This is a genomic window from Marisediminitalea oceani (assembly GCF_003731635.1).
In the GTDB taxonomy this organism is placed as follows: Bacteria; Pseudomonadota; Gammaproteobacteria; order Enterobacterales; family Alteromonadaceae; genus Alteromonas; species Alteromonas oceani.
This window is the reverse complement of the sequence record NZ_RCUA01000070.1, coordinates 57,672-115,342: the sequence shown is the minus strand read 5'-3', so window position 1 is coordinate 115,342 and position 57,671 is coordinate 57,672. Positions and strand designations below refer to the sequence as shown.

The following is a 57,671-nucleotide window of genomic DNA, read 5'->3' as shown; positions in this document are numbered from 1 at the left end:
TGGACCCCAATATTAAACCCAAAATCAAGAACGTTGCGGCAGTGGCTGTCCATGCCGAGTTACCGCCATTTATCAAACCCGGCCAGACCATTGATGTCACAGTGTCTTCGGTGGGTGAAGCCAGCAGTTTGCAGGGCGGTACTTTATTACAAACCTTTCTTAAAGGTGTGGATGGCAATATCTATGCAGTAGCGCAGGGTAGCCTGGTTGTTAGCGGCTTTGGTGCTGAGGGCGGTGACGGCTCGCGAGTGGTGGTGAATACGCCAACAGTAGGTCGGATCGCTAACGGTGCGTTGGTCGAGCGGGCAGTACCGAGCGGTTTTGCCAGCGGCGACAGCCTGACGCTGAACTTACATTATCCTGATTTTTCAACCGCCAAAGCACTGGCTGATGTAATTAATCAGCGCCTCGGAGCCCAACCGGAAAAAGGCTATGCCATTGCTGAGCCACTGGATGCAGCGTCGGTCAGAGTGACTGCGCCTCGCGATCCGGGGCAGCGTGTGGGCTTTTTAGCCACGCTGGAAAACTTTGAGTTTACTCCTGCAGATGCACCAGCGCGTGTGGTGGTTAATAGCCGCACCGGAACCATTGTTATTGGTCGCGACGTGCGTTTATTACCGGCCGCGATAACACACGGTGGGCTTACCGTTACCATCAGTGAAAACCAGCAGGTGACGCAACCTAATGCACTGGCTGACGGCGAAACAGCGGTAACAACGCAGTCCATTATTGATGTCAATCTGGCCGATAGCCGCATGTTTAAGTTTGAACCGGGCGTGACCCTGGATCAGCTGGTGCGCGCGGTTAACGAAGTCGGTGCAGCGCCGGGCGATCTGATGGCTATTCTTGAAGCGCTTCGCCAGGCTGGCGCGTTACAGGGCGAACTGGTGGTGATCTGATGGACGTACTGAATACAAAATCGCAGTTAGAGTCGGCCCGCAACGTTCATGACTTATCCAGTCTGAACCGCTTGCGTGAGGCTGCCTATTCGAAAGATGACAAAGCGCTCAAAGAAGCAGCGCAGCAGTTTGAAGCGATTTTTGTCCAGATGATGCTCAAATCCATGCGTAAAGCCCAGGATGCCATGGCCGATAAAGACAGCCCGTTTAATACCGAAGAAGTGAAGTTCTATCGTGACATGCACGATAAACAGCTTGCTCAGGATCTGTCCAGCGGTGGTGGTGTTGGCCTGGCTGAAATTATTGTGCAGCAGTTAGGGCAGCATGATATCAACGATTATATTCCGGCCAGTGTGGCCCGTAACGACGGTAATCTGGCGTCGCTGAACCGACAACGTGAATTCCGCATTGAGCAGGCGCAACAAACAGCCGAACTACTCAGCGATCCGCAATCACAACAGGCTTTTAAAACTGCCGCGTTTAGTAACCCTCAGGAGTTCGTCGAACAACTTTGGCCAGCGGCCAGCAAAGCGGCAGAAGAACTGGGTATTGAGCCCAGGGCATTACTGGCGCAGGCGGCAGTGGAAACCGGCTGGGGTCAACATGTTATTCATCATGGCAGTGGCAACAGTGCTAATAACCTGTTTGGTATTAAAGCCAATAGCAACTGGCAGGGTGAGTCGGCGACGGTCAATACCATGGAGTTTGACGGTACGGTAGCGCGTCAGCAGCGAGCCGCGTTTCGCTCTTACGATAATTTACAGCAAGGCTTTGAAGATTATGTGCAGTTTATTCGTGGCCAGGAACGGTATCGCCCGGCAGTAGAAAATGCCGGCGATCCCAAGACCTATTTTAAAGCGCTACAGGATGCTGGCTACGCCACGGATCCACAGTATGCGGATAAGGTGATGGCCGTTTATAACAGTGATTCTTTGCGGAGCTATCTGCCATGAAACAGTGTTGCCCGGTAATGTTGCCCCATCAGGCTAAGGCGTGCTTATGAGCGGCAACGTAGATTTATATTCAATTGCGACCAGCGGCGTAAATGCCAGCAGCCGGCTGCTGGCGACCGCCAGTAATAACATTGCCAATGTTAACTCTGAAGGCTATGTACGCGAGCGTACGTCGGTAACCAGCGAGCTTTATGGCGGCGTGGGTCGGGCAACCACAGAACGGGTCATCAATCAGTTTGCGCAAAATCAGTTACGCCGTGATACCACGTTGGTGGGTGAGTGGCAGACGTTTTCTGAAAAAACCTCAGCAATAGATAATCTGCTGGCTAATGAAGCCAATTCGTTGTCTACCGGCTTCAGCGACTTCTTTGCCTCGGTACAGACCGCAGCGGATGATCCAACCAATTTGTCTTCGCGTCAGTTGGTATTGTCTGAAGGCGAGGCACTGCTGCGCCGCATGTCGTCACTCTCTGATTTCATGGAAGCCAAGGAAGAAGAGCTCAACCTTGAATTTACCAGCATGGTGAATCAAGCCAACAGTCTGATCCAGTCCATTGGCGATCTGAATGAAGCTATTCTGGTCGCGAAGGGCAACTTTAAAGACAGTGAACCCACTGCGTTACTAAATGAGCGGGATACAGCCATAACTGAGCTGGCTGAGATCATGGATATTACGGTGCGGGAAAGTAAGAATGCCGATGGTTCACTGCTGGTGAATCTGTCGAGCGGTGAGTCGCTGGTACTGGAAGACGGCAGTTTTAACCTGTTTGAACTCAGCGACAATGCCGATTTCATGCAAAAGCAATTACAATTAGCAACCAACTTTTCTGGTAGCAAACCCAATACTGATATCAATATTGCCGAAGAAGATCTGGGCGGTGCATTGGGTGGATTGTTTCGCTATCGGGATGAAGTGCTTGGCCCTTCGCAGCGCGACATAGGCCAGATGGCAGTGGCTTTTGCCGATGCGGTCAATTCGCAAAACCAGTTGGGTATGGATCTGGATTTTCAGCTTGGCGGTGACATATTCACGCTGCCGGAGCTGAGCGGACTGCCGTACAGTAATACGCCGCCTACGCTGGCTTTATCCGGTCAGTTTACCCCCGGTAGAGGCAACGAGCTCACCGACGCCGATATTCGCGTGTCTGTGACTAACGTTACCGGTGCCGGTGTGCCCAGTGAAGTATCGGTGGAACTGTTAAATGGTGATGGCACCCCTAAGCTGGATGAAAATAATCAGCCGGTGCTGTTCAGTAACATTACGTTAAATGCCGGCTATACCGAAATCCCGGGCGGTATTGAAATTGAATTTCAGTCTGCCAGTGGTTACAGTGTGGGTAATCAGTTTCTGATTCAGCCGGTAAAATACAGTGCGTCAGATATTACTATGGCGACCACCCGGCCAGAAGATTTAGCCTTTGCCAGCCCGGTGCGAGGTGATGCAGAAAACAATAATCTTGGTGATGCCTCGGTAGTGAATACTCAGGTTTACGATACCGATGTCACCACGTCGTTTTTTGATGGTGCGGGTGGACTGGATACTGGCGCGCCTACGCAGATTCGTTTTACCACCGCCGACACTTATGAAGTACTCGATAGCGGCGGTACGGTTTTATCTACCGTAACCGGAGCCACCGATTTTAATAACCTGCTGGCCCAGGCGGGCGGCGGTTTAGATGGTAGCTACGATATCAGTCTTGAAGGAATACCCGCTGCCGGTGATACCTTTTCGATCAGCTACAATACCAATGGTAGCTTTGATAACCAGAATGCACTGGAATTGGCCTCGCTGAAGCAAGCGTCGCTGGTGCAACTGAGCACCAATTCCAGCAGCGAGCCGCGCACGCTGCATGAAAGTTACTCAACTCTGGTCAGCCGGGTAGGCGAAGAGTCAGCCTCAGCAAGTATTGCCTTACAAGCCGCCGAAAGCATGAAAGTGCAGTCAACTGAGTGGTTCGACTCGGTGTCGGGCGTGAGTCTGGATGAGGAAGCCGCGAACCTTGTGCGTTATCAGCAGTCTTATGCTGCAGCAGCCAGAATTTTGAGCACTGCCCAGGAATTGTTTAATACTATTTTATCGTCGGTCAGGTAACAGCCATGCGTATTTCAACCAATCAACTTTATGATCAGAATATCCGTGCCATCATGGATAATCAGTCAGGGCTTGCTGACACCCAGCAGCAGTTGAGTACGGGTAAGAAAATTAACCGCCCGTCGGACGATCCGGTGGGCACTGCCAAAGTCCTGCGCATGACCGAAGAGCTGGCCAGTTTAGAGCAGTATCAACGCAATACTGATCTGGTAACCGGTTCGCTGGAGCAACAGGAAACCATTCTGCGTAACATTACCGATTCGGTCAACCGCGCACGAGTACTCACTATTCAGGCCGGTGACGGATTGTTATCTGATGCCGATCGTAAAGCGCTGGCGTCAGAAATTGGCCAGATCAAAGACGAAGTATTTGATCTGATGAACTCGCAAAATGCCGAGGGTGACTACTATTTCTCGGGTTATCAGTCTGAATCCCAGCCTTTTGTTTTAAATGCAGGCGGCACCGGTAACGCTTATACCTATCAGGGCGATAGTGGCAGCAACGAAGTACAGCTTTCTAATAGTGTAAAGGTGAGAAGCAGTGCCTCAGGGCAATCTGTATTCGAAGATGTTGCGGCGCGGCGCAACTTCACGATTACCGGCAATGCCGGGATCACTGTGGATGAAGCACTGGTGGCCGGGCAGGGCGACTTTGATACCTTTTATAAAAATAATTACGATCCGCTTACCGCTGCCAACAATGATTATCGGATTACCATTACCGCCCCTAATCAGGTGCAAATTCAGAATCTCGGTACCGGTAGCGTAGTCGCGACTAAAGATTTTACCTCAGGTGAGCCATTCAGTTTTGCCGGCATCGATTTTAACCTGCAGGGCGGCACCGGCAATACCCTGGATTTCCAGCTGGATGCGCCGCAAAAGAAGAATATTGCCACCACGCTTTATGACTTACAGCAGGTGCTTAATAACGATCAGGTGGGTGATGCCGCCTACCGTGAAGCGTTAAGTGATGCCCTGGTAGGCATTGATAATGGCCTGGAAAAAATAGCGTTTGAAACCTCGTCTATTGGTGCCAGGCTGAATGTGGCCCAATCGGTTTATGAAACCAACCTGGATTTGGAAGTATCGACCAAAGAGGCGCGTAGCGCTATTCAGGACGTCGACTATGCCGAAGCCTCAGCCGAGTTTGCCAAGCAGGAAGCTGCGCTGACCGCTGCACTGACCACGTTCCCGCGAATTTCTAATCTATCGCTGTTTAATTACATCTCGTAATTCAGTTCAGCCAGGTACATTCGGCTCTGGTTATCAATATGGCTGGAGTAATAAGCAATATAGAGCTTACCGTTGTGCTTAATCATACCGGGATAACTATTATCGCCGCCACTGGGTAGTGTAAGTAACTTTTCCAGCTTACCGCTATGCGTATTCAGCGACCACAACTGGGTTACCAGTTTACGGCCGGTAAAGTGACGCCCGCATACCAATGCCATGTGATCGTTAAGAGGCAACAATGATGGTGCGCCAATATAATCTCCCAGATCCTGCCACTGCCAGTGCGTATAAGGCGGTTTGCTGCGGCCCAGCTGGGCCGTAAATGTGTCGGCATCCCGTCGCGCAACGGCAATCATTTCACCATTCTCATTAAAGTAGCTGTCGGTTTCGTTAGGGTAGCCCAACTGATGGCGGGGTTTAGACATACAGCCACTTACCACCTTGTGCATTTTTCCGCGTAAATTTCCGGCATATAAATCCAGCTGTTCTGAAGGGCGGTGATAAGCCAGGCCCCAGTGGCGACCCTGATGAGTGGTAGCGCGCCACAGCCACCAGTTATCCGGTCCCGGATCGTGCTGTGAAGACCAGCTTAAGCCGTCACCACTGAACCAGGTAAAAGTTTTCGCTGCCTCCAGACTGGCCAGCCAGCGCTGATGCGCCAGTAAATACAGACGGTCATTGTCGATACAAAAGTGCGGATCGCGCAGGTCGCCGCCCGGACTGCTTAGTTGTTGAAAGCGGAATGGTCGGCCGGTGTCATCAATTTCGGCGATCACAATAATGCCATTATCACTCATGTGATGAGCGCCCTGGCGATAACACACCAGCAAACGACCGTTAAAAAAGACCAAATCACCAAACGCATTATGAGTATGACCGCGACACACCCGGGTCAGACGGCTCAGTTGTACTTTCATAACCTTGTTTTCACCGTAAATTCTTTATTCTGACAGTACGTTACCACGAACTGTAGGGCAACTTTTTGCCGCCCGTGAAAAAAATAGTGAATTTTTATTAAAGGGAATTTTGCAAGGGTCGATAAAGATGATGAGAGAGCCAGTTCATCAATTACCCCTCAAGGTGTTGGTGACTACTATTTAAATTGAAAAACACCGGGTCACCCGGTAGCCAGCTCTGGCTGGATTGAGAGTGTAGGAGAGACTTTATGTCTATGTTCGTCAATACCAATGTGTCTGCATTAAACGCGCAACGCCAGTTGTTCGATGTATCTAATGCCTTAAGCACTTCATTTGAGCGTCTTTCATCAGGTTTCCGTATCAACGGAGCTGCTGACGATGCTGCAGGTTTGCAAATTACCGACCGTATGACTTCTCAGATCCAAGGTCTGAACCAGGCTGTACGTAACGCTAATGACGCAATTTCATTAACCCAAACCGCAGAAGGCGCGCTAAACGAGACCACAACGGCTCTGCAGCGTATTCGCCAACTGGCTGTGCAGTCACAAAACGGCATCAACAGCTCAGCTGACCGCGTAGCACTGCAAAAAGAAGTGTCGGCATTGAAAACCGAGATTTCCCGTATCTCTACAGATTCACAGTTTAACGGCCTGGACCTGTTGACTGGTACTTACTCTGCTAAGTTCCTGGTTGGCGCGAATGGTGGTCAGACTATCTCTGTAAACCTGTCACGTACCGGTGGCTTTGGCGCTTCAGGCTTAAACGTAGGCAACCTGTCTGTAGAAACCGCTGCAACGGCTTCGGCAGCTCTTACGTCGATTGATGCGGCTATTTCTACTATCGGTGGCGTGCGTGCTGACTTAGGTGCACTGCAAAACCGTTTCCAATCCACTATCCGTAACCTGAGTAACATCTCAGAGAACGTTTCAGCAGCTCGCTCACGAATCAAAGACACTGATTTCGCGGAAGAGACTGCGCAACTAACGCGTAACCAGATTATCCAGCAGGCGAGTACCACTGTTTTGTCACAGGCAAATCAGCGTCCTCAGGCTGCACTACAGCTATTAGGATAGTCCGTTATGACACCCAAGTCAGGGAATGGGGCCAGGAGGTAGTGAACCAGGTAACCGCCTGACACCGGGAGTAAGCTCACTCTCAATTAAAAATGAGCACCAGCCGGACGAAAGTCCGGCGCTTTATCGTTTGTAACTAACTGATTTTTAAGCTCAATAAAATTTAGTAAAAAAAGGCTAAAGGATTTCTCCTGCCCGCACGATAACTATTACAAAGGCACTGCGAACAATAAAAATAAATACGCAAAAGTGCCAGGTTGATCGCCCCAATAATAACAACATGATCGGCCAGACCAGGTTAATAAAAACAATAAAAACCTGGGTAATACAAAATCGTTAGGAGATTAAAAAATGAGCTTATACGTTAGCACGAATGTGTCGTCGCTGAATGCTCAGCGGCAACTATTTACCTCAAATAACCATTTGAGTACCGCTTTTGAGCGTTTATCTTCCGGTTTCCGGATTAACAGCGCCAAAGACGATGCGGCTGGACTACAAATTTCAGACCGGATCACATCACAAATTATGGGCCTGGATCAGGCCGTTCGAAACGCCAATGACGGTATTTCGCTTGCACAGGTTGCTGAAGGCGCCATGCAGGAAATTACTACCGCATTACAGCGTATCCGTGTACTGGCTATCCAGGCACAAAACGGTATCAATACCTCAGCCGACCGTCTGGCACTGCAAAAAGAAGTGTCTGCATTAAAATTGGAAATCAGTCGCATTGCGTCAACTTCCCAGTTTGCCGGTGGCGATATTCTTACTGGTACTTTCTCTACTGCGTTCTTAGTAGGCGCCCAGGCGGGACAGTTTATTAACTTTAACTTATCGCGCAGCGGTGGCTATGGCTTCTCAGGCCTGACCAACGGCTACGATGCCAGTGTTTTGACTGCTGGTGCGGCGTCCGCGACGCTGCCGGTGATTGATTCAGCCATATCTGCTATCGATGCAAAACGCGCAGATCTGGGTGCGATTCAAAACCGTTTCCAGTCAACTATCAGAAACTTAAGCAATATTTCAGAAAACGCCTCGGCTGCGCGGTCTCGTATCAGAGATACCGACTTCGCAACAGAAACCGCTGAACTGACGCGCTGGCAGATTATCCAGCAGGCCAGTACCACGGTGCTGAGTCAGGCGAATCAGCGGCCACAGGCTGCACTACAGCTGCTGCAAGGTTAATCCTATGCATAAGCTTACGAATGCAAAAAGCGGGGGCAGACTGCATTCGGTAATCGAATAACGATGAGTAGATAAAAAGAAAAACGGTCGAGTTGCAATATGTGGGGGCAGACTGCAATCGACCGGTGAGTAGAGTGTATTTGCAAGACAACGTGGTATTTGGTTAAAGCTAAATGACAAAACCAGTGGGTTTTGTGTGTTGAGCTAAGCTGCCGACTGACAGGAATGAAGCCAGGAGGTAGTGAGAGGTATGAGGTCTGAACATCATACCTGCAGTCAGCATGAGCTTGTGCTCAATTTAGCACTGCTTAACCAGGCATACGCCAAGCAAAGCGTCAGTTTTTTATCACTGACGCAAAAGATAATGCATAGGCTATGCCAACACGTTGAAGTGATTTTAAAACTGCGTTGAAAATAACAATAAAGACAACGCCAACTTTAACTGTTAGGAGTAATCCATGAGTCTATACGTTAACACCAATGTGTCCGCTCTGAACGCGCAGCGCCAACTGTTAAGTTCAAGTAACGGCCTTGATACCGCTTTTGAACGCTTATCATCGGGCTTCCGCATTAACTCTGCGGCAGATGACGCGGCAGGCCTGCAAATCTCTGACCGCATGACCAGCCAAATCCAGGGGCTTGATCAGGCAGTGAGAAACGCCAACGATGGCATCTCTCTGGCGCAAACCGCTGAAGGGGCTATGCAGGAGATCACCACCGCACTGCAGCGCATTCGGGTACTGGCTATCCAGTCTCAGAATGGTATCAACACCTCTGCAGACCGCCTGGCCCTGCAAAAAGAAGTATCAGCGTTAAAGACTGAAATCTCACGGATTGCGACTACCAGCCAGTTTGGTGGGGTAGATATTCTTACTGGCGGCTATTCGGCAAGGTTCCTGGTCGGTGCCAACGCCGGGCAAACCATCAGCGTGAATATTTCACGAACCGGTGGCTACGGCTTCTCCGGACTCACCAATGGTCAGAGTGATTTGTCGATTGCCTCAGCGGCAACAGCTTCGGCGGCATTGACCACCATCGACTCTGCTATTTCTGCCATCGATGCAAAGCGTGCTGACTTAGGTGCGATTCAAAACCGCTTCCAGTCAACCATCAGAAACTTAAGTAATATTTCTGAGAACGTGTCAGCGGCAAGATCGCGCATCCGGGATACAGATTTTGCCACCGAGACGGCACAACTTACCCGCTTCCAGATCATACAGCAGGCAAGTACAACGGTACTATCCCAGGCTAATCAGCGACCGCAGGCAGCATTGTCGTTACTGGGCTAGACTTAAAGAAATACCATAGAGGGTAGGAATTGAGAGGCCAACCCTTGCCAGGGATGGCGGCCGTAAGGCCACCAATACAAGGATTAAAACGCCGACTAACAGAATTGAGAGTGTAGAATTTAAGGTTGAGAGGCCAGTATATTTCTACTATTCTGCCAGCCGACTGAAACTGAATTTGCTCAAACTCCTAACGTGAGCAAGTTGGCCGGGTCACTATTTGACTCGGCCTTTTTTATTTTTATTACCGAATCGTTTCCCGTCACTTACCCGAGTTGTTTTGCAACACTGGTGCCAGCTTTTAATTTTTATTCATAAATAATCGTACAGCCCTTATCTTGCGGCTTTTCAGCATAGGCTTCAGCAACGCTGGCGTGACCTACTGATGGTCACCTGACAAACTTTTGACGTGCAAAAGCGGAGAATGCTTGCCAGCTAATGCCGCCCGGGCGGATAACTTTGCCGCCTGATATTTCTCACACTTCCCTGAACTATGAATCCTTTCTGATAGGGATGTTTAAGCGCGGCGTATATCTATCCGCTGACTTTCCCGCGGTGTTTGCCCAAAGATTTTTACTCTCCAACACCTTACAAAGCAACCCTGCAGCGCTTAAAACAGCGTCAGAAGAGATGTTTGAGCGCATATTTTGTAAAAAAATAGATGCATTTATTCATTTAAAATCAATGTCTTACGCTTTATTTTTGAATTTGTTTAATTTTTTTTCGAAAAAAAACTAAAGATTCTCAAGGTTAGGCCGATACCTTTAGTTGAGGGGTAATTCATTTGATGAATTGCGTAGTGTCTGAGAAGCGCTACAAAATGAGGTGGTTTAGCAATTGTTGTTGTGGTGATTATCGCAACCAATGATTCAGTGCTAAATCAGGTACGAAAGATTATAGCTTAGCAGAGTCCGGGGGGATTCGGCTACAGGTATAATCCCAGGAGGTTAGATAATGTCTTTATATGTAAATACAAACGTCTCGGCCCTGAATGCACAGCGTCAGCTTTTCGATGTGAGCAACAAGCTAAGCACATCATTTGAGCGTCTGTCTTCAGGTTTCAGAATCAACAGCGCATCAGATGACGCCGCCGGTCTGCAAATTTCAGATCGTATGACGTCGCAAATCCAGGGCCTTAACCAGGCTGTGCGAAATGCAAACGATGCAATTTCACTTACGCAAACAGCAGAAGGGGCCTTATCTGAGGTAACGACCAGCTTACAGCGTATTCGTCAGTTGGCAGTTCAGTCGCAAAACGGTATCAACAGCTCTGCTGACCGCGTAGCTCTGCAAAAAGAAGTGTCTGCACTTAAAACTGAAATGTCACGTATTGCTACCGACACCCAGTTTGGTGGTGTTGACCTGTTAAGCGGTACCTATTCAGCTAAGTTCCTGGTAGGTGCAAACGGTGGTCAGACTATCTCTGTAAACCTGTCACGTGCTGGTGGTGGTTACGGTACTTCTGGTTTGTCACTGTCTAACTTGTCAGTATCTTCAGTTGCTGGAGCGTCTGCAGCCCTGACATCCATTGATTCAGCTATCTCCACTATTGGTGGTGCTCGAGCTGACCTGGGTGCCTTGCAAAACCGCTTCCAGTCTACTATTCGTAACTTAAGCAGCATCTCTGAAAACGTATCTGCCGCACGTTCTCGTATCCGTGATACAGACTTTGCATCAGAAACGGCTGAACTGACTCGTAACCAGATCATCCAGCAGGCGTCTGTTTCGGTTCTGAGTCAGGCTAACCAGCGTCCACAGACAGCATTATCGCTGTTAGGTTAATAGCTGGAAAGTTTACCGGCAACGTGTTGCCGGTTAAGTCAACGGGTAAACGGGCATCTGTGTAAGCAGGCCCGTTTAATGCGTTTAAAAACAGGGGGTTAGTTGTGGAAATTTTACCAACACAAATTGGCCAGAATTTTGCTGGAAATATACCCAAAGAGCAGCCAAAGCCCGAGGTAGAATCGGATCAGGTCGCCCTGGACAATTCATCGCAAGGTGCGCAAAAAAATGTGCAGCCTAAAGCAGAAGATGTTCAAGCTGAGCAAAAATCTGCCGATAACTATAATCGAGAGGAACAGGCTCCGGAACTGGACGGTGCAGTACAGGAAATTCAGTCGTTTTTGCAGACGCAAAATCGTAATCTGGCTTTCTCTGTAGATGAAAATACCAACCGGTCGGTAGTGACTGTTAAAGATTCCACGTCGGGCGATGTTATCAGACAAATCCCGTCTGACGAGGTGTTGAGGTTAGCGGAAAGAATTAAAGATCTCCAACAAGACATCGGAAGTAGTGTGGGGGTGTTATTTAATAAACAAGTGTAGAGGTGAGCTATGACTATTCAATCGTTAGGTGTTGGTTCTGGGCTTGCGCTTGACGATCTGGTCACGCAGCTCCTCAGTGCAGAGCGCGAACCAAAAGAAAAGCGCCTGAATGACAAGGAAGAAAGAATTGAGGCAGAAATTTCTGCCCTCGGTCAAATCAAGTCAAAACTCAGCGACTTTAAAGAAACTGTCGATGAAATGCGTCGTGACAGTGATATTAATGGTCGTGAGCCTACGATTACCCATCCGTCAGAAGACAAAGACATTTTTACCGCAGAAGCCTCCAACTCGGCGCTTCGCGGGTCTTACGAAATAGCGGTCACCGAGCTGGCCAGTGGGTCACGCATTGAAACCGCTGATGCGGCCTATACCGAATCGACCGATCAAGTGCTGACCGATGGTTTGGGCAGCACCACTATGACGTTTAAAATTAATAATACCGGTGACAGCTTTACCGTCAGTGTGACGCAGAACATGACTCTGGCGCAATTGCGAGAAGCGATTAACAACAACGAAAACAACTTTGGTGTTAACGCTAATATTATTGACACTGGTACTGCAACCGGTGGTGCAAAATTGGTGTTTACCTCTGATGTGACCGGCGCGGGCAATGATCTGGTGATTGTTAATGACGGCGACCGGGCAGAGCTTGACAGTTTGACCACCACGGATTCAACCGAAACGGCCACCAATCTGAGTCCGGTGAAATCGGCTACCAATGCTAAAGCAACCATTGATGGCATTCCGGTAGAGAGTGAAACCAACGAGTTTGAAAACACCATTCAAAATGTCTCGTTTGAAGCGACCAGCGTTTCTCCGTTGGATACCGATGGGATCACTCGGGTCACATCCACGTTGGAAATTGGTTACGACCGCGACGGTCTGGACAAGAAAATCCGTGATTTTGTTGATAACTACAACAAAATTATCAGCGATATCCAATCATTAACCCGTTACGGTGAATCCGATCTGGAAGAAGATGGTGCCTTAGCCGGTGACTCAATGCTGCGCGGTATCAGTAATGGCCTGGCGAGTATTGTAGGTTCCAGCGTGGACAGTTCATCACTGGGTGGTTTATTTGCGCTGGGTGTCGAGCTGAACTCCGACGGCAAGCTGGAAATTCCCACCACAGATTTTGGTTTAGGAACCGGTGACGAGCGTCTTGAAGCCGCATTGGAGGATAACTTTGACGAAATTGCCAAACTGTTTACCGACGAAGATCAGGGTATCGCTGTTCGACTTTATGAGATGGCCAATGAGTACACCTCATACAGCGGCTTAATCACCTTGCGTGAACGGGCTGCAAAAGATGATAAAGACCAGATTGCGGATGATCGCGAGAGATTCGAATTACGCATGGTAAGTTACGAGCAAATTCTCCGTGATCGCTATCTGAACCTCGACCAGACCGTGGCGAGATTAAACCAAACCGGTTCTGCATTGTTAGCAGCATTAGGTTAGTAACTGACATAATAATACGAGGACTTTTCATGGCTCTTACCGGAATTAACGCTTATCGCAAAGGTAATCTGAAGCAGGATATTGCGAATGCCGATCCGCATAAATTAACGCTGATGCTAATGCAGGGCGCGCTGGACCGTATTGCTTATGCCAAAGGTGCAATGGAGCGCCGTGAGTACGAGCTTAAGTCGCAGTATATCTCTCGGGTTACCGCTATCCTTATCAATCTGCGGGATACCCTGGACTTGAAAACCGGCGGTGAAACGGCGGAAAACCTGTTTGCTTTATACGATTACATGATTGAGCGACTCAATCTGGCTCACGTTAAGAATGACTTGAAGATGCTGGATGAAGTGACTAACCTGTTATCACCAATTCGCGATGCGTGGGTTCAGATCCCTGAAGAAGCTAAACAGGAAGCTTTTGAAGCCCAGCGTCAAAAACGCCAAGCTGTGTGAACCTGAACGAACTGAATCATGACTTAACGCCCGATGCACTGGGCGTCTTAAACGCGCAAATCATTGACGCTTTACCCCAGCCTGACGATGCCTCGTCAGGCTTCAAAACCTTCTATGAACTTATCGTTCAACGTGATGCACTGGTCCAGCAGATCCTGGCCGGTGCTGAGCCAGAGTTTGCTCAGGCTTTTGCCGGTAAAGAGCTGGTGGTTAACAACAAATTAAAGGAACTGGCGCAAACCTTGCTAAAGTCTGCTAAAGACGATGCGAGTCACTTTATACGTAGTCAGGCCGCGATCAAAAAGTACAAATAACCAACGTTTGCCGTTGGCATTTGCACTATTAATGGATTTTTTCCGCGCGAGTGACTATATTTGCTGTCAGAGTCGTTATAACCATTTGTAATGCAAAGTTTTTTATTTGCGAGCAAATAGTCGGCTTATATCGCATGTCTTTGCGGCATAGTAGGTTGCGGGATATTGGGATGCCTTATTCGGGTGGCCGCAGGTCAGTAGCAATGACAAGGATTTGACACTCGGACTGAGCAGATCCTGTTATTGACGGTACCCTGCAAATAATTGTGCCGACGCGCAAACAACAATAACTTAACTTACAGCGGTGGATACGATGACACTATTTGATGGTAAAACGATACTGATCACAGGCGGCACCGGGTCTTTTGGTAAACGCTTTGTTAGCTACCTCTTAAACAACGCCTCGCCGAAACGAGTGATTATCTATTCCCGTGACGAACTTAAGCAGTTTGAAATGCAGCAGCAATACAATGCACGTTGTATGCGTTACTTTATCGGTGATGTGCGTGACAACGAGCGTTTAAAAATTGCCATGAAAGATGTCGATTACGTGGTGCACGCCGCTGCGCTAAAACAAGTTCCGGCTGCTGAATACAATCCTAACGAATGTATTAAAACAAACATAAATGGCGCGCAAAACGTTATTGATGCTGCCATTGCCAATGATGTGGCACGGGTCATTGCATTATCTACCGACAAAGCCGCCAACCCGGTTAATTTGTATGGTGCCACTAAACTGGCGTCAGACAAATTATTCGTTGCCGCCAACAATATCTCAGGTGCCAAGGGGCCTCGTTTTTCGGTGGTACGCTATGGTAATGTGGTTGGCTCGCGAGGCTCAGTCGTACCATTCTTTCGTAAGTTGTTGGCTGAAGGTTGTGAGGAGTTACCCGTCACGCATCCTGAGATGACCCGTTTCTGGATCACTCTCGACGAAGGCGTGGAATTCGTGGTGAAAAACTTTTCACGCATGCAGGGGGGTGAAATTTTTGTGCCTAAGATCCCGTCCATCCGCATCACCGATTTAGTAACCGCCATGAGTGGCAAGCCGGACCATAAAGTGATCGGCATCAGGCCGGGTGAAAAATTACACGAGGTAATGGTGCCGGAAGAAATGGCCCATCACACTATCGAGTTTGACGATCACTATGTGATTGCTCCGGCGATTGTCTTTTTTGATAAAAATATTAATTACAAGCTTAACCGGCTGTCCGAGCAGGGGCAGCCAGTAAGTGATAAATTTGAATATCATTCCGGCACCAACCCGCATTTTTTGTCGATTGATGAGTTGCAGGTTCTGGATAAGAGTACCGTATGATCCCCTATGGTAAACACACAATTTTTCCCGATGATATCGATGCCGTCACCCAGGTGCTGGAGCAGGGGTTCTTAACCCAGGGCCAGCAAGTACCGGCTTTTGAACGGGCCTTGTGTGACTATACGGGCGCTGCCTTTGCAGTTGCCTGTAATAGCGGGACGTCCGGATTACATATCGCGTGCCTGGCCGCTGGCGTAACCAGTGGCGAAGTGGTGTGGACGGTGCCGAATTCCTTCGCAGCATCGGCCAATTGTGCCCGTTACTGTGGCGCGGAGGTCGATTTTGTGGATATCGATCCGGTTACCCGTAATTTATGCACCGCCTCGCTGGTGGATAAACTGCATCTTGCGGCCGCAGAAAACAAAATTCCTAAAGTGATAATCGTTGTTCATTTTGCTGGCAGTAGCTGTGATATGGCTGAAATTGCTGCCATCACCGAGCCATTTGGCATAACCCTGGTCGAAGATGCCGCGCATGCGCTGGGTGCGCAGGATGCACAGCAGCATGTTGTGGGCGCGAGTAAATATTCAGCCATGACGGTGTTAAGTTTTCATCCGGTTAAGTCCATCACCAGCGCCGAAGGCGGTGCGGTACTCACCAATGATGATGAACTGGCAGCCCTGTTACGGCGTTATGCCAGTCATGGTATTACCCGCGATCCGGCCATGCTGGGGGATGCTCACCAGGAGGAACCCTGGTTTTATGCCCAGTTTGAATTGGGATTTAATTACCGGTTAAGCGATGTGCATGCCGCGCTGGGCTTATCCCAGCTTAAACACCTCGATAGTTTTGTGGCGCGGCGCTATAACCTGGCCCAGGTGTATCACAAAGCCTTAGCTGATTTGCCGGTGATAAGACCTGTGCTCGATCCGAATAGTGCCTGGCATTTGTACATGATAGAACTGGTCGAACACGATCGTAAGCAGGTGTTTAATGCACTCAGAGAGCGGGGAATTGGCGTGAATGTACATTATATCCCGATTCATTTGCATCCTTACTATCAACAATTGGGTTTCAGGCCCGGTCAGTTTCCCAATGCCGAGCACTACTACCATCGTGCGCTTACTTTACCTTTATTTCCAGCTCTGTCTGCCGATAACCAAATGGAGGTTATTACGCAGTTAAGCGAGGTATTATCTTGAATATTGCAGTGATCCCGGCCCGTGGTGGCAGTAAGCGGATCAAAGGAAAAAATGTCCGGCCTTTTGCCGGCAAACCGCTGATCGCTTATTCTATTGAGGCGGCAAAACAGGCCGGTGTGTTCGACGATATTGTGGTATCGACCGACTCGCCTGAAATTGCCCGGGTAGCCAAAACCTGGGGCGCGACACTGATCATTGAGCGGCCGGATGCGTTGTCAGACGATCATACCGGCACGTCGCCGGTGATTCGCCATGCCATAGAAGGATATAGCGAAATCGTCGATAAACCGGATTTTGTGTGCTGTATCTACGCTACAGCCCCCTTTTTACAAGCCGGTTTCCTGGCCGACGGGTTAGCTCGTCTGCAGGCTGCTCCGGCTATGTACTATGCCTTTTCAGTTACGACTTTCGACTTTCCCATTCAGCGTGCCATTCGATTGGCTGGTGAGGGGGTTGAGCCGGTGGATGCGGGTAACATGGGGATGCGCTCGCAGGATTTGGAAGAGTGCTACCATGATGCGGGTCAGTTCTACTGGGGGCATAGTTCTGCCTGGTTAGCCCATCAGCCAATGTTCGCTCAGCACAGTATTCCGGTAGTACTGCCGCGCCATCTGGTGCAGGACATCGATACCATGGAAGACTGGACTCGCGCCGAGCTAATGTATCTGGCCTATGTTAAAGGAGGCGGTGATGCATAGTACCGGGCCGGCCAGAAAAATAAAGATTGGCAACCGTGAAATCGGTCGTGATACCGCGCCTTTTGTGATTGCAGAGCTTAGCGGAAATCACAGTCAGTCGCTCGATACCGCAAGAGCCATGGTCAAAGCGGCCGCCGAGAGTGGTGCCCATGCTATTAAATTGCAAACCTATACCGCCGACAGCATGACCCTTGATGTCATGGAGGCTGGTTTTGTTATTGAAGAAACCGACAGTCTCTGGCACGGCGCCAGCCTGTATAGCTTGTATCAAAAGGCGGCTACTCCGTACGCGTGGCACAGTGAACTATTTGACTATGCGAAATCGCTGGGAATGCTGGCTTTCAGCTCGCCCTTTGATGAGTCGGCGGTGGACTTCTTGGACGAACTGGACGTCCCCTGTTTCAAAATCGCCTCATTCGAATTAACTGACATTCCGCTTATCAAAAAAGCGGCCAGCAAAGGCAAGCCGCTGATCATGTCAACCGGGATGGCCAGCCTGAGTGAAATTGAGCTGGCGGTAGAGACCGCCAGGGAAGCGGGCTGCGAAGAGATTATCCTGCTTAAATGCACCAGTACCTATCCGGCAGAGCCGATAAACACTAATCTTAATACCATCCCTCATTTGCGCGACGCCTTCGGCTGCGAAGTGGGCCTGAGCGATCATACCGGAGGTATTGGCGCAGCCGTGGCCAGCGTCGCTCTGGGGGCCAGCGTAATCGAAAAACACTTTGTGTTGGATCGCAATGGCGGTGGTGTTGACGCGGCATTTTCATTAGAGCCACAGGAACTTGCTTCGCTGGTAACAGAAACCGAACGGGCCTGGCAGGCCTTAGGACAAGTGAAATACGGCGGCACCGTGGCAGAAGATAAAGCCAAACAATATCGACGCTCTATTTATGTCAGCCAGGATATTCAGCCTGGCGAACCGCTTGGTCCGAACAACCTGAAGATAGTCCGTCCGGCCTTTGGCCTGGCACCAAAGCACTGGGATTTTGTGTTGCATAAAAAAGCCAGTCGATTTATTCGTAAAGGGACGGCCCTTAGCTGGGAGCATATTGGCGAATGAGTGCTGTGCTTTTTTGTACCGGCGGCAGTAGCGAAACAGGCATTGGCCATATCATGCGTTGTCAGGCGCTTGCCCAGGCTGCCGGGGAGCAAGGGCTGGACAGTCTGTTTGTAGTGAACGAGGCCGCCCGCCAGTTTATTCTTGCGCGTTACGACTGGACTGGTCAGCTAATTTTAGCGGCTGAGACCGAACAGGCCCTGGTCAGTCAGATAACCGCGCTGGCAGCGGAGCATGCAGCGGTGGCCATTGTGCTTGACGGGTACGGTTTTAGCGAGTCGCTGCTGCGCAATGTAAGTCACCCCGGCACACCGCTGGTGCTGCTCGACGATCTTCGCCAACCGGGTTTTCAGTATGCCGATATTTTGTGTAACCCCGCCGGTGAAGTCTGGCGAGAGGCGTATACCGAAGCAAACCCTACCGCCATGCTATGTTTGGGGGCCAGATACCGGTTACTGAGAAGAGAATTTTCCGTCACCCAACCGTTACCGATAAATCAGCGCTTTAGTCTGACCATTAATATGGGCGGCAGCGATCCGGCGGGATTAACCTTACCTGTACTTGAAAGGTTGACTGCCGCGCTGCCGGATGCGCCGTTCAGAGTAGTCACCGGCCCGGGCATGGCGGCAGATGCACTCGATGCCTTAAGCCGTTTTATTCACAAAAGTGATAGCGCGATTCAGCATGTACACAATTGCCAGGATATGGCCGATTTGTGGATCAATGCCCGCCTTGCCGTGGTTGCCGCAGGCGGGAGTCAGTTTGAACTGGCGGCCTGTTTAACGCCTTCAGTGTTACTGACGGTAGCGGCAAATCAGCGCCAGGCCAGCCATGAAGCGGCCGGGCAGGGCTGGTGTGAAGTCATGAATGCTGAAGAGAGTCTTGATTTGGCCGCTCTGACCGCCAGTGTCAAAGCACTCTGGCAGGATGAAACTCGCCTTGAAGCTATGTCCAGGGTAGCTTCTGATGTCGCTGTCACCGATGGCGCCTGGCAGTTGCTGGCCGCTATTGCCGATTGGCGCAACGATCTGGCGGGATAATATGTTAAGTAACAAGCCGGTTAACCATTTTTCGCTCAGTGCCTATCAGGTAGAGCTGCTGCCGATGGCACAAACTCATCAGGACCTGCTGCGAAACTGGCGTAACCAGGATGAAATTCGCCGTCAGATGTTGTCAGACGAACCGATCAGTGAAGAACAACAACAGGCGTGGTTCAAAAAAACGCAGCTCGACCCAAAACAATTGCACTGGGTAATTAAATTTCGTGATCAGTTCATTGGCGCGACCAACGTTAAATCGCTGGAAAATGGTAATACCGTGGAACAGACCAGTTTGCTTGAACCCGGCTTGTACATTGGTGAGCGGCGCTATCAGGGGAATATCATTGCCTTTGCCCCAACCCTGGCCATGTACGATTTTTGTTTCGACCAACTTGGCACCAAACGATTCCGGGCGGTAGTTAAACGCAGTAATCAAAACGCTTTGAGTTACAATCAAAAGCTCGGTTATGCCATTGTTGAAGATGAAGAGCTGATGGTGCTCGAGCTGGATGTGGAAAATTATCGTCAGGCCACGGCGCCGATTAAACAGTTTTTATCACGCACTCGCAACGCGAAATAAGGAACGAGATACACGTGGATACGCAACAACAATTACAACAGGCCTTTAGTGATGCACTGGGGCTCCCGCCGGAAAAAGTCACCGACGGACTCACTTACAATACCATCCCTGAATGGGACTCTACGGCTCACATGGTGTTAATTGCAGAGTTAGAGAATGTGTTTGATGTGATGCTGGATACCGATGATATTATTGATATGAGCTCGGTGGCCCAGGCCAAACTCATTTTACAAAAATACGATGTCAGCTTCGCTTAATACTGTTTTACAAAGTGCGTCGGTACTTATTACCGGGGCGAGCGGAGGCATCGGCCAGGCGATTGTAGCCGCCTGCATAGAGCGCGGTGCCACCGTGTTTGCTGGCGGACGCAACGAAGAAGCTCTCGGCGCCATGCAGGAGACTTTTGGCAAAGCATTGCGGCCGCTGGTGTATGATGTGACCGATGAGCATGCGGTGAAAGACACTTTCCGGCAATTGCAGCGCCAGGTTTCAGATGGACTGGCCCCGCCGTTATTCGGCCTGGTAAACAATGCCGGCGTGATGCTGGAGTCGCCGTTATCGGTAACCAGCATGGACAAACTCAAACAGCAACTCAATATTAACTTTCTCGCCCCTTATCAGCATATGCAACTGGCCAGCCGGCTAATGAGCCGCCTGCGCCGTGGCAGTATAGTGAATATTGTGTCGCAGGTCAGTGAGCAGGGCAGTAAAGGCATGAGCGCTTATGCAGCCAGTAAGGCAGCTCTGACCGGCGCCACTAAATCTCTGGCGAAAGAACTTGCTCCGGTGGGAATTCGGGTGAATGCGGTAGCCCCCGGATTTATCGATACTCCGCTTACCGAACACTACGAGAATGAAGCCAGACAAAAAGTGCTGCAGCGAACGGTACTGCAACGTGCCGGTACGGCCAGGGAAGTGGCTGATGCCGTACTTTATTTACTCTCCGAGCAGGCCGGTTATACCACCGGGCACGTGTTACCTGTTGATGGACACTTTTGTCCATGAGCCATGCAGAGCTAATGATCCCGTTTATAGAAGCCCATCGTTACTCAGAGCGAGTGGCTCTGATGGATGATACCGACAGCCTCACTTACCGCCAGCTAAGTGAGGCTGTAGAACGTCGAGCGCAAAACTGGCAACAGATAGTTGCCCTTCATCGCCCGGTGGTGATGATGCTCATTGATAACAGTATCACCAGTGTGGTGGATTACTTAACTGCACTGAGTCTGGATTATGTGGTGCTGTTACTAAATCGCGAGTGTACGCTTGCCACCCGTGAACAATATGCACAGGCATTAACACCCAATGCGGTAATTGGTGATGGCACCGTCACGTTTCTGCATAATGATCCACCGTCCACGGATGCCCGGTTAAGCCTGTTATTATCTACCTCCGGTAGCACCGGCGCCGGCAAATGCGTGGCGCTGTCGCAACGTAACCTGACGGCGAATTGTGACGCCATTTTAGCGTATCTGCCCATTGTGGCAGAGGATATTACGCTGGCTACCTTGCCGCTAAGTTATTCTTACGGACTGTCGGTATTGCACACCCATCTTAAAGCAGGCGCAACCATCTGTTTTACCCGCCACAGCGTGTTTGATAAGGCGTTCTGGGAGGTGATAAAAAACCGTCCGGTAACGTCGCTGGCGGGCGTTCCGTCTTTTTACGAAATGCTGCTTCGACTGCGCTTTACCCGTATGACATTACCGGCCCTACGCTATTTTACGCAGGCTGGCGGAAAACTGGCCGAGGCCCATGTGACCAGCCTGGCCGAATACGCCAAACAAACCGATAAAGCATTTTTTGTGATGTATGGCCAAACCGAGGCTACGGCCCGGATGGCCTACCTGGCGCCTCACAAAGTATTACAAAAGCCGGGCGCGATGGGGCAGGCGATAGCCGGAGGCGAATTTAAACTGACTGGCGAAAACCCGCCGGATGGGGAGGGCGAGCTTTGCTATCGCGGTGATAATGTTATGCTGGGCTACGTTGAAAAGGCGGCCGATTTAGCCGCGTTTACACCACCAGAATGGCTGGCCACCGGCGATCTGGCGGTGTGTGATGCCGACGGGGATTACACGATTACCGGCCGCACTAAGCGAATGATCAAAATTGCTGGTGAACGGGTTAATCTGGATGTTGTGGAACAGGCTTTTCTTAGCATACTTGCCGGGCAAAACCTGACTCTGGCGGCTTGCGTGATTGGTGAAGATGACAAGCTTATCGCTGTGTATAGCGGCGAGCTGTCTGGCGAACAAAACGCGCAACTTACCGACCAGCTGGTAAAAACGCTGGCTATTCCAAAACGCAATATCCGTTTGCTAGCGAATGTCACAATTGCGCTGCTGGACAACGGCAAAATAGATTATGCCAGTCTGGCCCGACAGCAGAAAGGGGTGGCCTGACGTGTTTAGCTATCCGCCCGACTTATTTGATTTACCGGTTTATGGCCTGGCCAGTGCCCAGAAGCAAGCCATGCTGGATGAACTGCTACAGAGCTTAAGTGCCCATCATTATGCGCATTGTCAGGCTTACCGGCAGTTGGTTGACTGTAACCCGTTTGATTTCAGCAGTGCCCCAAGCCCGGGGCAACTGCCCGTAGCCACGCGTTTATTTAAAGATCTTGAACTGGCCAGTATTGAACAAACCGAGGTGTTCAGACAAATGCGTTCGTCAGGTACCAGCGGACAGGCCTCAAAGATTACCCTGGATGGACCCTCGGCCAAGCGCCAGAGTCAGGTGCTGGTGAAGATTCTGCAAAGCTGGTTAGGGAAACAGCGCCGCCCCATGCTGTTAATCGATGCCCCTTCTACGGTAAAAAAAGCCGGCGCTATGACCGCCAGAGCCGCAGGGCTGCAAGGCTTATCTTTTTTTGGTCGCCACCATTGCTACGCGCTGGATGATGAAATGCAACTGGACGTGGATAAAGTTCAGGCGTTTTTTACCGAGCACGGTGAGCAACCGGTGCTGATATTTGGCTTTACGTTTATTGTCTGGCAGCAGTTTATTCAGGCGATGATAAGTCAGGGTCTTACTGTTAATTTAACCAATGCCATCCTCATCCACGGCGGTGGCTGGAAGAAAATGCAGGAGCAGGCGGTAACCGACGAGCAGTTTAAAACGGCTATTCGGCAAACCCTGGGCAATGTCAGTGTGCATGACTATTACGGCATGGTAGAGCAAACCGGCACGATATATATGCAGTGTGAACATGGCCATTTGCACACTCCGGTTTGGTCTGATGTGCTCATTCGTGACCCAGCCGATTTAAGTGTGTTGGAGAACGGTGTAACGGGATTAATTCAGGTCAACTCGGTGTTACCAACCAGTTACCCGGGCCATTGCCTGCTGACCGAGGATCTGGGCACCATTATTGGCGAAGATGACTGCGCCTGTGGCCGGTTGGGGAAATATTTTAAGGTGCACGGCCGGGTGCCTAAAGCACAAGTGAAGGGATGCAGTGATACCTTTGTTTAATGATAATCCACTACCACTAAGGTGGCACATTAAGGCTGATAATCCTGAGCAAAACAGGTCGCCGTCACTTGCTGAAATCCGCGCGTCGGTGGCTGGGTTTGCGGCATTTTTACTCAAGCAAAATACGGCGCGGGAACATCCGGAAATTGTTGCCCTGGCGTTTTGGTTTCGTCAGGCGCACCTGGCGCAGATAACCGCAACCATGCCAACTGAACTGCTAAACAAAAAGCGCCATCGGGTGTTTCATATTGCCCCGGCCAACGTTGATACGGTGTTTATGTATTCGGTACTGCTTTCTGTACTCTGTGCTAATCAGAACATCGTGAGGGTAAGTCAGCGCAGCGGCGAGGTGACCTGGGTGTTAATTTCACTGCTGAAGGAATACCTGAATATACCCGATGGGCAGGTCCTGGCTAATCAGATAGCCGTGGTTGAATACGATGCCCGGCACGAACAGGTGACGGAGCAACTGAGCAACTGGTGTGATTTAAGGGTTATCTGGGGCGGCGATGAAGCCATAAAAGCCGTGTCGGCAATCGCGCCTCAAACCGCCCAGATTTGCTTTCCCGATCGCTTTTCAGTAGCACTCATACAACTGGACGAAAACAGTGATATTAATGCGCTGGCCAGCCGGTTTTTAACCGATTTGCTGCCATTTACGCAACAGGCCTGTTCGTCACCAAAAGCCATTTACTGGCTCAATACCGCCCCTGACTATCAGGGGTTGTTCTGGACTGCCGTTGAACAACGCATTGTGCAACTGGATCATCAGTTTGAAACAAGCCATAAGGTAAATCAGCATATTTTGCTACAAAAGCTCGCCGCAGGGTGGGGGATGAAGTTGAGTCAGCAAGCGGGTAGCAAAACTGCTACCTTCGCTAAGGTATGTAATGCCGGTCCTATTGCCCGGTGTAAAGTCAATTCTCTGACTGCGGCTATGCTCGAAGCGCATGAGGGGGATGGGCTGGTAGTGGAACAAGATATCGGCACGGTAAATGAGATCGCCTGCTCAGCAAAATTACAAACAATTAGCTACGCCGTGACTGACCAACTGACTACGCCAAAGGGGGAATTTAAGCGTGTTGTGCCATTGGGTAAGGCGCTGGAGTTTGCACCCGTATGGGATGGGGTGGATTTACCGGAAGTATTCTGGTGAGTATCGCTTTAGGTCCCTGTATGGGTCAAACCGACGTTAACGGACTGATTTTATGCTGACCATAACCAACTTGTTATCGCAGAGCCTGGTGCTGTTTGGGGCGCTACTGCCATTACTGTTGCTGAATAAACAGCTCAGGGCAAAGCGCGGGGCACTCAGTAAAGCCGCGTCGCTGGCAGACATTAACTGGTTACTGCTGGTGTCAGTTGGCCACGTTGCTTTATGTCACTTTAGCGGTATTACCGCTATTGTCAGTACGGCGCTGCTGAGTTTGTATGCGGTATTAATATGGCTTGATGCCATGCTGTTTGTGCAATACCGGATTGAGGTGAACCGGGAAACCATTATGTGGTTTTTTAAAGGCACCAAAGGCCTGATGAAAGGCATTCCCCATTTGCTGGAGGTACTCAAACGGTTTAAACCGGCGGTGTTAATTCCATTTATGGCAATCGCTTGCTTCATTTTTGCTGCCATGCAGATGTGGGCGGTGACTGCCTGTCTGGGAGGCATTTTATGGTTGCTTTGTGGCAGCTTTATTGAGACTGGAGCGAAAAGCCGCATGATTTGGGCCTGTATTGGCGGGTTGCTGGTCAGTTTGCCGCTGATCCCGGGCATTCCGGTTGGCGCCAACGGCATAATAATGCTCGCGGTAATTTTAGCGGTACTGACATTAAATGGCTATGCCACAGTAGCGAAAGCAAAAGCTGAATTTTTTACTACGCCCAGCCTGCTGCCTAATATTTTGTTAAGTGATAATTTCAGCGCACCGGACACTGCCGATGGAGAGCCCTTGCGTCCTTATGTGCCCGCTATTAAGCCCACCCAAAAAAGCGAGTTATTTGGCCATTGTAAAGGCGCCAATGTTATTCTTATTACCATGGAGTCGCTGGGGTGTTATGTACAGCCCTATGATGACGCACCAGTGCAATCGTCGCTGGTGAAGCGATTTAACGCTAACCGCTGGCTGTCATCACAGCACTTCAGTTTATGCCCCAACACCACGGTGTCGACCAATCAAATGTACACCGGCCTCTACTCCAATAACCCTTACAATAAGCCTGACTCAGCCTATTACGGCGGCGAGCCGCGGTATATCAAGGCACTGCAACAAGCGGGTTACCATACTCTGTTCCTCGATAGCGCTAACACCGGGCTGTATGATTATTGGAAACTGCTGGAACGCATCGGCTTTGACCAGGTATGGGGAACCGACGATATTCCTGCCAATGGACTCACCGCAGATTATCGCCTGTGGAATATGGTGGATGAGGTAGCCCGGCAGGTGAGTGACAAACCGTTCTTTTTGCACCTGATCAATGATCAGACACATATGCCGTATGAGGTGGTGGATAAACAGCGTTTTAATCAGCACCAGGGAAGCTCGCAGAAAGCTTTGTACCTGAATGCGGTGGAGGAAGTGGATTTTATTATTGATGAGTTTTTAAACCGGCTGGCTGAAAAGGTGGACCTGTCGGATACCCTCGTGGTGTTTACCGGCGATCACGGTGAATCCTTCGGCGAATATGGTTACAGTTTTCACAGTAATTCTGTGATCCCTGAACAAACTCAGGTGCCGTTTATGCTGACTCATCCAAAGCTTGAGAGCAAAACTATCAGCCACTCGTCACATTTTGATTTATTCCCTACATTTCTGGATCTGCTGGGTATAAATCATGATATTGCAGGACATGGTCAGTCGCTGGCGTTGGATGACCGTGACAAATGCTACTTTTTTCACTCTGCTACGCTTAAAGGTAACACACCGGCTAATTTCAGCCTGTTATACGAAAATGACCTGTACTGGTTTGATCGACTGTTTAATCAGATATATCAGTTTAAGTTTGAGCAGGGGCGCTGGCTTTCTCAACCGGTAAAGGACAAGCAGTGGGTAGCCACTATGCTGGGGCACAATCTGCTCAGTAAGGGTTTAATCACCACAGAGCAGTAAACCGTCGCCTGCATTAATGTTTTCCCAGGCTGAACCGATAAAATATAAATAAATGCGCGGTAACCGACAGATAACAATGCAATATTCACTTAATAAAATCTATTCGGAGTATGCCAATGTGCATCAGGTGTGCCGGGATGCACTGGCAGTGTCGGATGAAGCCGGCATAGAAGCTATTCTGATTGGCGGCTCTTTGCTCGGCATGGTGCGGGATAATGATTTTCTGCCTTGGGATAAAGATATCGATTTTGGTGTATATCAGCATCAGATTGAGAATGTGTGGGAGCTCGAACCTGCGCTCAGAGCCGCTGGTTTTGAATGCCGCAAACATTTCGTAGGCGCGCGTGATAGTCAGGCATTACAACAAGGCCTGGCAGTTTTGCATGCCATTACCCAAAGTCTCGAAGAGCAGCACATCGACTATGTGCTGACCACCGGTACTTTACTTTCACTATATCGTGATGGGCAACTGAATCCTGAAATTGATACCTTATCGCTATTGATCCCGCCGATGAGCGACAGTGAGCTGGTAGCCCTTGGCGCCGCCCTCGGGGAGGTGGATTCATGGTATGTCAGCAGTGAAGGTGAGCAGGGCAAAGGGTTAACCGTTGAGCAGTCCGGCTGGCGTGTGAATCTGTTTAACTTCGCGTTTGCAGAAGGTAAGGGAATGTGGCGCGATCTTAATTGCGAACACAGGCTGGACGCCAATGTACTGGCGGCTCCCGAAGAGCTTCTGGTTGGCGAACTGAAGTTTTTTGTACCGGCACAAACCGAAGCTTTCCTTCAGGCTCGCTACGGCAATACGTGGGCATCACCGGCACCGGCTAAATTCAGCCAGGGCCGCTTACCGGCATTTTTACAGGCCTTCAAAGGTGGCGTGATGGTGGACTATATCATTCACTATCAGGTGGGCGAGAAAACCTACTGGTTTGAGCCAAATGCTAATGTGATAAGTACCGCCGGGTTTTTACCCACTGAGGTAAGACAAACTACAGCCGGACCGCTGTGTTTCCCTGTACAACCTGAAATTTTTCTGCAGGAGCATTACGGCGACTGGCAAACGCCGGTTAAAAGCTGGAACGGGGCAGTGGATAACCCCACGCTCGTAGCTAATGCTGAAACAATGGCATTGTTGCTCTCACATTTTGAGTCCAGGGATGATATATGCTTATGAGCCAGTTGACGCATGCCATTGAGCAGAGCCTGACTCAGCGTGATATTCGCATGGTGTCCTTCGATTTGTTCGATACCCTGGTGTTTCGCAAAGTAGCCCGGCCAACGCGCATATTTGCTGAAGCCTTTGCTGCAGTGGCCGAGCAACTAACTGTACACATGATGCCGTCTGAGTACGAGGAGCTACGGCATTATGCTGAACGCGAGCTGAAAAATAAAACAGAGCATCGAGAGGTTACCCTGGAGCAAATCATCGGTCATTTACCGATGGGTGGAGCAGATCAATGCCTGCTGTTAAACGCTGAGCTGGCAACAGAAGCCCGTTACGGTTTTCTTGACGATACACTTAAATCGCTTATTTTAAAGCTGCAAAACACGCCGGGTGTCAAAGTGGTCTTTATTTCCGATATGTATTTATCGGCTAAGCAGATCCGCGACTGCTTTTTTCATGACGAACCGGCTTTACAGGCGATCCCACTTTATGTGTCATCAGAACATAAAGTAAATAAAGCTTCGGGCGGTTTGTTTAAACGTGTCGCTGAGCTGGCAGACCAACCTTTTGAATCCTGGCTGCACGTGGGTGATAACGCCATAGCAGATATCAAAAATGCCAACCTGTTTGGTATAGAGACAGTGCGTGTTGGCCCATTACTCGATAGTAAGCGGATCCTTGATACTGAACGTAAACTGTATTCAGCGCAATGTGATTTTAATGCCGTTCGCTTTCTGGCCTCAACCCACAAACCTGCAGAGGTTATGCCCAGCGCGTTCGAGCTCTCAGGCTTCACCTGGGGGCCGGCATTATTAAGTTTTTGCGATTGGGTTATCAATAGAAGCATGGCCAGCAAGGCCAGTAATGTGCTGTGTCTGATGCGCGAGGGAGAGGTTTTTGCACCCCTCATAGAAAAGCGGCTCGCACAGCGAGGCCTCTGTGGTTTGCGGATTATCAGGTTATATGTGTCACGCAAGTCTACGTTCTGGCCCGCAGTGAATATTGAGGATGATGACTGGTTTAGCGGCCTGATGGATATTTTTATCAAGCGCAGGGGTTATACCATCGCTAATTTTTACGCTGATTTTATGCTGGAGAAGGATGACATTTTGCAACAGTTTTCAGCGCTGGAGTTTAAAAACTCCGATAGTGTTTTTCATAATGGCAAAAACATCCTCAGTTTACTTTATCAGCAGGCCGAAAAGTCAAAACAGGCTGTTCAGCAGCGTATTGAGGCAGAAAAACGCCGCTTCGCAGAGTATTTCCACAACGAGGTCGACTCCCCGTTATCGCAGTGCATTACTGTTGACCTGGGTAACGGCGGTACTATCCAGAGTCACCTTGAGCTGGCCCTTGGTGAGCGGGCCAGAACCAATTTGCTGTTTTATTCTACCAATCGTATTTATCAGCGACTGGGTACCCTGTATGAGAGCTTCATCGGTGCCCACAATGATAAGTTTAATCTCAGACGTATGCTCTGGCGCTCGCCTGAATGTATAGAGAGTTTTTTATTGGGCGATGTGGGCACCACTCTGGGGTACGATGAGCAGGCCAAACCGGTTCTTGGCGAGTCGACCCCGGAAAATACCTCTATTGTTGACAGCTTTTACGCTGGAATAGAGACCTTTTTTGATTGCTTCAACCGTTATGGCTTTGAGACAGTGAATGCTGATCAGGCAATAGCGATGCTGGCGCGCTATGTGCGATTGCCTACTTACAATGAAAGCATTGTGTATACTCAGTTGTTTCATCAGGATAATTTTGGCGCAGATAAAACGTATCCGGTGATTGCAGAGTCGCAAATCGCCGAAGTTAAGCGGTTGGGCACACAGCAGGTGATAGAAAGCTTACATGAACACGAGCAGTGGCAGATAGGCCGCCTGCACTGGCCTCAGGCGATTTGCAGTGTCATCGATGAAGATTTTCTGTATCGCCGGGAAGGTCTGCTGCTAAATGATAGTTATCTTAATATTCTCAATCTGATTGAGCTGATAGAAGAGCGGGGCTGGCAGCAATTCACCTTGTATGGGGCTGGTGTTTTCTTTGAACAGTTTAATGAACTGACTGCCTCAAATGGTTTTGTTATTGAGCGATTGATTGATCGAAAAGCAGACGTCAACGGGCCATATCGCCTAAAAGGCGTCGAAGTAGAAAGCCTTGCTCAGGCGCTGAATAAAGGTAGCCGCAAAATAGTCGTTACCTCTTATGCGTTTAAACAAGAGATAGTTAAAAATATTACTTCCGTAGCCAGAGAGTTAGGGATAGCACAGCAAGTTCAGATTATAAGCGTCTGATTTTTCAATTACTTTGAATGCCGGATAAATATACATGTTAAAAAATATTAAGCTACATTTGGATTCGGATGAAGACAGGCAGCTTTTATTAGACGGTGAGTTAGCGCGACATATTGCCAAAACACATAAAAAAAATGTTTATGCTTTCGCCCAGAGCATGCCGTCGATGATGAATGTCGTTACTACTGAAGATAAAGGCTACGTATCGGTCTTCAGTAATAAGCAAGGTGACATAAATTTAGTCGATTTGGGCACCGGGCGCACACTCTATGGATTAGAGCCTGTTAAGGAAGTAGCAAGACACCTTGAACTGTTTTGTCATCACCCATTGTATGTAGACTTTTCAGCCTCTGAGCCACACCCCCTGTGCGAAAATTCTGATAGCGAGCAGCCGCAAACATTAACCGAACTTCCAGTCTATCAACAAAAAGCCTCGGCTGTGCCATTGCCAGACGGTTTTGACGTAATGGTGGTACTTGGGGTTGGGATCGGCTGGCATATCGAAACGCTTCTTAACGACTACGACATAAAACATCTGGTGATATACGAGCCCGAAGAGGCGTATTTTAAAAATTCAGTGACACTATGTGACTGGTCACATATCTTTACCCTGGCCAATCAAAAAGGCACCGGTATTTATATACAGTACGGTATGGACGGCCGTAACCTGATTGAAGACATGGAAGAACTCCGTCAGGCAGTTGAGGTAGACGGCTTTTATTTGTACCGGCACTACAACCATCCGGTTTTTCGCTCTGTAGAGAGCGGGTTGCGTCAATATTGCTGGTCTCAGCTCAAAAAAAATGGTTTGCCCGTTAATACCGAAGAAAAGGCTAACGAGTATTTGCCGGCCTGGAGTTTACCCGCTGATATACTCAGCTATCAGTCGGTAACGCCAGAAAACACCCTTTATCAGTCTAATATGGCGGCTTTTAAAGCGTACTTTCCGGATATTTACCAGGAGTTTAAAGATTATCAGCCGGGCTCCTGGCTGCCGGTAGTTGAAAGGAATAATGAACAAGCCGTCAATATTGCCAAGCGCGACGATCTAACCACCTGGTATGGTCAAGAGGCGAAAGAGGAATGTCGGGCAAGCTATCGGGGATTTTGCGAAGCACCGGCTAAGGACGGTGTAGTGCTGGGTTATGCCGGGACAAAGTTAAAGCATTATCGACACTACCAACTGGTGCAGGAAACCGAGGAGCTTCTGAAAGCCGAAGAGTCGAAGTTGCGTTTACCGGAGGAAGTGAAATCACTGATTATGTTTGGTCTTGGCGCAGGCTATCAGCTCGAGACGCTGTGTGAGAATCACACTATCGGTAATTTATTTATATGTGAGCCAAACCGTGACTTTTTTTACAGCTCGTTGTTCGCAATTGACTGGCACGCCATCTTAACCAAAATAGATAAAGACGGTGGTCGCCTGTACCTGAATATCGGTGATGACGGCAGTAACCTGTTCCGCGATTTGTTAAACCGTTTTTATTCCATTGGTCCGTATATTCTGGCCAATACCTTTTTCTACCAGACCTACTATAATTCATTACTTAACTCTGCGGTGGCTCAACTACGTGAACAGTTGCAAACTGTTATCGCCATGGGGGAGTACTTTGATCACGCTTATTATGGTATCAATCAAACCCACAGTGTGATTAAAAGTCAGCAGTCTTTTCTGAAGGGGAAACCCGCCGGCTATTTATCTCAGCAATCCAAAGATGTACCGGTTTTTCTGATTGGTAATGGCCCGTCGCTGGATGATGCTATTGAATTTATAAAAGAATGGCAGGACAAAGCGATACTGATTTCTTGTGGTACGTCACTGCAGTCACTCAATCGCTATGGAATTACGCCGGACTTTCATTCAGAGATTGAACAAAACCGCTCAAGCTTCGACTGGGCCGCATCGGTAGCTGATTATGATTACCTAAAGCAGATTGACCTGCTTTCCTGTAACGGTATTCACCCCGATACCGTGGAGCTTTACCGTAACAGCTATCTGGCCTTTAAAGACGGCGAGTCGTCCACTACATCCACCCTGGAAGTGTTAAATCGCAGCGAGTTCGAGTCGTTAAAATTTGCCTTTCCTACTGTGTCGAACTTTTCGCTCAACCTTATCCTGAGCCTGGGTTTTGATCAGGTGTATTTGTTTGGTGTTGATTTAGGCTTCAAAGAACAGAAAAAACACCACTCCTCAGCATCAGGTTACTATGATGGTGATGGCGAAGAATATTACGATTACGCAGATAAGAACAATACCTCAATAATGGTGGAAGGTAACTTTTCGTCCCGGGTGTTCACCAAGTACGAGTTTAAAGTAGCCAAGGTCATGCTCGAGCAGTCGCTGGCGCAGCACAAGGTCGATTGCTACAACACGTCCGATGGTGCAAAAATCAGCGGTACTAACGCGTTACAGGCTGAAAATATCCTTATTACAACCACATCCCAGGATAAGGAACAGGCCCTTAAGGAAGTGAAAACCCAAGCATTTGCGCCAATTGATTACGCGGACTTCAGGCGCAAACTTGATAATAAATACAGTGACGAAACCCTTAAGCATGAGCTCGGTGTGTTTCGCTCTTACATCCAAAAGCCGTTTACCTCGATAGCCGAAATTGAGTTTCTGATTGAACAGCAAAAAGTGCTGTTATTCGCCTCTTACAAGCATGGCAAGAGTTTATTATTTTACTATTTATATGGGACGGTTAATTTCATCAATGCGCTGTTTACACGCTTGTTGAATATTGCCGGTGGTGAGGAAAAAGTGCTTGAAGTGTGCGAAGAAGCACGGCAACACTGGTCGTCGACGTTCGACGATATGCTCTTTGCCATCACCACTGATAAAGGCGCTTTTGACTGCACCCACTCTCTGGCAGACCGGGGATTTAAAGATTACGCCCGCCATAAGATCAAAAATTGTAATGTTAAGTTACTCACCGACAGCAATGATTTTGCCAGCGTGATGCAACGGATCTGTGAATCTGAGTTTGAGGGGCTTAGTGTGGATGTAGGGTTTGGTCAGGAAGTCATCCCTGCAGCCAGCGAAGTTTGCGATTCCCCTGTGTTGATTTATATAAGGTCAGCTCAGTTTGACTGGCAGACCCTTCTCCAGCGTTACCAGTTTAATCAGGGCGCATTGATTATTACCCAGGATATCAATAATGAAGAGTTAGTTTCAGCTGCGAAGGGTAAGGCATGTGTATTGTTTTCGCCGGGCAATGTGTTCACCGGGGCGGGTTTTATCCAAAGTCAGCATCATGCCAGGGTTTGGGTAATTCTTGACTACCTGCACCAATTACAGGCCTTCGACTATGTTTTCCATAAGTACGAATTGAAAGAAGATGCATCGGTGCCGCTAGAGGAGGCATTCGTTGAGCGCTTCATAAACTCAGACAGCTTCGTTTTTGATAACGTGCGAACCGTGGGGGTTGCCAATCGTTTTCTGCGTTCCTCTGAACGTATCCTTAATTTAGGCGTGCGGGCACGAATAACCAGGCATTATAGGTATCCTGATTTCCTGACTAAAGGAATACTCACCGACGCGAAATGGCAGGCCTGGAAGAAAATGTTCTTGACCTATAATGAGCAAACCGATGAGTGACATCAGGCCTGTTAAGCTGCGTATTTGTCTGCTTAGTAAAGCCGATCGTTATGGCGGTGGCGCCAGTAAAATTGCCGAACAACTGGCGCAAAACCTGACTGCTGAAGGACATACGGTCATTCATTTATCCCGCAGTTCCCGGCAGGGATTCAACCAAATCAACCGCCCGCTGTACGGTCGGTTTGAAAAGTTGATCAAGAAGATACATTGGCATTTACGAACTCTCGGATTCCCGGAAATCCTGCCAATGGAGTTGCCCCGGCTGCTGCTTAAAAAGGAGTTTCGTCAAACTGACGTGTTTCATTTTCACGATATCTCCGGGTCAATCTCGCCTTTTACCCTGTTAATTTTGAGTTTTTTTAAACCTGTAGTCTGGACCGCTCACGATTGCTCGGTGGTTACGGCGGGCTGCATTCATCCGCTGGGCTGTGAGCGCTTTAGCAGCGAGTGTGGGCCTTGTCCCCAGATAGGGACCTGGCCGTTGCAGAGCAAATTTGATTTTACCCGCTTCTTGTACAAGATAAAGTTATTTGTGCTGCGCCATGCCAGCAACCTGACCGTGGTTTCCCCTTCTGAGTGGTTAAAAAAGATGATTAACCAAAAGGTAGCCATAAAGGTAAAGGTAATTTCCAATGGTATTGATCAGCTTGTGTTTTATCCGATGCCGAAAAACAGGGCGAGAGCGTCATTAGCTATCGATGAACAGGCGTTTGTTATTGCCATTACTGCGAATAGTTCCCGTAATGTTTTCAAAGGTTTCTATAATAATTTAAGTGTACTTAAAGCTCTGAAACAGCGTCAGGTAGTTTTCACTTTACTGGTGATAGGGCGTATTGATGATACCGCGCGGCATCATCTTAAGGCGTTTAATTATATTAGCACCGGGTTTGTTGAGGATGCCTGTCTGATGAACGAGTATCTCAATGCTGCCGACATGCTGTTGTACTGTGCCGAGGCTGAGAATCAGCCTTTAGGGGTGATAGAGGCCGCTAGTACCGGTTTGCCGGTATTCGGTTTTGATATTGGCGGGGTAAAGGAATGTGTTCCGGTAAGTGAGCGGCATCGATTTGTAGCGCCGTCGCAGCAGGCGGTGTTAGTGGCAGACATTGAACACTATGCCAGCCAAACACAAAAAAACGCTGCCGATCCGTTTTTCTCTTTGCAGCGCATGGTGGAAGAATATGAAAAGCTATATGTGTCACTGGCCAGATAAGTGCGGTGAACCGGGCGATATCCCTACGACTGATAATAACAACACAAACAAATTATGAATGCGTTAACCCCACAATTGTTTCAGGAGGCTCTTCATTCTCAAAAAAGGGTTTTTGCCTGGGGCGTGGCTGCTATCTTGCCCTACGTGATACAACAATATGGTTTCATTTTTGCCGGCATTATTGACGGTCAGTTGCAGGATGAAAGTGCAGAAAGCACGGGACTGCGCTATGGCCTGAATGTGTACTCCCCAACGGTGCTTAAAGAGTACAACAGTAACGAAGTGATTATCATTGTAGTGGCGGATATTCGTCAGTTTGGTGTGGCGATTTCGAAACAAATTGAGGCTCTGGGAGATTATACCTTTTGTTATCTGGATAAACCTGTCCAACAATTACTCTCATCAGTTAGTATTCCCGATTTTACCTTTGCGCCGAACACGACAGGCGATGATCTAGCTGCACCGGATTGTGTGTGTTTGTGTATACCGAGTCTGTCTTTTGGCGGTGCCGAGCGACAAATGTATTTAGTTGCAAAGGGGTTTGTGCAACTAGGCTATCGTGTCCACCTGATCACCTGGACGCCGTCGCGGCCATCAGACTGGCTGGACGAATTGATTGCTATGGGAATCCGCCATCAATCTGTAGCGACTGTTCGCGAAACGGTGGATTCAACGGCTGACTTTTCACCCCAATCAGTGGCTAATGAAATCGCTCCGCTATTAATGGCTAAAGAGTTTTATTTACTGGAAAGGCTTTGTCATTTGCTTGGTCAGATCCGACCATCGAAACTGATTTCTTTTATGGATCAAACCAATATCTTCGCCGGATTGGCGGCGTGTATTACCGATGTGCCAAAAATTGTATTGTCTGTTCGCAGCGCGAAGCCGGACATTTACCATACGCTGCCGCATTATCTGACACTTAATGATATATCCCGGTTGTATCAGAGGGTTCTGAGTCACCCGGCGGTCACACTGTATGCTAACGCCGGGGCAGCATCGGCATATTATCAGCAGTGGTTGTCGCTGAATGCGCCTTTGCCGGTGATCGATAATGCCTGCGAGCTTCACCCGGTAGGTCAGGATGAGAGCGTAGAGCATCTGCTAGTCAGTTATAAGCGCGGCCCGTTGATTTGTGCTGCCATGCGACTTACCGAGGTGAAAAATCCTTTGTTATATATCGATATTATCCAAGGCATCATACAGGCTATTCCTGACGCAAAAGCCATTCTGCTGGGCGATGGAGATATGCGCGAAGAAGTTGAGGAGCGTATTCGTAGCTTGGGGCTCTCGGATAGGGTGATGCTGCCAGGTAATGTGTCTAATGTGCATGAATATTTTCATTATGCTGATCTGTTTATCCAGACATCGGTGGTAGAAGGTTACCCCAATGCGCTGGTTGAAGCTTTATTGTACGGCTGTCAGGCAGTGGCTACCGATGTTGGCGATACCAAACGAGTAATGACAAAGTTTGGCTTTAAAGATCAGGTGTTTAAGTCGCAAAATTCCAACCAGGCGGTTAACATCGCGGTATCGTTACTGTCCCGGGAGCAGAAGGATGCAGCGGCAGATGCACCTCAACTGCAACACCTTAGAGATGAGATGCTGCCGACCAGGGTGTGTGAGCGAATAGTAAATTTGTAATCCGCATGTTTAAGTAATCAGAGCCAAGGCCGATATTTACTTACAGATGCTAATAGAAAAGCGGAGACTCTGGTGCGCTGTTGCAGACTCGAAATAGCTTCAGTCGATCACTAAGTCCGTTGAGTAAAGAAATTAATAATGAAAAACGTGATCATATTTGGCGCGGGTGCCGCCGGCGCCAGAGCTTATCAACACTATAAGAAAACATGCAAGGTTATGGCGTTTATCGATAATGATCCCGGTAAACAAAATACGCGTTTGTTTGGGGTGGATGTGATGTCCATCGAATCAGCAAGCAAATTACCGGTAGACCATATCTACATTGCCTCAGCCAGTTTTGATGCCATAAAACAGCAGCTTGCTGCCGTGTTTACCGAACCGGCAGTGCACATCCGGCAAGTCGAAGAAAAATTTATTGACCCGAAATCAGTGCTAAGGACTGGCTGGTTGTCGTTTTTCGCGGTGATTGGCACGCTATATCTGGTGTTGTTTGCCGTGATTTATTTGCAGGTAAATGCGCATGCTGGTTGATTTACTGGTGCTAACGAGTTGTTGTCTGCTGTTTCGGTTTGTACCCGCCTGGCTAAAGTTACCCGGCTTTGACAGTGACGCCCATTTTTATTTTTATCAGCAACTTAAAACCACACAACAAAGTGCGTTTCGAGGGGTTGATACCAATATTGTCTATTCCCGAAAGTCAAATATACCATTGCTTTGGCACTGGCTGGTGGCTCGGATACCGGTGTCTGTTTCTTATGCGTTCTGCAGTTATCTTAACGCGTTGATAGAGCTGCTATTCTGTATAGTGGTTTATCTGACACTTAGTTTTGTGTTGCCGTCAGCGGCGGCGATTCTGGTAGTGTTGTTGTATTTAACCACACCACTTTGGTTCTCAACCCTTGCCATAGGCCCACGCATCGTTGGTTTTACACCTCGGCTGTCGTGCGAGATTCTACTCAGCGTCTTTTTCTTACTGGTCAGTGTAGGCGGGTCAATGCCTGTGTACTTGATTTTGCCAGTGTTGGTGGTGCTTGCCTATTTGGTAATTTTGTCCTTTAAATTTGGCATTCAGGCAATCGTTTTTATTTCATTATTTTACAGTGTTTTGTCGTTTGACTGGCTACCGCTGATAGCAATTGTTATCGCTGGTGGACTGGCTTTAGTATTTTCTAAAGGGTACTTTGCAGAAGCGTTCTCTGCACAGGTGAAACATCTGGTGTGGTACTTTAAGATGGTCAGGCGTGGTGAAGGCGACATCGTTAAGCGAAATTCAATGCGCGCCTTCCCGGCCTATACAGCCGGTCAGGAGCGCCACTTTCTGGTTGGCGCAATAAAGAGTTTATTGATTTCCAATTCGTACACTATTGTATTGTTAAAAGCGCCTGCACTGGTAATGCTGACTGGTTTTTACGTGGCGGTGTGGTTCACTAATGAGGCCAGTCTGATATCCGTTAATGCTTTTTGGCTGGTGATATCGGCCAGCCTGGTTTTTGTGCTAACGTCTACCCGCCTATTTATTTTTCTGGGTGAGGCGGAGCGTTATCTGAACTGCATTGCCCTGGTTATCTGTGTGGATTTGGTGCGTTATTGTAGCCTTTATGAAATGCAGGGCTTGCTGCTCGGGGTGATGGCTTACGGACTGTTATTTTTTTTTCTGGAGTATATTGTTTATCCATGGCTGGCCAGAGAGCCGGTAAAGGCTACTGAAGATAATGATGATTTATTGGTGCTTAACTGGCTTAAGGATAACGTCCGGCAGTTCACTCTTCTCCTTTATCCCTATCATGCGGCGACGGGATTGTGGCGAATTCTGGGGCAGACTAAACACAAGTTGGTGTTTTGCTTTAACCTCGACAGAGAGTTCAGTAAGCGTTTTGAAAGCCAGTACGGGGCGACTTATCCTTTTACTAATCTGCAAAAAATAGACGACATGGCCGACGATTTCGGTTTGAACTGTGTTGTTATCGACAAATCAAAATTACCCGGCAATGTAGACTTTAGCCCAAGATGGCAGCGTGTTGACGATATACCATGCAAAAAGTACTTAATCCTGGTTGAGCAAGGAATATAAATGAACTTAACAAATAAGCGTTTCTTAGTAATCGGTGGTGCCGGTTTTATCGGCAGCCATGTGGTTGAAGAGTTGTTAAAAACAGACGCCGGTGAAATCATTATTTACGACAACTTTACTCGTGGTAAGCGCGAATATGTTGAGGCGTTCCTTGAGGATCCCCGCTGTTCACTGTATCCGAATGGTGGTGACGTAAGGGAAATTGATATTTTAAATGACGCTTTGCAGGGCATTGATGGAGTATTTCATCTGGCTGCCATGTGGTTATTGCACTGTAAAGATTATCCGCGTACCGCTTTCGATGTAAACATTCAGGGAACTTTCAATGTACTTGAAGCATGCGTCAAAAATGATGTCAAACGGTTAGTTTATTCATCGTCAGCGTCAGTGTACGGAGATGCCGTAGAAGTACCAATGACGGAAGAGCATCCGTTTAATAACCGAAACTTTTACGGGGCTACCAAGATCGCCGGTGAATCCATGTGCCGGGCCACTTATGACCGCTATGGACTGGATTACGTTGGCTTACGCTACATGAATGTATACGGCCCGCATCAGGATCAGACAGCCGCTTACACCGGTGTGGTCCCGATTATGCTTAATAAAATAGACGCCAACGAAGCGCCGGTTATTAATGGTGATGGCTCTCAGGCTTATGATTTTATTTCAGTGCGGGACATTGCCAGAGCGAATATTCTGGCCATGGAAGCCGAAGTCACTGACGAGTTTTACAATGTTGGGACAGGGGTGCAAACCAGTATTAAACAATTATGCGATCTTATTCTCAAGCTCAAACAGTCTGATTTGGAAGTGCAGTATAAGCCCTACAGCAAAGAAGATGCACGAAGAATGGTACAAAATCGCATTGGTTGTCCTGAGAAGGCGAAAAAGGACCTTAACTTTACTTATCAGGATTCGCTGGAAAAGGGGTTGTTGGATCTGATTGCATGGCGTGAATCTCATAAAGGCAAACAATAATGAGCAAGCGAAATATCGCCATCTCTTTACCGAGCACCGGTGAGGAAGAGTGGTTAGCGACCAAAGAATCCATTTTATCGGGTTGGCTTACTCAAGGGCCAAAGGTGGCTGAGTTCGAGAAGCAGTTTGCTCAGTACCACGGGGTTAAACAGGCAATTGCGACCACAAGTTGTACAACCTCACTGCACTTAATTTTAGTGGCGATGGGAATTGGTCCCGGCGATGAAGTACTGGTGCCGGCATTTACCTGGGTTGCTACTGCGAATATAGTCATGTACTGCGGTGCGACGCCGGTGTTTGTTGACGTAGACCCAAAAACTAACAATATTGATATCAGCAGAATAGCCGAAAAAGTAACAAACAGAACTAAAGCCATCATTGTTGTGCACTTGTTTGGGTTATGTGTTGATGTGGCAGCAGTACGTGAAAAATTGCCGCCGCAGGTAAAGGTAATTGAAGATGCCGCCTGTGCCGCAGGCGCAAAAATTGACGAAAAGTACGCCGGTAGCCTGGGGGATGCTGCAGCCTTTTCTTTTCATCCCCGCAAAGTCATTACCACCGGTGAGGGTGGTATGATTACTACCAATGATGAAGACTTGGCCGTAATGATGACCAAGCTTCGTAATCATGGGGCGGAAATTTCCGAAGAGCAGCGCCATCAGGGCCCTAAACCTTACTTGCTACCGGATTTTAATATCCTCGGCTTTAACTATCGGATGACCGATTTACAGGGTTCGGTAGGACTGTCGCAGTTGGCAAAACTTGAACAGTTTATTAAAGAACGACAACGATGGGCGCAGTATTACTGTGAGGTGCTCGCCGATATTGACTGGCTTGGCCTGCCGGAAGTACCTGCCAATGTGAGTCATTCCTGGCAGGCGTTTGTGCTTTATATTGATCCACAAAAGGCTCCCATGACCAGAAATCAGATGATGGAGCAGTTACAGGAGCTGGGCATCTCAACACGTCCTGGCACGCACGCGGTGCATATGCTTAATTACTATAAAACGCAATTTACGTTAACCGACGCTGACTATCCTGGAGCCAGAGCTTGTAACGACAACACCATGGCTATTCCTTTACACAACAAAATGAACGCTGATGACTACCAGTACGTGGTTAATGCGTTACAAATGATAGTCTGATCATGTGCGGCATAGCTGGATTTATTAACCTTAACGGTCAGACTGCAGAGCCACCGCAAATTCAGGCGATGACTGATGCATTAGTTCATCGCGGGCCGGATGGTGAAGGGCATTGGCTGGAACGTAATGTGGCGATGGGACATCGTCGCCTGGCGATTATCGATCTGTCAGACTCGGCCCATCAGCCGATGGTATCGGTAGAGCATCGCTATGTGCTGAGTTACAACGGTGAGGTGTATAACTACCGCGAGTTGCGAAAAGAGCTTGAGGTCATGGGTTACTGGTTTAGCTCTGATTCAGATACCGAGGTGGTGCTTTATTCGCTGATTGCCTGGGGTGAAGAGGCCCTGTTGAAATTTAACGGCATGTTTGGACTGGCGCTTTGGGATCGCAAAGAGCAGAGTTTGCTACTGGCCCGTGACAGATACGGAATCAAACCTGTGTATTATGATTTCTCGGCCGAGCGTTTCATGTTCGCTTCGGAACAAAAGGCTATCGTAAATACTTCAGGTTACCGATCTGCTCTCGATACAGAAGCGCTGTTTGAATACTTCACTTTTCAGAATATTTTTACTGATAAAACCTTTGAGAAAAACATCAGGATATTACCCGCGGGCCACTACCTTAAACTGGATTTGAAAGCGACGGTAATAAAACCGCAGTTTACCCAGTACTGGGATTATTGCTTTCGTGAACCTGAGGGCCCAGTAGATGCCCGGGAGTATAAGGAAGAACTTGACCGTTTAATGTGCCAGGCTGTAGAACGCCAACTGGTTAGTGATGTAGAGTTGGGCGCTTATTTGTCTGGAGGGATGGACTCCGGCTCGTTAACTGCGCTGGCTTCTAATGAGTTGCCCTATATAAAAACCTTCACCTGTGGTTTTGATTTAAGTTCTGCGTCGGGTATTGAACTGGCTTTTGACGAACGCGTTAAAGCTGAGGCCATGTCGGCTAAGTTCAAAACTGAACACTATGAAATGGTTCTTAAAGCCGGCGATATGGAACGGTGTTTGCCGAATTTTGCTTACCATCTGGAAGAGCCCAGAGTAGGGCAGAGCTACCCTAATTATTACGCTGCCAAGCTGGCCAGCAAGTTTGTAAAGGTAGTGCTTTCTGGTGCTGGCGGAGATGAACTGTTTGCCGGCTATCCCTGGCGATATTACCGAGCAGCCGTCAATAAGGACTTCGAACATTACATAGACCAGTATTATGGTTTCTGGCAACGTCTGATGCCAGAGCCTATGCTCGAACAGGTATTTGCGCCTGTCTGGGACGAAGTCAGGCATCTATCCACCCGGGATATTTTTCGGGATGTGTTTAAAAATCATCAGAATGAACTTAATAGTGCAGAGGATTACATCAATCACTCTTTGTACTTTGAGGCAAAAACATTTCTGCATGGGCTCTTTGTTGTTGAAGATAAGCTGAGCATGGCTCACAGCCTGGAAACACGGGTGCCCTTTATGGACAACGATTTAGTTGATTTTGCCATGAGGTGCCCGGTTAGCCTAAAGCTGAATAACCTTTCTGAAGTGGCGAAAATTAACGAAAATGAAGTGAAAGCCAAACGACAGGCGCATTTTCAGAAAACCAGTGATGGCAAACAAATTTTGCGCGATGTGATGTCGCGCTATATTCCGAGTGATATTACATCGTCGGTAAAACAAGGCTTCAGTTCACCGGACGCCAGTTGGTTTAAAGGGGAAAGCATTGACTTTGTCTGTGAACAATTACTCAAACCCAATGCGAGTATCTATAAATTTTTGGATTACGAAACTATTAGTGGCCTGATCAATTCCCATATTAACGGTGAAGAGAATCGTCGCTTGTTAATTTGGTCGTTGCTAAATACAGAGCAAATATTCTCGTCGCAAAGAGAGCACTAATGAACAGGATCGAGATTCTTAAGCGAGACCAAAGCGAACGAATTTATCATTTTCTGGCGAGGCAACCTAAGGCCTTACTGTATTGCAGTCCCAGATACGTTGCTCTGGTAAGTGACTATTTGCAGGCAGATTATTTTTGGCTTGCCCTTTGCAAGGATTGCAAACTGACTGCGCTGTTGCCGGTGATGGTAGCAACAGGGAAGTTTGGCCCAGTCTATAATTCACTGGCGTACTATGGCAGCAACGGCGGCGTTATCGATAGTGCCGATTCATTTTCAAACAAACAAATTTTGATTGACCAGTTTTATTGTTTAGCTGAAGAGGCCGGTGCTTGCTCTGCGACGATCATTACGAATCCCCTGAATGAAGATACGCAGATTTATGATGAAATCACTAAATGTGACTATAAAGATCAGCGCGTCGGACAAATTACTTCATTAGAAGGTATTGTTGATGAGCAATCGCTGTTGGCAAAATTCGAGTCTCCGAGGCCACGGAATATTCGTAAAGCAATAAAGTCAGGTGTGCAGGTCAGTCAAAGTGTAAAACCAGAGGCTATCGATGCGTTATATGCGATCCACGTTGAGAATATGCAAAAAATTGGCGGATTAGCTAAAGAAAAAGCTTTTTTCGACCGATTAACTGTATATATGCAGCAGGGTGACTGGGCGATATTTGAAGCCCGAGTGGGCGGTGATATATCTGCCAGTCTGTTAGTTTTTTACTTCAATCAAACAGTTGAGTATTTCACCCCTGTTGTAAAACAGGAATTCAGAGACACTCAATCGCTCAGTCTGGTGATATTTGAAGCAATGCTAGATGCGGTGAAGCGTGGTTTCAAAAAATGGAACTGGGGTGGCACTTGGTTGACTCAGGATGGGGTCTACCAGTTTAAAAAGAAATGGGGAACAACTGATTACCCATATTTCTATTACACCAAAGTATTTAATGAAGCCGTTTTGGCGACGAGTCGAGAAGAGCTATTAGGTGAGTACAAAGGCTTTTTTGTGTTGCCGTTTAGTGTGCTTTCCCGGGATGTATAGAGCGACTACAGTAACTTTATGTTTAGTAAGTTATTTGTGTTAATGCGGTTTCAGTGCTGGATTACCAGTTAAAAAGTCCTGGATGAATAATATACGTTGCTTTTTGCGGCACAGGGGAAACACATGAACTCCAAATTAATAATTGTTGGCACCGGGTTATTTGCGGAAGTTGCCCGAGACTATTTCGAAGAATACACGGCACTTCAAGTTGTTGCTTTTGCTTGTCACGAGCGGTTTATCACCAAGCCGAAAATCAATGGTGTTGATGTGGTACCTATTGAGACAATTGTCGAGCACTATTCAACCGCCGAGCATAAAGTTTTTGTGGCGGTAGGCTATGGCAAGATGAATAAAATGCGTGAAGCGGTGTATAAAGAAATAAAATCGTTAGGTTATACGTTTTGCAACTTCATTCATCCAGACGTAAAAATATGGAAATCAACGACACTCGGTGAAAATATCTTTATCTTTGAAGATAACACTATTCAACCCTATACCTCGATTGGTGATAATACGATATTCTGGAGTGGCAATCATCTTGGTCATCATTCATCCATTGGCAAACATTGCTTTATATCATCCCATGTAGTGATCTCTGGCTCCTGCCATTTAGGAAATAATATTTTTGTAGGAGTAAATGCGACTTTCCACGACTCACTGAATATTGGCAATGAAGTATTGATAGGCGCAGGGGCAATAGTCTCCAGAGATCTTACTGACAAACAAGTAGTCGTGCCTAAAGCAACTCCTTTGTTTAAGAAAAACAGTGAGGAAATAGGTTTCTGATGGCACTGGAAAAACAACTTAGTCAGGTAGAACAGTTATATTCAACTAACCTTAAGGAAAAAGGCGTCAACTCTACTGCTGTAGGGTGGAACAGCCGCGAATGCCAGCAACTGCGGTTTGACAAGCTCATCTCACTGGTAGCAGAAGAGGAAAGTCCTTTCAGCGTAAATGACTATGGTTGTGGTTTTGGTTCTTTACTTTTGTACCTTGCGAAAAAAGAGCGACGCGTATCGGCTTATAACGGTTATGACATCAGTAACGAAATGCTTGATGAAGCAGGCCGCCAGTTAACAGGGCAACAAGAAACTCGTGTAAACCTGTTCAACGCAAGTCAAATTAACACCCAGGCGGACTTTGGTTTTGTATCTGGTACGTTTAACGTGCGCTTTGATGCCAGTAAAGAAGCCTGGCACCAGTTTATTGAAAAAAAGTTACAGGAACTTGATGCCAACTGTTCAAAGGGGTTCTCCTTCAATTTATTAACTTCTTACGTTGATTGGGAGGAGCCGCATCTATTTTATGGTGATCCATGCTACTGGTTCGATTTCTGTAAACGTTCGTTCTCTAAAAAAGTTACGCTTTTGCATGATTATGACTTGTGGGAGTGGACGATAGTGGTTGACAAAAAGTAAGTCAGTATCACTTAGTCACTATAGAAGCGGTATTCGCCCTACTGCTAAATTTAAACAATTAGGTTGGATGTATGTGGAAAAAGTTAGGCTTAGTATTCTGTCCGGAGGGAACATCCGAATGGATGAGTTCTCATGCCACAGTGCCTACACCTTATCACTTACATGGTGATTTGTGGAGAATATATTTTTCTACGAGAGACAGCAGTCAACGAAACCAGGTAGGCTACGTCGAGGTTGAAATCGCAGAGACTGTCAAAGTTTGTTCGGTGTCCCAGCAGCCGGTAATACCTTTTGGAAAACTTGGGTATTTTGACTGCGATGGTGTATATGCGACATCATTGGTAAAGCATAGGGGCCTGCTGTATTTTTATTATGCAGGATGGAACGCAGGCCGCGACGGCATATTTTATTCTGCGATAGGATTAGCGATTTCTGAGGACAATGGACTTAGCTTCAGAAAGTATACGAATGCGCCAGTGCTGGGGAGGGACCGTGTCGACAAATGGGCTGTGATGGCGCCATTTGTTCAAAAACTGGCAGAGGATAATTGGCTAATGCTTTATACCTCCGGAATTGAGCTATATCACGACAAGGATGGGCAGTTGAAATCGCTTTATGATGTGAAAAGTGCCTATTCTCAGGATGGTCTGGAATGGTTCAAAACTGGTGAAACAGCCATTGGACTCGAAGAAAAAGATACCAATATTGCCAGAGCATGTTTTGGTGTGGAAGACGGCAAATTCAAAGCATTTTATCCTTACGTCAGTAAAGCTCTGGGGAATTATAGAATTGGGTATGCAGAGTCAGCGGATGGGCTTCACTACACCCGAAAAGATGAGCATAACTTGGCCAGCTCCTTGTGCGTTGGGCCAACATTATCGTGGGATAGTGATGCAGTAACTTATCCTCATGTGTTTGAGCACAAAGGTAAGTTTTTTATGCTCTACAATGGCAATGGATTCGGGAAAACGGGTTTTGGGATGGCAGTATGGCAGGAATGAAGAGTAATAGTATTTTTCTGACTTTTGATACAGACTGGCTTAAAGATGATTATCTGCAGCGTACCATTGACTTGCTCGTAGAATTCGACGTAAAAGCAACATTCTTCGCAACTAACGAATCACCTTTACTTCAATCTCTTGATCCTGCTCAGTTTGAAATAGGACTACATCCCAATTTTAACAAAGCTGGTCGCGAACTCGATCTAGATGCTTTACACCGGCTAAAAGCGTTATTCCCACAAGCTGTTGGAACACGGTCACACACTTTGCTGTTTGGCTCACGTTTGCTTTCTTCTTGCCATGCTACAGGGATGCTCTACGAAAGTAATATTTATCTTCACAAACACCTCAACTTGCATCCGGTGCCGAGGACGAAAGAAATGATATCCATTCCATTTAATTGGTCTGATGATAAGCATATCGAATTAGAGCGGCCTTTCGAATTAGGCGAATTACCGACTTTAGATAACCCCGGACTGAATGTATTTAACTTTCACCCTGTTCATATATTTCTTAACACGGATGTATATCAGCGCTATGAAAATGCAAAAGTGCATTTTAACCAGCCGGAAATGACACAATTTATAAATTCTGGTACTGGCATGAGAAGTTTATTTGTTGCGTTATTACAGACAGTTCGCTCATCTTCGCTTTCTACCTTGCTTATGCGGGAGTGTTTGAATGAAAATATCGATTGAGAATATATCCGGAATCAAGGAGATTTCTGCAGTCCAAGACAGGCTCTCTCAAGGGGAAATTATTGTCGTAAGGGGCTTTTTTAGTGAGCAAATAATGGAGCTGTTGGAAAACTCAATAGCAAGGTTATTAGAGAATGAAGCTACATGGATGCCTCTATATGATGAATGTGAGGATTACCATCGTATCAACGATGAGTACCCGAAATCCTATGTGAAAGCTAAAACACACTCATTCATGTTCCATTTTTTTAAAAAAATGAATAGTGATTTACTTCAAGCGACCATGCCTTTGTGGGATCTTAAGTTACAGTGGGGAGGCGTTAATGAAGAATCAGCAAAAAACGCGAAACTGACAGCCTTGCCTTCAGATGGGTATATTGCACGTGTGGTTTCCCACCTATATCCAGCCGGTGGTGGGTATCTGGCAAAACACCGGGACCCAATTAATCAGGCTAACATGATTCAAACTTTAATTGTTGGTAGCCAGTTCGGTCGTGACTTTAAAACTGGTGGATTATACGTGTATGCAACTGATGGTACTCCATTTTTTGTTGATGAGTGCTGTGATAAAGGTGATTTATTATTGTTTGATCAGTCCTTTCAACATGAAGTAAAGCCAGTAGATGTAAAGCAAAATCTTGACTGGGGCTCCATGGCAGGGCGTTTACAACATGTGCTGTTATTTACTCGTTCTGATTATTTGAAGGGAAGTGTGGCAGATGTCGAATCCTAAAAAAGTTATTATCGCTGGATTGAATAACATTCCTGCTAGAAACCTAGTAGATTACTTACTTAAGACAGATTGTGAAATTTCTTTATTGGATGATGGCTTGGTCGGACAATCGGTTTTTGGGATACCCATTGTTTCAATCCAAACCGCATTGGTCACAACAAATGAACAAGCAGTAATTGCCATATTCAGCCCAAGAGCATTCTCTGCGGTGAGTAAAAAACTTCGTAAAAAGGGCTTATGTCCGGTTTCTATAGAGGAGTTTGTTATTGAGCACGACTTGCCTAGAGAAATTATTAATTTCCCTGCAAATCAAGACATCGCTTCATTAACTGATGTAGGGAGTTTTTTTAATGATCGTTTATCAAAATTAACACTAAATGCAATTCGAGATTATTGGCATTCGGGTGACAGAGCAGCACTTACGGATATTCAACAGTCGATTTTCTCCATTTACTTTAATGAGTCTTTTTTAGCCAGTGACGCAATGAAGGTATTTGTTGATGTTGGTGCCTATGATGGTGACAGTTACTCCTCGGCGCTGGACTATTTTACCGGTATAGAAGAGGCTCACCTCTTTGAGCCTTTGCAGAGTATTGATAAGTCGCAATTAAAGAACTCCGGGGCCGTGAATGTATATAGTGTCTGCCTGGGACGCGATGAAAGTATGGTGAGTTTTACTGAACAAGGGTTAAACAGCCATTCCTCCAAGGACGGTTCAATTTCTGTCATGCAAAAAACGCTCGACAGTTTTCAACTCAATCCAACGTTTATTAAAGTCGATGTTGAAGGACAGGATATCGAAGTGTTACATGGTGCAGAAAGCACATTGCAGCATTCAAAGCCCGTCATAGCTCTATCTGTTTATCATCGACCTGAACATTTACGACAAGCGTTAGAATTGTTGTCGGAAAAGTTCAATTACCAACGCTTCTATTTGAGAAAGTACTCTTCTTCAAATGATGAAACAGTTTTGTACGCAGTACCCTAAACATGAACGAACTCCAAAAGTCACAGATAAAATCACTGATAGACACTTTAAATTTAGATCTGTCAGGGCTGACGGTATACACCGAAGCCGCATCAGGGGCATATCTATTTAATCCTTTTGTAGCTCTTATGGCTGGTGCAGAGAGAGTTTACGCGCAATCAACAGACAGTAGTTATGCCAGCTTTGAGCAGGTCAAGCAAAGCAATTTAGAGCTTGCAGAGAAACTAGGCTTTGCTAAGAAGTTTGAAATCTTCAATTTTCGAGACCATCGTAGGCTCAGAAAGTCGGATATTGTCACAAATAGTAATTTTGTAAGACCTATTGACAATGATTTGATTAAACAACTTAAGCCCACGGCATCTTTGCCTTTAATGTGGGAAACCTGGGAAGTGAGAGAGGTTGATTTTGATCTTCAGGCTTGTCGCGATTACGATATTGCTACACTTGGAACTAATGAACATGAGCCACCTGTGGACATGCTGCCTTTTAACGGCCTGCTAGCACTAAAGCTAATATTTGAACTGGGTTACGATTGTGGCAAAGTGTTGTTACTCGGCAGCCCGGATATATTTGCAGGGCCAATGAAAGCGTATATGTCAAAGGTTGGCATACCCGTTACTCGCATTGGCTGCACGCAAGAGTGCGAGCATTCATATGCAGAACTGACTACTCATTTTGAGCAGCACGGCCATGAATATTCATTTATTATCCTAGCTGAACAACAACTTCATACAGAAATATTAGGAAAGCACGGATTCTTAAGTTTTGAGACGGTACAAGCGATAAATCCTCACATCAAACTCGGGGTGATCTCGGGCGGTATTGATGTCCAGGCTCTGGAAAAATGCAACATTGCTTATTCTCCTAAGCGGATTGCCCCTGGTGGTTTTATGAGTTATCAACTCTATCGATTAGGGTTTTTGCCCGTAGTTACTCTATTCGCTGGAGGGTTAAAAGTCGGAGAAAGAATGACTCGTAACCGTTTAGCAGGTATGAGTCGACGGGACGCTGAAGTAGAAGCTTTAACAAGTAGTCCAGCAATGGATTTTCCTGCATAGCGCAGAAGCACTGCGTTATAGATTATGAACAGGAGTAAGTCGGTGTCTGATTCCGGTTATGAGCCAAAATTGTTTAAGCAGTTTTATCAACAAACTCAGCAAGAAAGTATGAGTCGCTTCAGACGGATGAATCCGCTGATGGAAAACGTGGTGTGCTGGAAAGAAAAAGGCAGGTTATGGTGTGGCGAAGATCGCAACGTAACTATCTACGATTCTACGACGCTACACGGTAACGTCGATATCGGCCTGAACACCTGGATAGGCCCCTTTTGTTCACTTGATGGTGGAGAGGTCGGCCTGACTATTGGGAAGAATTGTTCAATATCAGCTGCTTGTCATATTCTTACACATGATTCTGTACGATGGGCACTGTCTGGCGGAAAGGCTGAGTACGAATATGCAGCGACATCTATCGGAGATTTTTGTTTTGTAGCAACCGGTTGCGTCATCACAAAAGGCGTCCGCTTAGGTAAGCACTGCTTGGTTGCAGCGAATAGCGTGGTGACGAAGTCTTTTCCCGATAACAGTATCGTCGGCGGGGTGCCGGCAAAGCGTATCGGTACCGTCGTTATTGATACTGAGGGTGACGTTGAACTCCATTACTTCTCTGATGAGAAGGATAGTTCCAAGTAGCTAAAACGGATAGCACTTAAAGCAGCCTTAGTAATACTGAAGATAGGTTGCTTTCATATATTGGGCGCCAATATTCAAGGAATTTGCGGTTATGACGATAAAGTTATTGAAACCGTATAACCGAACACTTTGTTTATTAGTGCACTATTGCATTGGTGCTGATAATAGCCAGCCCAACTTATTGCCCATTAACTGGAGAGCCAGGAATGCCGTCGAATGCTGCAATGCCATCAAATTTGAATGTCAATTTTAAAAACCATGCTGAAGGCTTTGAGCAGTTATATGCAAAGCAAATTGCCGGTGATAATGGTTTACGTTTTCCTTTAGAGGACGTATATAAGCTGGATTGGCAACGCGGTGTTAATGCCGATGAATATTACAATTATATGTATCGTCGCTTCTCTTCGCATATCTATGACAATGCTGCACTGGAAGATGGCCAAAAAATACTGATCTTAGGCTGTGGTGGCGGTTCAGATGAAAAAAATATTAAGCATTTATACCCGAATACGCAATTATGGAGTATTGATATTTCCTATGAAATGATCGCCAGAGCAATTGCCAGCAAATCACCCAGCCAGTTTGCTCAGGCCGTGGCTGAACTATTGCCTTTTCCCGACGCTTGCTTTGACCGTATTATCTCGCGTGAGGTCATTGAACACGTAGCAAAACCAGACGTCATGATGCAGGAGGTGCAGCGAGTCTTGAAACCCGGTGGTTTGGCTGTCATAACCACAGAAAACGAAGAGTCTTATGCTCTAAATAATGACAAATACGAATCTATGATGGTCATTGTAACTAAATGCCTGCCATTTCTTAAGAAGTACCGCACAAGGCCTGGCAATTATAAAGATGAAGCGCCAAGTCTGGCGGAATTTAAGCACTATTGTGAAGACGCTAACCTAACGCTCACTCAGTATTTTTGGGATGGCGCACTATATAAGTCCTTACCCGTTTTCCAGCATTTACTTGGGCCTTTGCGTCTGGCAAGACTGGCACATTTTGTATCAGGTATTGAGAATAATGCCAGACTTGCTTTTATGCTGTGTGACCAGGTTAAATATATAGTTAAGAAGCCACAAAGTGATGAGGTAGTGAACGAGGTGGCTTATACAATGCCCGGTAGCAGTGAAGCAGTTGTGAGGGTGGATGATGGCTATTGTTCACAAGATGGTGCTACGACATTTAGGGTTAATAACGGTATCGCTAACTTTATACCCGTTGTCGACGAGACTGAAACACCTCAAAGCACCCCAACTGCAGCGAAACAAGCGCGGCCATATTATCGTCTCTTTGCCTGGTGTAAAACCAAAGCCCGCTTTATTTATCGCGCCTTGCTACTGGTAGTAGCGTTTTTTGGCTTGGCGTTTTGTCGTTCCAACAAAAAGCAGGTTTCAAAGTTTGTTCAAAGCGACTTCCTGAAATCCATAATTGTGAAAAACGTTTCATGATACGGCTATAAACTATTCACCTTTAGCGGTTGTGAGAATAGGGTTGTGATTAAAGTTTTTCCCTGAGACTACCTCAGAAATACGCAGTTCCGCAGAAATGTCTGAAAACTTGCGTTAAAACTATCATAATTATCATAGAATGAAATATTCGGGCGCAATTGTTAAGGTTTATCAATTGTGACCGATAAACCTTTAAATACCCATTTTTAGTGTATGGTAATGAACATTTCTCATCTGTTTAGTAACGAAGTCCAGCATCTCAAATCCAATCTGATTATTGTCACTGATAGCAGCGAACACGAAAATCAATCTCAGAATAATGAGTCTTATAGCCTGCAATGGAAAATGGTTGATGAAATAGAAGAGAAGAAAAAAGCCTGGGCGATGCAAAAGCGTTGGTATCTAGAGCTTTATGGGTTTAAAACGGAAGCGAACTTGAAAAGTTTTTTAACAGATAAACAGGTGATATTGGATGCTGGTTGCGGTCTTGGATACAAGGCTGCCTGGTTTGCCGAGTTGGCGCCTCATGCAACTGTAATCGGTATGGATTTTTCAGAAAGTGTATACATTTCAAGTGAATATTTTCAGACTCATGAAAATCTTTTGTTCGTCCGTGGAGACATTGCTGATACCGGACTGAAGGACAACGTAATAGATTACGTGAGTTGCGATCAGGTACTGCAACACACGGAGGTACCAGAGAATACGCTGGCAGAATTTAATCGCATTCTTAATCCGGCAGGCAAGCTGGCGGTTTATGTTTATCGTAAAAAGGCGTTACCCAGAGAGTTGCTCGATACGCATTTCCGAGAAAAAACAAAAGAACTGAGTTACCAGGAAAAGCTCGAGTTTTCTGTACAACTAACTGAGTTGGGCCGCAAACTTTCAGAGTTGCATATTGAGCTGGACTTTCCTGATATCCCGGTGCTGGGTATCAAGGGCGGCAAGCAGGATTTGCAGCGCTTCATTTACTGGAATTTTATTAAGTGTTTTTGGAACCCTGAATTGGGCGAAGAAATCTCAAACTCAACCAATTTCGATTGGTACTCACCATCCAATGCGTACCGTTACAGCAAATCTGAATTCATTGATATGTTAGCCAATGCCGGCTTTGATCTGGATTTTCTTCATGAGGAAGAAGCTTGCTATTCGGGCGTTGCTAATTTACTCCCAAACGCCTAGGGTTAATAATGAAGAAGTTAGGAATTATTGGTTTGGGATATGTCGGGCTTCCTCTTGCTGTCGAGTTTGGTAAAACTCGGGAGGTGATTGGTTTTGACGTTTCCCAACAACGTATTCATGAATTACAGGACGGTAAAGACCGCACCAACGAGGTGAGCTTCGCTGAGCTTCAACAGGCCAGTGGGCTGACTTTTTCTACCTCACTTAACGACCTGTCAGAGGCCAGCATTTATATTGTCACCGTACCAACACCGGTTGATAATCACAAAAAGCCAGACTTCTCACCCTTGCTAAGCGCCTGTACCACCCTGGGTAGCGTGCTTAAATACGGCGATATTGTTATTTTTGAATCGACCGTTTACCCGGGCGCCACTGAAGAGGTTTGCGTGCCCAGACTTGAGGCGCTGTCCGGGTTGGTGTTCAATCAGGACTTTTATGTGGGTTACAGTCCGGAAAGGATTAACCCGGGTGATAAGCAACATCGTCTAGCGGATATCCTTAAAGTGACATCAGGCTCTACACCCGAGGTAGCAGAGGAAATTGATGCCTTGTATGCTTCGATAATTACTGCGGGGACATACCGGGCCAGTTCTATCAAAGTCGCTGAAGCAGCAAAAGTTATCGAAAACACCCAGCGTGATGTTAACATTGCGCTGATAAACGAACTGGCGATCATTTTTAATAAAATGGGCATAGATACCGAAGAGGTATTAAAAGCGGCCGGTACAAAGTGGAACTTTCTGCCATTCAGACCCGGGCTGGTAGGGGGGCACTGTATCGGAGTGGACCCTTATTATCTTACCTACAAAGCCAAAGCGATAGGCTACAACCCTGAAATGATCCTGGCCGGACGCCGCTTAAATGACAATATGGCCCATTATGTGGTAACTCAGTTGATCAAAAAGATGATTAACACCGACATTAAAGTTAACGGTTCGCGGGTACTGGTGCTGGGGATGGCGTTTAAGGAAAATTGCCCGGACATCCGTAATTCAAAAGTTATCGACATCATTCGGGAACTCAAAGACTTTGATGTCAATGTAGACGTGTTCGACCCCTGGGTGAGTAACGCCGATACTGAAGCCGAATTTGGTATTTCGCTGGTCGAGCACCCGCAACCAGCAAGCTATGATGCGGTAGTGCTTGCAGTAGGACATGATAATTGTCGGGAAATCGTTGGTAATATCAAACAGTTCGTAAAATCCAAATCTGTTATTTATGACTTAAAACATATGTTGCCTGCCGCCGAATCTGATTTGCGGTTGTAGCAAAACGAAAAGAGAATGTCTTTGATGCTTAATTTTGCATTAATCGGGGCGGCTGGTTATATCGCGCCACGTCATATGAAAGCTATCAGCGAAACCGGCAATAACCTGGTGGCTGCGCTGGATAAAAACGACTCAGTCGGCATTATTGACCGCTATTTCCCCCAGGCTGATTTCTTTACTGAATTTGAGCGTTTTGACCGTCATATCGATCTGCGCCGGCGTGAAGGCAATCAGGTGAACTATGTCAGTATCGCCTCGCCCAATTACCTGCATGACTCTCACATTCGATTTGCTTTGCGCAGTGGCGCGGATGCTATTTGTGAAAAACCGCTGGTATTGAACCCTAAAAACATTGATGCGCTGGCAACCATAGAAAAAGACACAGGCAAAAAGGTCAATACCATCTTGCAACTGCGTCTGCACCCGAGCCTGATTGAACTAAAAAGAAAAGTGGCCGCGGAGTTACAGGCAAATCCTGATAAAGTGTTTGAAGTCGATCTGACTTATCTCACCAGCAGGGGGAACTGGTACTTCCGCTCATGGAAAGGCGAAACCGCCAAATCAGGCGGGATTGCTTCTAATATTGGCGTGCATTTTTTCGATATGCTGGCGTGGATCTTCGGCGCGGTGAATGAGTCGCTGGTGCATGTAAATCAGGTAGATACGGCGTCGGGGTTTTTGTTTCTAAAACACGCCAGGGTAAGGTGGTTCTTATCGGTGAACTACGATTATATTCCCGAAGCGGTGAAGGTTGCCGGACAGCGCACCTATCGCTCCATCACCGTGGGAAAAGAGGAAGTAGAGTTTTCCGATGGTTTCACCGATTTGCATACTGAAAGCTATCGGCAGATCATTGATGGCGCAGGCTTCGGGTTGGAAGAGGCACGTAACAGTATCAATATCGTGGCAGATATTCGCACCAGGGAAAACACTTCTAATACGTCGCTGGCACATCCTTTCGTGGAAGCTATGAATGGCTGATATCACAATCCACGCCTCTGCCATTGTTGATGACGGAGCACAAATAGGTGCCGGTTCGCGGATTTGGCACTTTGTCCACGTTTGTAGCGGAGCCAAAATTGGCCGAAGCTGCTCATTGGGTCAAAATGTGTTTGTGGGTAACCGGGTTGTCATCGGTGATAATTGCAAAATTCAGAACAACGTTTCGGTTTACGATAATGTTACCCTGGAGGACGACGTCTTCTGTGGCCCTAGTATGGTTTTTACTAATGTGTACAATCCGCGCAGTGCCATTACCCGAAAAGATGAATATCGCGATACGCTGGTAAAAACCGGAGCTACGTTGGGAGCAAACTGCACTATTGTCTGTGGTGTTACCATTGGCCGTTACGCTTTTGTTGGTGCCGGTGCGGTGATTCAGAGTGATGTGCCTGATTATGCACTCATGGTAGGCGTACCGGCCAGGCAAATCGGCTGGATGAGTGAGTTTGGCGAACGCCTCGATTTGCCTTTGTCTGGTGATGCTAAGACAGTGTGTCCTCATCAGCAGGTGACTTATCGTTTATCCGGCGGCCAGGTCAGCAAGGTAAACAGCTAATGCAGTTTATCGATCTTAAAGCTCAGTACGAGTTTGCTAAAAATCGCATTGATAAACGGATCGCCGCCGTGCTTGAGCATGGTCAGTACATTATGGGGCCTGAAGTAAGCGAATTGGAAGAGCAGTTAGCACATTATGTTGGCGTAAAGCATGCCATCACCTGTGCCAATGGCACTGACGCGCTGCAACTGGCACTGATGGCCATGGGAATCGGCCCTGGCGATGCAGTGATAGTGCCTACCTTTACTTTTTTTGCTTCAGCAGAAGCTGTGGCTTTTGTTGGCTCGACACCGGTGTTTGCCGATGTTGACCCGCGTACCTTCAATCTGGATTGCGAAAAACTCGCCACCACAATCCGCCAGGTGGAAGCCAGCTCTTCATTAAAGCTAAAAGCCATCATGGCGGTTGATTTGTTTGGTCAGCCGGCAGCTTATGAACATATTCAGTCCATAGCATCAGCGCACAATCTGCTGGTGATTGAAGATGCGGCTCAGGGGGTTGGCGGCGAACGTCAGGGTAAGCGAGCCGGCAGTTTTGGCGACATCGCCACGACCAGCTTTTTCCCTGCCAAACCACTAGGCTGTTATGGTGATGGTGGTGCCGTGTTCACAAATAATGATGATTATGCCGCATTAGTAAAATCGCTGCGTGTACACGGTAAGGGAGCGGATAAATACGATAACGTCAGAATCGGCATGAACAGCCGGCTGGATACGTTGCAAGCGGCAGTTTTACTCGAGAAGCTGGCACTTTTCCCGGCGGAGCTAGAGCGGCGTCAATATGTTGCGAGGCTCTACAGCGAGGGACTGGAAAGTTGCCCTTCGGTTGTCACCCCTTTGTGCCCCGCGGACGTTACAAGCAGCTGGGCGCAATACACGCTGCAGGCACAGTCAGTCAGTCGCAGCATACTGCAACAAAGTTTACAGCATCAACACATTCCTACCGCGGTATATTATGCCACCTGTATGCACCAGCAATCGGCTTTCAGAGGCGCAGCGCCAACGTTAACAGATTTACCGGTAGCAGAGTCGTTAGCGGCGTGTTGTTTTAGCTTGCCTATGCATCCTTACCTGGCAGACGATGAGGTAGAGAGGGTGATTCTTACGCTACAAAATACGTCGCTATAACTTATCAATTAGCGCATTTAGGTGAGAAGCAACATTACGAATTTCCCGCAGTTTTTCATCGTGAATCTGATTAATGACTGTTTTGAGTTCGGTAGTGGAAATGTCCTGGGTGCGAGGCAGGTAGAGCACTTCTACAATATCCTGTAAATCGTCGAATTTACCCGCCCAGTCATCTCCCATGGCGAAAATAGTAGCCTGCTCCCTGATTAAGTCCTCACGTTTTTGTTCCCAGGTATTTTCCTCAAACACATCATCTACGTATTGGCAGGCCAACAGGACTTCCCGGCGATCGGCGTAGGGGATGATGGTTTTTTTACCCTTAACCAGATTAAATTCGTCAGTAGATAACCCAACCACCAGTTTGTCTCCCAGCGATTTCAGGCGTTTAAGTAATCTGACATGGCCAACATGAAACAGGTCAAAAGTGCCATAGGTAACAACGGTTTTCATGTTGGCTGGACTCCTTAAATTTATTGGGCCGCTTCAATTGTTTTGAGAGTATACATGGGTATCTATCTTCATACATTATCGGCGCTATCAGACGATGCTTTAGGTTGGCGAATGTTTGTACAAATGCTAAACTTCAATCAGAGGAGAAAGGTATGATTAATTTTAATTCAAGCACAGAGAAGCCGCAGTCGTTACTGGAGCAAATCCAGCAACGGCAGGATAAACTGTCTGAGAAGCTCGCTTCCGGCAAGCAAATCAACAGTGCTGCCGACGGCGCTGCTGCACAGCAAATTATCGACCGCTTAACGTCTGAAGTTGAAGGCGGCCGTCAGGCCGTAAACAATGCTTACGATGGCATCTCACTCGCACAAGTTGCAGAGAGCGGGCTGGAAGGCATCAATAACGATGTGAATCGTATTCGCGAGTTAACGCTGCAATCAGGCAGCGGGATTCTCA

Annotated in this window: 52 protein-coding genes (2 of these 52 cut by a window edge); 50 read left to right on the top strand and 2 right to left on the bottom strand. The window is 47.4% G+C overall.

Annotation, left to right across the window (positions count from 1 at the left end):
• The 4 genes in view from D9T21_RS18115 to flgL are tightly spaced (at most 46 nt apart) and all read left to right on the top strand, a layout consistent with a single transcriptional unit that may run on beyond the window.
• Positions 1 to 899 carry the 3' portion of a flagellar basal body P-ring protein FlgI gene (locus D9T21_RS18115; RefSeq protein WP_123326670.1) on the top strand. Its footprint begins 211 nt before the window's first position, so only the last 899 of its 1,110 coding nucleotides appear in the window; its start codon lies beyond the left edge, outside the window; the stop codon is at positions 897 to 899.
• Positions 899 to 1,852: a flagellar assembly peptidoglycan hydrolase FlgJ gene (gene flgJ, locus D9T21_RS18110; protein ID WP_123326632.1), complete on the top strand. Its 954-nt coding sequence runs from the start codon at positions 899 to 901 to the stop codon at positions 1,850 to 1,852. Before D9T21_RS18115 ends, flgJ begins: the two co-directional genes overlap by 1 nt.
• A 46-nt stretch (positions 1,853 to 1,898) precedes the next feature.
• The gene (flgK, locus tag D9T21_RS18105; protein ID WP_123326631.1) at positions 1,899 to 3,944 is read left to right on the top strand and encodes a flagellar hook-associated protein FlgK; all 2,046 of its coding nucleotides are present in this window, start codon (positions 1,899 to 1,901) and stop codon (positions 3,942 to 3,944) included.
• Positions 3,945 to 3,949: 5 nt separating this feature from the next.
• Positions 3,950 to 5,176, top strand: coding sequence for a flagellar hook-associated protein FlgL (gene flgL, locus D9T21_RS18100; protein ID WP_123326630.1), 1,227 nt, complete (start codon positions 3,950 to 3,952; stop codon positions 5,174 to 5,176).
• Here the strand turns inward: flgL and D9T21_RS18095 are convergent.
• On the bottom strand, positions 5,164 to 6,093 hold the full coding sequence (locus tag D9T21_RS18095) for a hypothetical protein (RefSeq protein ID WP_123326629.1): 930 nt from the start codon (positions 6,091 to 6,093) through the stop codon (positions 5,164 to 5,166). The two genes, flgL and D9T21_RS18095, sit on opposite strands and share 13 nt — an antisense overlap.
• Before the next feature lie 248 nt (positions 6,094 to 6,341).
• Here D9T21_RS18095 and D9T21_RS18090 point away from each other — a divergent pair, with 248 nt between their 5' ends.
• From D9T21_RS18090 to D9T21_RS17865, 45 genes are all read left to right on the top strand, one after another.
• Positions 6,342 to 7,166, top strand: a complete 825-nt coding sequence (locus D9T21_RS18090; RefSeq protein WP_123326628.1) for a flagellin N-terminal helical domain-containing protein — start codon at positions 6,342 to 6,344, stop codon at positions 7,164 to 7,166.
• Positions 7,167 to 7,517: 351 nt separating this feature from the next.
• On the top strand, positions 7,518 to 8,348 hold the full coding sequence (locus tag D9T21_RS18085; protein WP_123326627.1) for a flagellin N-terminal helical domain-containing protein: 831 nt from the start codon (positions 7,518 to 7,520) through the stop codon (positions 8,346 to 8,348).
• Between the two features lie 458 nt (positions 8,349 to 8,806).
• Complete coding sequence (locus D9T21_RS18080; protein WP_123326626.1) at positions 8,807 to 9,637, top strand: flagellin N-terminal helical domain-containing protein; 831 nt, start codon at positions 8,807 to 8,809, stop codon at positions 9,635 to 9,637.
• 951 nt (positions 9,638 to 10,588) lie between these two features.
• A complete protein-coding gene (locus D9T21_RS18070; protein WP_123326624.1) occupies positions 10,589 to 11,416 on the top strand; it encodes a flagellin N-terminal helical domain-containing protein in 828 nt (275 codons plus the stop codon).
• Positions 11,417 to 11,520: 104 nt separating this feature from the next.
• Positions 11,521 to 11,958: a flagellar protein FlaG gene (locus D9T21_RS18065; protein WP_123326623.1), complete on the top strand. Its 438-nt coding sequence runs from the start codon at positions 11,521 to 11,523 to the stop codon at positions 11,956 to 11,958.
• 9 nt (positions 11,959 to 11,967) lie between these two features.
• The gene (gene fliD / locus D9T21_RS18060; RefSeq protein ID WP_123326622.1) at positions 11,968 to 13,419 is read left to right on the top strand and encodes a flagellar filament capping protein FliD; all 1,452 of its coding nucleotides are present in this window, start codon (positions 11,968 to 11,970) and stop codon (positions 13,417 to 13,419) included.
• 29 nt (positions 13,420 to 13,448) lie between these two features.
• Positions 13,449 to 13,877, top strand: a complete 429-nt coding sequence (gene fliS, locus D9T21_RS18055; RefSeq protein ID WP_123326621.1) for a flagellar export chaperone FliS — start codon at positions 13,449 to 13,451, stop codon at positions 13,875 to 13,877.
• Positions 13,874 to 14,191, top strand: a complete 318-nt coding sequence (locus tag D9T21_RS18050) for a hypothetical protein (protein ID WP_123326620.1) — start codon at positions 13,874 to 13,876, stop codon at positions 14,189 to 14,191. The genes fliS and D9T21_RS18050 overlap by 4 nt, the downstream gene beginning before the upstream one ends.
• A gap of 313 nt (positions 14,192 to 14,504) precedes the next feature.
• Positions 14,505 to 15,509 (top strand): UDP-N-acetylglucosamine 4,6-dehydratase (inverting), encoded by a 1,005-nt coding sequence (gene pseB / locus D9T21_RS18045; protein ID WP_123326619.1) that lies wholly within the window; start codon positions 14,505 to 14,507, stop codon positions 15,507 to 15,509.
• On the top strand, positions 15,506 to 16,651 hold the full coding sequence (gene pseC / locus D9T21_RS18040; protein ID WP_123326618.1) for a UDP-4-amino-4,6-dideoxy-N-acetyl-beta-L-altrosamine transaminase: 1,146 nt from the start codon (positions 15,506 to 15,508) through the stop codon (positions 16,649 to 16,651). Before pseB ends, pseC begins: the two co-directional genes overlap by 4 nt.
• Complete coding sequence (gene pseF / locus D9T21_RS18035; RefSeq protein WP_123326617.1) at positions 16,648 to 17,349, top strand: pseudaminic acid cytidylyltransferase; 702 nt, start codon at positions 16,648 to 16,650, stop codon at positions 17,347 to 17,349. The genes pseC and pseF overlap by 4 nt, the downstream gene beginning before the upstream one ends.
• Entirely contained in the window at positions 17,342 to 18,415 is a 1,074-nt protein-coding gene (gene pseI / locus D9T21_RS18030) for a pseudaminic acid synthase (protein WP_123326616.1), read from the top strand. The genes pseF and pseI overlap by 8 nt, the downstream gene beginning before the upstream one ends.
• Positions 18,412 to 19,452, top strand: a complete 1,041-nt coding sequence (gene pseG, locus D9T21_RS18025) for a UDP-2,4-diacetamido-2,4,6-trideoxy-beta-L-altropyranose hydrolase (protein WP_123326615.1) — start codon at positions 18,412 to 18,414, stop codon at positions 19,450 to 19,452. Before pseI ends, pseG begins: the two co-directional genes overlap by 4 nt.
• Position 19,453: 1 nt before the next feature.
• Entirely contained in the window at positions 19,454 to 20,032 is a 579-nt protein-coding gene (locus tag D9T21_RS18020; RefSeq protein WP_164464751.1) for a GNAT family N-acetyltransferase, read from the top strand.
• Between the two features lie 14 nt (positions 20,033 to 20,046).
• Positions 20,047 to 20,289 (top strand): acyl carrier protein, encoded by a 243-nt coding sequence (locus D9T21_RS18015; protein WP_123326613.1) that lies wholly within the window; start codon positions 20,047 to 20,049, stop codon positions 20,287 to 20,289.
• Positions 20,273 to 21,037: an SDR family NAD(P)-dependent oxidoreductase gene (locus tag D9T21_RS18010; RefSeq protein ID WP_123326612.1), complete on the top strand. Its 765-nt coding sequence runs from the start codon at positions 20,273 to 20,275 to the stop codon at positions 21,035 to 21,037. Before D9T21_RS18015 ends, D9T21_RS18010 begins: the two co-directional genes overlap by 17 nt.
• Positions 21,034 to 22,437 carry an AMP-binding protein gene (locus D9T21_RS18005; RefSeq protein WP_123326611.1) on the top strand — a complete coding sequence of 468 codons (1,404 nt, stop codon included), beginning with the start codon at positions 21,034 to 21,036 and terminating at the stop codon, positions 22,435 to 22,437. The genes D9T21_RS18010 and D9T21_RS18005 overlap by 4 nt, the downstream gene beginning before the upstream one ends.
• Before the next feature lies 1 nt (position 22,438).
• Positions 22,439 to 23,509 (top strand): LuxE/PaaK family acyltransferase, encoded by a 1,071-nt coding sequence (locus tag D9T21_RS18000; protein WP_241155752.1) that lies wholly within the window; start codon positions 22,439 to 22,441, stop codon positions 23,507 to 23,509.
• The gene (locus D9T21_RS17995) at positions 23,493 to 24,665 is read left to right on the top strand and encodes an acyl-CoA reductase (protein ID WP_164464750.1); all 1,173 of its coding nucleotides are present in this window, start codon (positions 23,493 to 23,495) and stop codon (positions 24,663 to 24,665) included. The genes D9T21_RS18000 and D9T21_RS17995 overlap by 17 nt, the downstream gene beginning before the upstream one ends.
• Positions 24,666 to 24,717: 52 nt before the next feature.
• Positions 24,718 to 26,613, top strand: coding sequence for a sulfatase-like hydrolase/transferase (locus tag D9T21_RS17990; RefSeq protein WP_123326608.1), 1,896 nt, complete (start codon positions 24,718 to 24,720; stop codon positions 26,611 to 26,613).
• Between the two features lie 76 nt (positions 26,614 to 26,689).
• Positions 26,690 to 27,787, top strand: coding sequence for a LicD family protein (locus D9T21_RS17985; protein WP_164464749.1), 1,098 nt, complete (start codon positions 26,690 to 26,692; stop codon positions 27,785 to 27,787).
• Complete coding sequence (locus tag D9T21_RS17980; protein WP_164464748.1) at positions 27,784 to 30,072, top strand: hypothetical protein; 2,289 nt, start codon at positions 27,784 to 27,786, stop codon at positions 30,070 to 30,072. Before D9T21_RS17985 ends, D9T21_RS17980 begins: the two co-directional genes overlap by 4 nt.
• 34 nt (positions 30,073 to 30,106) lie before the next feature.
• Positions 30,107 to 33,670: a 6-hydroxymethylpterin diphosphokinase MptE-like protein gene (locus D9T21_RS17975; RefSeq protein WP_123326605.1), complete on the top strand. Its 3,564-nt coding sequence runs from the start codon at positions 30,107 to 30,109 to the stop codon at positions 33,668 to 33,670.
• A complete protein-coding gene (locus D9T21_RS17970) occupies positions 33,663 to 34,883 on the top strand; it encodes a glycosyltransferase (RefSeq protein ID WP_164464747.1) in 1,221 nt (406 codons plus the stop codon). Before D9T21_RS17975 ends, D9T21_RS17970 begins: the two co-directional genes overlap by 8 nt.
• 54 nt (positions 34,884 to 34,937) lie before the next feature.
• A complete protein-coding gene (locus D9T21_RS17965; RefSeq protein WP_123326603.1) occupies positions 34,938 to 36,527 on the top strand; it encodes a glycosyltransferase in 1,590 nt (529 codons plus the stop codon).
• Between the two features lie 138 nt (positions 36,528 to 36,665).
• The gene (locus D9T21_RS17960; protein ID WP_123326602.1) at positions 36,666 to 37,058 is read left to right on the top strand and encodes a hypothetical protein; all 393 of its coding nucleotides are present in this window, start codon (positions 36,666 to 36,668) and stop codon (positions 37,056 to 37,058) included.
• Complete coding sequence (locus tag D9T21_RS17955; RefSeq protein ID WP_123326601.1) at positions 37,048 to 38,598, top strand: hypothetical protein; 1,551 nt, start codon at positions 37,048 to 37,050, stop codon at positions 38,596 to 38,598. Before D9T21_RS17960 ends, D9T21_RS17955 begins: the two co-directional genes overlap by 11 nt.
• Positions 38,599 to 39,576 carry an NAD-dependent epimerase/dehydratase family protein gene (locus tag D9T21_RS17950; RefSeq protein WP_123326600.1) on the top strand — a complete coding sequence of 326 codons (978 nt, stop codon included), beginning with the start codon at positions 38,599 to 38,601 and terminating at the stop codon, positions 39,574 to 39,576.
• Positions 39,576 to 40,721: a DegT/DnrJ/EryC1/StrS family aminotransferase gene (locus tag D9T21_RS17945; RefSeq protein WP_123326599.1), complete on the top strand. Its 1,146-nt coding sequence runs from the start codon at positions 39,576 to 39,578 to the stop codon at positions 40,719 to 40,721. Before D9T21_RS17950 ends, D9T21_RS17945 begins: the two co-directional genes overlap by 1 nt.
• A gap of 2 nt (positions 40,722 to 40,723) precedes the next feature.
• Entirely contained in the window at positions 40,724 to 42,607 is a 1,884-nt protein-coding gene (gene asnB / locus D9T21_RS17940; protein WP_123326598.1) for an asparagine synthase (glutamine-hydrolyzing), read from the top strand.
• Positions 42,607 to 43,650, top strand: a complete 1,044-nt coding sequence (locus D9T21_RS17935) for a peptidoglycan bridge formation glycyltransferase FemA/FemB family protein (RefSeq protein ID WP_123326597.1) — start codon at positions 42,607 to 42,609, stop codon at positions 43,648 to 43,650. Before asnB ends, D9T21_RS17935 begins: the two co-directional genes overlap by 1 nt.
• 123 nt (positions 43,651 to 43,773) lie before the next feature.
• Entirely contained in the window at positions 43,774 to 44,436 is a 663-nt protein-coding gene (locus D9T21_RS17930; protein WP_123326595.1) for an acetyltransferase, read from the top strand.
• Positions 44,436 to 45,068, top strand: coding sequence for a methyltransferase domain-containing protein (locus tag D9T21_RS17925; protein WP_123326593.1), 633 nt, complete (start codon positions 44,436 to 44,438; stop codon positions 45,066 to 45,068). Before D9T21_RS17930 ends, D9T21_RS17925 begins: the two co-directional genes overlap by 1 nt.
• Before the next feature lie 71 nt (positions 45,069 to 45,139).
• Entirely contained in the window at positions 45,140 to 46,069 is a 930-nt protein-coding gene (locus tag D9T21_RS17920) for a glycoside hydrolase family protein (RefSeq protein ID WP_123326591.1), read from the top strand.
• Complete coding sequence (locus D9T21_RS17915) at positions 46,057 to 46,767, top strand: polysaccharide deacetylase WbmS family protein (RefSeq protein WP_164464746.1); 711 nt, start codon at positions 46,057 to 46,059, stop codon at positions 46,765 to 46,767. The genes D9T21_RS17920 and D9T21_RS17915 overlap by 13 nt, the downstream gene beginning before the upstream one ends.
• Positions 46,751 to 47,500: a hypothetical protein gene (locus D9T21_RS17910; RefSeq protein WP_123326587.1), complete on the top strand. Its 750-nt coding sequence runs from the start codon at positions 46,751 to 46,753 to the stop codon at positions 47,498 to 47,500. The genes D9T21_RS17915 and D9T21_RS17910 overlap by 17 nt, the downstream gene beginning before the upstream one ends.
• Positions 47,487 to 48,488 carry an FkbM family methyltransferase gene (locus tag D9T21_RS17905; protein ID WP_123326585.1) on the top strand — a complete coding sequence of 334 codons (1,002 nt, stop codon included), beginning with the start codon at positions 47,487 to 47,489 and terminating at the stop codon, positions 48,486 to 48,488. Before D9T21_RS17910 ends, D9T21_RS17905 begins: the two co-directional genes overlap by 14 nt.
• A gap of 2 nt (positions 48,489 to 48,490) precedes the next feature.
• Positions 48,491 to 49,546: a hypothetical protein gene (locus tag D9T21_RS17900; RefSeq protein ID WP_123326583.1), complete on the top strand. Its 1,056-nt coding sequence runs from the start codon at positions 48,491 to 48,493 to the stop codon at positions 49,544 to 49,546.
• Between the two features lie 42 nt (positions 49,547 to 49,588).
• Positions 49,589 to 50,179: an acyltransferase gene (locus D9T21_RS17895; RefSeq protein ID WP_164464745.1), complete on the top strand. Its 591-nt coding sequence runs from the start codon at positions 49,589 to 49,591 to the stop codon at positions 50,177 to 50,179.
• Between the two features lie 206 nt (positions 50,180 to 50,385).
• On the top strand, positions 50,386 to 51,630 hold the full coding sequence (locus D9T21_RS17890) for a class I SAM-dependent methyltransferase (RefSeq protein ID WP_123326579.1): 1,245 nt from the start codon (positions 50,386 to 50,388) through the stop codon (positions 51,628 to 51,630).
• A gap of 219 nt (positions 51,631 to 51,849) precedes the next feature.
• Positions 51,850 to 52,812, top strand: coding sequence for a class I SAM-dependent methyltransferase (locus D9T21_RS17885; RefSeq protein ID WP_206427298.1), 963 nt, complete (start codon positions 51,850 to 51,852; stop codon positions 52,810 to 52,812).
• 8 nt (positions 52,813 to 52,820) lie between these two features.
• Positions 52,821 to 54,080: a Vi polysaccharide biosynthesis UDP-N-acetylglucosamine C-6 dehydrogenase TviB gene (gene tviB, locus D9T21_RS17880; RefSeq protein ID WP_123326575.1), complete on the top strand. Its 1,260-nt coding sequence runs from the start codon at positions 52,821 to 52,823 to the stop codon at positions 54,078 to 54,080.
• A gap of 24 nt (positions 54,081 to 54,104) precedes the next feature.
• Positions 54,105 to 55,061, top strand: a complete 957-nt coding sequence (locus D9T21_RS17875; RefSeq protein WP_206427297.1) for a Gfo/Idh/MocA family oxidoreductase — start codon at positions 54,105 to 54,107, stop codon at positions 55,059 to 55,061.
• Entirely contained in the window at positions 55,054 to 55,638 is a 585-nt protein-coding gene (locus tag D9T21_RS17870; protein ID WP_123326572.1) for an acyltransferase, read from the top strand. Before D9T21_RS17875 ends, D9T21_RS17870 begins: the two co-directional genes overlap by 8 nt.
• The gene (locus tag D9T21_RS17865) at positions 55,638 to 56,765 is read left to right on the top strand and encodes a DegT/DnrJ/EryC1/StrS family aminotransferase (protein WP_123326570.1); all 1,128 of its coding nucleotides are present in this window, start codon (positions 55,638 to 55,640) and stop codon (positions 56,763 to 56,765) included. Before D9T21_RS17870 ends, D9T21_RS17865 begins: the two co-directional genes overlap by 1 nt.
• Here the strand turns inward: D9T21_RS17865 and D9T21_RS17860 are convergent.
• Positions 56,760 to 57,215, bottom strand: coding sequence for an adenylyltransferase/cytidyltransferase family protein (locus D9T21_RS17860; protein WP_123326568.1), 456 nt, complete (start codon positions 57,213 to 57,215; stop codon positions 56,760 to 56,762). The genes D9T21_RS17865 and D9T21_RS17860 overlap by 6 nt on opposite strands.
• Positions 57,216 to 57,367: 152 nt before the next feature.
• Here D9T21_RS17860 and D9T21_RS17855 point away from each other — a divergent pair, with 152 nt between their 5' ends.
• Positions 57,368 to 57,671 carry the 5' portion of a flagellin gene (locus D9T21_RS17855; protein ID WP_123326565.1) on the top strand. It continues 503 nt past the right edge of the window, so the window shows 304 of its 807 coding nt (coding positions 1–304); it begins with the start codon at positions 57,368 to 57,370; its stop codon lies beyond the right edge, outside the window.

Excerpts from the sequence above, each read along its gene's own strand:
- flgJ (WP_123326632.1), top strand. The coding sequence starts at position 899 with ATGGACGTACTGAATACAAAATCGCAGTTAGAGTCGGCCCGCAACGTT.
- flgK (WP_123326631.1), top strand. The coding sequence starts at position 1,899 with ATGAGCGGCAACGTAGATTTATATTCAATTGCGACCAGCGGCGTAAAT.
- flgL (WP_123326630.1), top strand. The coding sequence starts at position 3,950 with ATGCGTATTTCAACCAATCAACTTTATGATCAGAATATCCGTGCCATC.
- D9T21_RS18095 (WP_123326629.1), bottom strand. The coding sequence starts at position 6,093 with ATGAAAGTACAACTGAGCCGTCTGACCCGGGTGTGTCGCGGTCATACT.
- D9T21_RS18090 (WP_123326628.1), top strand. The coding sequence starts at position 6,342 with ATGTCTATGTTCGTCAATACCAATGTGTCTGCATTAAACGCGCAACGC.
- D9T21_RS18085 (WP_123326627.1), top strand. The coding sequence starts at position 7,518 with ATGAGCTTATACGTTAGCACGAATGTGTCGTCGCTGAATGCTCAGCGG.
- D9T21_RS18080 (WP_123326626.1), top strand. The coding sequence starts at position 8,807 with ATGAGTCTATACGTTAACACCAATGTGTCCGCTCTGAACGCGCAGCGC.
- D9T21_RS18070 (WP_123326624.1), top strand. The coding sequence starts at position 10,589 with ATGTCTTTATATGTAAATACAAACGTCTCGGCCCTGAATGCACAGCGT.
- fliD (WP_123326622.1), top strand. The coding sequence starts at position 11,968 with ATGACTATTCAATCGTTAGGTGTTGGTTCTGGGCTTGCGCTTGACGAT.
- fliS (WP_123326621.1), top strand. The coding sequence starts at position 13,449 with ATGGCTCTTACCGGAATTAACGCTTATCGCAAAGGTAATCTGAAGCAG.
- pseB (WP_123326619.1), top strand. The coding sequence starts at position 14,505 with ATGACACTATTTGATGGTAAAACGATACTGATCACAGGCGGCACCGGG.
- pseC (WP_123326618.1), top strand. The coding sequence starts at position 15,506 with ATGATCCCCTATGGTAAACACACAATTTTTCCCGATGATATCGATGCC.
- pseI (WP_123326616.1), top strand. The coding sequence starts at position 17,342 with ATGCATAGTACCGGGCCGGCCAGAAAAATAAAGATTGGCAACCGTGAA.
- pseG (WP_123326615.1), top strand. The coding sequence starts at position 18,412 with ATGAGTGCTGTGCTTTTTTGTACCGGCGGCAGTAGCGAAACAGGCATT.
- D9T21_RS18020 (WP_164464751.1), top strand. The coding sequence starts at position 19,454 with ATGTTAAGTAACAAGCCGGTTAACCATTTTTCGCTCAGTGCCTATCAG.
- D9T21_RS18010 (WP_123326612.1), top strand. The coding sequence starts at position 20,273 with ATGTCAGCTTCGCTTAATACTGTTTTACAAAGTGCGTCGGTACTTATT.
- D9T21_RS18005 (WP_123326611.1), top strand. The coding sequence starts at position 21,034 with ATGAGCCATGCAGAGCTAATGATCCCGTTTATAGAAGCCCATCGTTAC.
- D9T21_RS17990 (WP_123326608.1), top strand. The coding sequence starts at position 24,718 with ATGCTGACCATAACCAACTTGTTATCGCAGAGCCTGGTGCTGTTTGGG.
- D9T21_RS17985 (WP_164464749.1), top strand. The coding sequence starts at position 26,690 with ATGCAATATTCACTTAATAAAATCTATTCGGAGTATGCCAATGTGCAT.
- D9T21_RS17980 (WP_164464748.1), top strand. The coding sequence starts at position 27,784 with ATGAGCCAGTTGACGCATGCCATTGAGCAGAGCCTGACTCAGCGTGAT.
- D9T21_RS17975 (WP_123326605.1), top strand. The coding sequence starts at position 30,107 with ATGTTAAAAAATATTAAGCTACATTTGGATTCGGATGAAGACAGGCAG.
- D9T21_RS17970 (WP_164464747.1), top strand. The coding sequence starts at position 33,663 with ATGAGTGACATCAGGCCTGTTAAGCTGCGTATTTGTCTGCTTAGTAAA.
- D9T21_RS17965 (WP_123326603.1), top strand. The coding sequence starts at position 34,938 with ATGAATGCGTTAACCCCACAATTGTTTCAGGAGGCTCTTCATTCTCAA.
- D9T21_RS17960 (WP_123326602.1), top strand. The coding sequence starts at position 36,666 with ATGAAAAACGTGATCATATTTGGCGCGGGTGCCGCCGGCGCCAGAGCT.
- D9T21_RS17955 (WP_123326601.1), top strand. The coding sequence starts at position 37,048 with ATGCTGGTTGATTTACTGGTGCTAACGAGTTGTTGTCTGCTGTTTCGG.
- D9T21_RS17950 (WP_123326600.1), top strand. The coding sequence starts at position 38,599 with ATGAACTTAACAAATAAGCGTTTCTTAGTAATCGGTGGTGCCGGTTTT.
- D9T21_RS17945 (WP_123326599.1), top strand. The coding sequence starts at position 39,576 with ATGAGCAAGCGAAATATCGCCATCTCTTTACCGAGCACCGGTGAGGAA.
- asnB (WP_123326598.1), top strand. The coding sequence starts at position 40,724 with ATGTGCGGCATAGCTGGATTTATTAACCTTAACGGTCAGACTGCAGAG.
- D9T21_RS17935 (WP_123326597.1), top strand. The coding sequence starts at position 42,607 with ATGAACAGGATCGAGATTCTTAAGCGAGACCAAAGCGAACGAATTTAT.
- D9T21_RS17930 (WP_123326595.1), top strand. The coding sequence starts at position 43,774 with ATGAACTCCAAATTAATAATTGTTGGCACCGGGTTATTTGCGGAAGTT.
- D9T21_RS17925 (WP_123326593.1), top strand. The coding sequence starts at position 44,436 with ATGGCACTGGAAAAACAACTTAGTCAGGTAGAACAGTTATATTCAACT.
- D9T21_RS17920 (WP_123326591.1), top strand. The coding sequence starts at position 45,140 with ATGTGGAAAAAGTTAGGCTTAGTATTCTGTCCGGAGGGAACATCCGAA.
- D9T21_RS17915 (WP_164464746.1), top strand. The coding sequence starts at position 46,057 with ATGGCAGGAATGAAGAGTAATAGTATTTTTCTGACTTTTGATACAGAC.
- D9T21_RS17910 (WP_123326587.1), top strand. The coding sequence starts at position 46,751 with ATGAAAATATCGATTGAGAATATATCCGGAATCAAGGAGATTTCTGCA.
- D9T21_RS17905 (WP_123326585.1), top strand. The coding sequence starts at position 47,487 with ATGTCGAATCCTAAAAAAGTTATTATCGCTGGATTGAATAACATTCCT.
- D9T21_RS17900 (WP_123326583.1), top strand. The coding sequence starts at position 48,491 with ATGAACGAACTCCAAAAGTCACAGATAAAATCACTGATAGACACTTTA.
- D9T21_RS17890 (WP_123326579.1), top strand. The coding sequence starts at position 50,386 with ATGCCGTCGAATGCTGCAATGCCATCAAATTTGAATGTCAATTTTAAA.
- D9T21_RS17885 (WP_206427298.1), top strand. The coding sequence starts at position 51,850 with ATGAACATTTCTCATCTGTTTAGTAACGAAGTCCAGCATCTCAAATCC.
- tviB (WP_123326575.1), top strand. The coding sequence starts at position 52,821 with ATGAAGAAGTTAGGAATTATTGGTTTGGGATATGTCGGGCTTCCTCTT.
- D9T21_RS17875 (WP_206427297.1), top strand. The coding sequence starts at position 54,105 with ATGCTTAATTTTGCATTAATCGGGGCGGCTGGTTATATCGCGCCACGT.
- D9T21_RS17870 (WP_123326572.1), top strand. The coding sequence starts at position 55,054 with ATGGCTGATATCACAATCCACGCCTCTGCCATTGTTGATGACGGAGCA.
- D9T21_RS17865 (WP_123326570.1), top strand. The coding sequence starts at position 55,638 with ATGCAGTTTATCGATCTTAAAGCTCAGTACGAGTTTGCTAAAAATCGC.
- D9T21_RS17860 (WP_123326568.1), bottom strand. The coding sequence starts at position 57,215 with ATGAAAACCGTTGTTACCTATGGCACTTTTGACCTGTTTCATGTTGGC.